Here is a 40,883-nt window from a genome sequence, read left to right as displayed (position 1 = left end):
TTCATGAAGGGAGGACTGTTTCAACAATCAATTTTAATTATGATGCTTATGCTGATTTGTTATAGATATTTAATGAGGCCTGCTTATTGAACTTTGAATTATTTAAATAAAAATGCTACCTTGATGAATAAAAATTATTATTATTTTTATTAGCTTAAAATGGATATAAGTTATGTACCACCTGAACAAATACTCCAATACTTTAATAATCGCTTATTTTGCCGCATTTGTAGCGATGCAAATTGAATCGCAAAGCAGCATTATTGAAGGGCTAGTTGGTTTACCTATTATCATATTCGTTGTGCTTTGGTCAGAGAGAATTACTAATTCTTTGAAAGATAGTCGCCTTCTTTTAGAACAAACATCTTTTAAACGAGACATATTTCTCGTCTCTTATAGTTGTTTAATAGCATTTATTATTGCTTTAATTTTCCAAGTGAATAATGTTGATGCCAAAGGGTGGTGGCCATTAGTTATTATTTTAGGGGGAGTATATGCCATAATAGGGGGCTTATTTTTTGCTGCTTTCGCCTTGCTATTAGTTAATAACCATTCCTTCTACACAAATATATTTGCAACCACATTTTTTTTAGGATATGTTGTAATAAGTTTGTTACCCATTTATTTTAATTTAACTTATTTCAGTCAAAATCAACTATTTATCTACTTTATCATTATCTTATTTACTGTCCATTTATTAATTTGCCTCGGGTACCAACTAAAAAAAATACTTAATCCCTAATCTCTTTCTTTTATTTAAAGGTATATAAGATATGAAAAAAATTTTTTTGTTCATGTTGGCTGCTATTTCTATTGCCAATCAAGTGGAGGCCAGGAAACCTCTTGCCTCAGGTGATGTATTAGGTCGTGACCTGTTAATTCCGGGTGCCGGATGGATTGGGCATGTTGGTTTAGGTACCGGAGATGATGTTGGATATCCTACTCAAATCATAATTGAAGTATTAAATGAAAGTCCCGTAGTCCAATTTAATTCTTTCCCAAACTTTACTTCTCGGTCACAATATTGGGGAAGTCGCTCTGGTGTAGGAGATTATTCTACTGGGACTTATAAAGCATTAGCAGAAGGTTATCACCAGAGTTGGTGGTGTCCTACCTATAGTTCCTCCACGGCTTATGTAATTGGTCAAGGAAATCTTCAAAATCGGCGTCCCACTAAATGCGGTATGTGGCGATGTGATACGTTTATAGCCTGGGATTTTTATAGTGCGGGTTTTTCGCAGATAATGGATAATAAAATAATGTTGCCCATTAAAGTCTTTTATACTTTTCCCTATGCTAATGGTGATGTATTGAGTCCTAGTAATTTCGAAAATATTACTAAACCACCTCATATTGATAGTAAAGATAAACAATTTAGCGATCTTTCTGCTGAAGAGTTAAATAATTTACCTTATGAGAGATTTGTGGAGCTCGCTGATATTCCTATGCAAGACGAAACGCCAACTCATATTGCAAAGGAATGGGAATTTGCAGCCAATACTCAAGTCAATGAAACCAAAAGAGGAATTTTTATAGATAGGCTTGCTGTTTCTAATGAACAAGATGTTATTCCCAGATTTTTAAAAATGTATCAGGAATCTAAAAGTCTTGAAATTCACTCGAAACTAATCCAAGGATTAATGATCTACTATCAAAATAACAGTCATTCCTTAGATAAAACTTATGATAACGAACTATTAAAAAGTTTTTATGCGAAGATGCTTTATCAAAATCTTGAGCGACGCGATGCAGATAAAATTATTCGGGGTTATATCGACTTCCATTCTGCTCAAGAGATTATTAATAGTAAAACTCAGATTGAACAGCAAATGGTTGAGATTGAGCCACGCCTTGTTTTAGGTTTAAAACTTGAACTTGCCTACAAATCATTAGAGCTGGAAAAAGTTTATATTCCTGATGTGATTAAAATGCTTAAAAAATATCAACGTTCTGATTTGGATGGGATGTTCTTTGGTATTACTCAATTATGGCATAAAAATTTAAAAGATAAGCATTCAATAGAAGCGATTCAATCTTATTTAGATTTTACGGAGAAAAAATACATGAGATCGATTGCAAATACAGAGGATTTATATTTTAGTGTTGCTAAAAGCTCTTTTACAGAATTAAAAAATTCCTTGTTAACCTCTTAAGTACCTTTGAGCCATTTGCTTAGCTAATTTCTCTATCGCTGCACGCCAAGGAAGGCGGAACGCCGAGGCGCGTAGTCCCTGGTAGCCTTAGGGCCGGATGTTTTTCCGCAGGAAAATATAAGGCATCCGAAAAGGCGTCAGCCATTGTGGTAGTGGTATTTTTGAGTCCCGTAGGGGACTTAAAAATGAACGGACGCAGGGGGCCAGGGCGCCGCAGGCATACCTGTCGCGTTGGCGAGTGAATTCTGGGGACTCGGATGTCCCAGAATTTATAACGAGGTAGCGACACGCTTGGTGATAAATTTTTGTTAAGCAGATGGTGTAATAATTTCATCTGTAAAGAGCCGATTAAGTTGTCATTCTGATTTGTTTTTTTTCCTCAGAAGAGTTTAGTGAAAGTGGAATTCTAATTTTATAAATCTCACCACCATTAACTAAAATAAATGCCTGCCCTTTAGGTAAAGATATAATATCATCTACTCCTACCATAGGCACTAAAGAGCTTTGAACCCGATCTTCATTCGTGGTGTTAAAATATACCCCATCATTTTCACCTGGCATATCATTAACCATCGAAACTTGAGTATGACCAACAACACCTACTTGAGGTAAGACTTTAACCAATAAATTAGCAGTTTCTTCATTTTTAACCCTTAGCATAATGAGTGTATTAAAATTACCTTCAGACATTTCTGCTTTAGCCTTAGAGCCAAGAGCAACTTCCATATCTTGAATAGTTTGAGCATATGCAGTTACTTGAAATCCAGCACCACCTGCTTTATTAAGAATTTTTACAAATGAATTCTGTATAATTTCTGATAACTCATCACAATGTAGGTTTAATGTATAACGAGCATTAGGTTCTTTGTAGATTTTACCGGCTGTGGAAACAAGATCGGATAAGAATGCTTTACCCACTGCCTGAGCAATATTGGGATTAGTGAGGCTATCCAATCCTATATAAAGCACTTTTTTATTTTTAATCACATCCATCAACTCTATATCTCCTGGCTGGTTCTTTGAAGAAAGAATTCTAGATGCATTACTTTTGTTAATTTCGGATAATACAGGACCAACACTTGCGGTAATTTTTTCGTAGTAGTGCTTATCCATAATGGCTGCATCGTAGAGATCGATTAAGATTTGATCGTGTAGAGCTTCAGCATTATTGTTTTTAATGGTTTTGTTGATGTGGTCTTTGACATATTGAATAACTGCTTGGTGACGTTCCATTGGGGATTTGGTTTTATTATTTTTACCAATTTTACTGTCGTGCTCTTCTGTAATGGTTTCAATTTCTTGATGATAGTTGCAGTAGTGATGTGGAAGAATGGCATCAGCATAGGTCATTAATAACTGATCCAAACGGCTAATGTAAAACGCTATAGATTGATAAGTAATGGCTTGGTTCATTTCCTCCAAACAAATGGCAACTATATTGACGTATTTCCATGCAAAGGCAGCAAACTGTTTTCCTTCACCTTCTGCAGATATAGCATCAGTGATGCGTGTTGCCACTTCACTTATTTGGTCATAATTTTTAAGCGGGTTATATCGTGCAGATTGGTCTGGAAAGCCTAAATGAACGATTTTGAAATCATCCGTTCTTCCTGATACTTCACATGCTGCCATCATATCTCGAACTAGTTCCTGGTCGCCTTTAGGATCAACAACAATGACAGCATCGCCATTTCTGATGTCTTGGTTAATCAGAATACTGGCCAATCTTGTTTTGCCAACTCTGGTGGTCCCTACAACAAATGTATGACCTACGCGAACATCTTGAGGAATGTACACAGGTTTATCTTCTTCACCAACACCATGTAAAAAAGAACTTCCTCCTACGGGTGGATCTGGTCTGAATGGGTTAATCCTTAAACGACTACTTAACCATTTGGCTAGTTTTCTATGTTCATGATTTTGGCAGAATCGCCTTACTGCTTGATAACAAGTTCCTCGCTTCAGGAATTTTTCATTTTTAACTTGTTTAATTTGATGAAGCTTTTGAGTGTGGCTTGGCCGCCACCTAAATCCTTTACCTAGAAATAACCAGTTTTTGGATAAAGGAATTTCTGATGTAGATAAGGCATAAGTTGGCATCGTCAATAATCGGTGATGGTAACGTTTTACCCTTATTGCTTGCCATGCTCTATAGAGTCCAGGAATAGCTAAAGTAATACCTGCATAGGTACTCATGCTTTGAGTAAGCAAAAATAAATGAGGTTGACTGTAGGTAAGAAATGCCAGTGAAAAACAAGTAATCGCAGACCAGGCTTCAGTGGGTTCTCGTAATAAATTATTTATAGGGTAGTCTGTCATAGTGCTCTCCATAGCATCAGCGCATCAATAAACAAAAAGAGAGTCAGTAAATACCAGCGTATTTTAAGTGCAGTTTTAAGTTGCTCAGAATTTATTGGATTTTGTTTGTGTAAGCGTTGAGCTACCTTTGGCCATAAAAGTATGAGAGTTAAGTAAAAAAGTGCATGTAATACAATAAACCAAGGATGAAATACTGGTTGTTGTAAATGGTTAATGACTTTGGTATTAATGAATAAGGGTGCTAGAACAAGCAAGGCCATTATTGGTAATAGGATTTGAACTAATACTATAATGGTTGAACGGATGTAGTTTTTTATCATAGGGATGGCTCCAAATGAGAAAGGTATTTCGATGTTTGGTTGTAGTGCTTAATGCAATTGTTGGTGTTGTGGAAGATAAACCTAACAATCGTTACATGAGTGTTTCTGAAGCTCGAAGGAAATATGAAGCTGGCTTGATTAGTATGCGTGCATATAACGAAGCCTTTGAACGCAAGGATGTATTTTAAGCAAATCATAAGGCCCCCTTGGAAGCAATTTTTACTCCTGTTTTGGCTACATGCATTCCTGATTGAGTCATGCTTTCACTATTTCGATCAGAGCCATCGATTAAATCCATTAATCCTGCTCCTGCTTCTCCACCAAAATGACTAGAGAGTTTAAGCAACAATACAGGTGCAACAAAATAAAACATTACTGCCATATTTTTCATGGCGGCAACGGCATCATTTTCACCTAATGGGTCGAGGACTGAACGCTCAATAAAGCCAACTAAATGCCAGAGGTATTGCAGAAAAATCGCCATTATAAATAAGGCACTCAGAGCGCCTAATGCTCTTGGACTATAACAACTCAATGCTAGAACTAATGGTGTTAAGATAATTAAAAAGAACATGAAAAATGCTTGCATCACCGGTAGGGTTTGCATGATTGATTCACGTTTTAGTGGTGTTGTGGTCCATGATTTGATCCATTGACCGGAGTTAACCAGTGTATGAGTAATGGCTGATCCAATTTTTCCATTGTTGTTGTCCATTAGATTTTTTACAGAGTTCATTTGCATGTCTTTGCTCTCACTGAGCAGCATTTTGGCTATGAACTCTTCAGCAGTGATGTCTGCTTTCCATGCTTTTGGATGCTTGGCTTTGTATTGGCGTACTCGTTCAAGCATGGCGTAGTAGTTCAGATGCCGATTATAAAAACTTGCTTTGTTGGATACTTCGACTAGATCACCTCGTATTTTATTCCACCATTGCTGACAGGTCGGATAACCTTCTTCGGGAAGTTGTTCTAGTGGTATATCTCCACGGTTGGCTGCTTTTTCAAGATTCGGATTGGGCGCTTGACTAAAGGTAAATCCTGGAACTGGTTTACGCGCATGGAGTTTGCTGTAATACATTTTTTGCAGAATCTTTGAACCCATCCAATTTAAATCGTCTTCACCACCATAGCGTTTTAGCATAGGCTCCAGTTCGCTTGGCTCATGTTTCTCACTGTTAAATTGAGTCTTGGCTTCAATAAAACATTGCTGGTGGAACTCCAAAGCCTGTTTTCGTATATCTTGAGGCAAATAGGTTGATACCAAGTCACCTTAAGCTGTATGTGAAACTGGACATGAAGTTTTGGATGATGGCAAAGCCAATAGGGATTTTTACTTGATTGGTTAGGAGATCAGCAAAAGCTTCATCATAGGTGGTGCCGCTGTCTCCTATCACAGCAGTAGTAGGGATTTTCATACCACATAAGGGTTTAAATTGAAGTGCTCTAGTTTCTAGTGGTACACAGGGATAGACAAACAGACTGCAAATCAGGAAAGTAATCGCCAGCTCATAAAGAAAATGATTCAAAGCATGTTCTACGGCAAAGAATGCTCCAGCTGGATTAAGTACATTTTTAAGAAATCGATAACCTATAGCTAAAAAACCAAGGTACAAAAGTCCTGTTTGCCATAAAGCATTAAAGAGCACTTCATATTGTTGCCACCCAAGATAGGTGGTATAGAGCGATAAAGGATTAAAGACAATCATAATGAAGCTCTTTTATTTTTCTTGAACATAAATGGCCCCATTTTTCACTGCAGGCTGCTCATGATCTTGACCAGGGATGTTTTTGTTTTGATCCTGATGGCGAATCGCCATAATTGTTCCTAGTGTGTCAGTCATCATTTTTTTACGAACATCATTTTCAAAAGACAGGGAATGAATGTCATCGTCCAGTTTTTTCAAAGCAAAAAGCACCATTTTCATGGCAGGTTTTAAGTTTTGGACTTCCTGAACTTGTAATCCAGCTTGTAAAATTTGCCGTATCATTAAGGCATTATCCAGCATATTTTGTACGGCAATTTCCTCGGCTAGTTTGGAGACAGTCAGTAATTGTTCTTCTCTTGGGAGATGTTGGATTGTGATGATGATTTCATCGGTAATCAGGAGATTTGAAGCACTAACCTTACGTAAATTGTCTTCAGTAAGAGTCCAGGTACCATTCACCAAATTCCATAGTGCTTTCGCAATATTCTGGCTGCAAGTATTGGCATTGGCACAACTTTGTAACAAAGAAGATAAGCCAATACCTGCTTTAGCATCATGATTTAGTTTGATTTCACTGCTACTGACTTGAATATCTCCTAATACTTTTACAGCCCAATTAGCGGCATCTGTGGGAGTAGGCCAACTTCGAGTCATTGGTGTTTTTGTATCCGGTTTATCAAGCGAATCCAGCGGTTTTCTTTCCAAGAGAATGTTATAACCCGCAATTACTACATCATTAATGACTTTAATAGGGCGTTGGTATTTGCCTCCGGCATTTCCTTTTTCATGGCCGATCCAGGGTAGGCCATAATCATCACGCTTTTGGGCTATACTTTTAGCTGTTTCGGTGACATCAACATTTTCTTTTTTAGCGCGTTTAGCAGCTTCTAACCAGCCTTGACTGTCTGATACGGATAAAATTCCTTCCATTGGTGATTGATGCTGTTCTAATGATTGTTTTACTTCCTGACAGTCTTTGACTTTAATATTGAATTCACTTTGAGCACTGGATGCAGCATTTTGTATGACATTATAAAGTGCTGGCATTGATTGTTGCAGTTTATAAAGTGGATATCCTGCAACCGAACCTTTTAGGTTATCGATAACACCTCCAGGGATATTAATGGCTGATTTTTTCAAATCTTGGAACGTATTGGTAATGGAAACCACGGGATTAAAACCGCTACAGGAAAATCCCATGCGGCCATCAATATCAGCACCAATACGAATGGTTTGATCTTTATTCACCGGAGGTATAAACAAATTGGAAGTACCTCCAAGTTCATAGTAGTAATCAGATTGGCTGGGCATAAAACCACTAGCATAGGTAAATGTGGGAATCAGTAAGGTTAAAATTAAAGATCTGTTCATAGAATTTCCTTATCGTTTTTTAGTTTTTCCCACTTTTGGGAAGGTTAAGAACTTCACAAGCTTGCCTTTGTTTTGGATACAGCCTCGATATTTTCGCCATAAGACAAAGACATAGTTTCCATTACCTGCTTTCTCATCTTTTGTGCCGAAATCATTAGTATCACCAGGATGTATGGTGCGGTTTAGCGGATAAACTTCCTGCCAAATGACTTTAGTATTTTTAGGATCATAGATGACATTAGCGACAGCACAGTTTTTGCCACATGAATTACGGGTTGATTTGGTCACATGCAAAGAGTTTTTGTTGGTGACAATATCAGCAGCATGCATGGCTGCAACAACTGAAGCCCTAAAATTGTATGGTTGAGTGACACGCATTAGCCTTGGAATTTCTGAGCCCCAATGTTGTGTGACTGTGCCAATTTCATGGTTGATAAGCAGATGAGGATGAGTAGCCATATATAAAATTTCTGCTGCTTCAGTTCGATCCATTACAGCATCGGCTTCTGCAAGATAATAAGGCATACCAAATCCCGTCTCAGCTTTATGGGAAAGATAGGGTAAACGGTAAAATCCGGCAGGACTGCCTATAACATCAACAATTCGTGTTCGTTCATCATTGATATGCATATCAGTAGTTTGTCCAGTGTCATTACCAAATCCCAGTTCAAATCCAGTTGCTGCTTTATAAACCTTTTGATATAAAGCTCTGCTGGCTGAGTTTTCATAAAGTGCTCTGACTTCTATCCAGGGATTTTCATCTGGCTTATTGCTTACCGTGATCACTAAGTCAGGTAAGAATTGCTCAACAGCAGGAGTTACTACTAATTTTGGTGGCAAATATCCCACTGACCAGGTGCAAGAGCCAATCACTTTATAGTGGCTGTTGCGAAATATTTTTTGTAATACACGAGCGCTAATGGTGAATGTATTCACTGGACTGGGTGGGCTAGTGCTTTCTTTGGCATATAAGGTATTAATCATAAAAGTAAGCCCGATTATTAGAATCTGCTTTGGGCTGTTCCAATTTTTGAGCCATGATTTCAGCGGCAGCAAGGACATCATGTTCTTTCTCCAACTCATTACGCGCGGCTTTTTCATTTTTTTCTGTCATTAACAAAGCCAGTAGGTAGCGTGGTGGGATGACGCGAAACAATCCTTGATAACGAGAACCTAGCAGGACTGCTTCTGAGTACAACCCTTTTTGGGAGTCAATATCTCGAATAAGCGCTTCTTGTTGTGGGGTAAGGGTTTTAAATTTTTTAATGTTGGTGAGCTCATTTTCATCCAAACCTAACGCAATCCAGGTTTCAATCAGTGATAGGATCTTGGTTGCTTTAGCAGAACTCATGTCCGCAATATTTTGGGTTAAAGGAATCAACCAAAGCCCCAATTTACGTGCCACTTTGGCAATTAGGGTGGCATAGGACACAATGACATCGATCTCGAATTGCAAATGAGCTTCGTCAATAATGAGAAACATAGGTCGAGTTTCATTTTGGGTGCGTTCTGCCATAGCCAGAATTCTTGGCAACAGTGAGACCATGACTAAAGCTAATTTACCTCTATCATCTTTTATTGCTGAAATATCAATATGGAAAATATCGAAGTCATCTAATGGTTCAGTAGGCACATTAAAAAAACGTGATTTGGCTGTATTAATGACATAACTTCTCAATCGGTCAGCCATATCGTGCAGTCGTTCTTTTTTACGAAGGATTGTCTCTGAAGCAATGCGTCGCTCAAAAGCAGCCAACACATGCTCAGTAAGCATTTGTGAAATATTTTTTTGCGCTGAGTCATAAATGGCATCACTTAAAATTTCTATGAGCAGTGTTTCATCTGCCAGTGTAAATTGTTCTTCTTCACGAACATTGGCTTCAGTAATCATGGTTCTCAAAGCTAGGGCTAATTCAGCCAGATAGGAACGTGATTCATTTTTACAGTTCAACTCCTCTTCGGACGCAGGGAGAGATTGTTCTGCTTTAAGTTTTTGCAGTGCCATGGCAATGAAATCTGATTGTTCGCTGATTTCAGGCAAGGCTTTGTAAGCATCACAAAATGGATTAAGTGGTATAGCTTTGTCTTTCTGATTGGTTAAAAGTAATTGTTTTTCTTGAAGTCCATGTTTTTGACAGTGCGTTAACATGCGGTCAAAAGAGTTCCCCATTTCAAACAATACTACTCGGGCATTTTTCATAGCCAATAGAGATTGAATCATCCAACCAATTAGGACGGATTTACCTCCACCAGAGTTCGCGAAAATGGCACAATGTGAGTTTTGGCTGATAAAATCATGATGCAATAAATCAAAAAACACTGGTTCACCTAAGCGATTAAAAAAGGGAAAGCAGGGCAGGTGTCTAGCACCTTGATTCCGGCCATAGACGGGAAGTAAGGCTGCTAATTCAGTGGCGTACATTAAGCGATCAAAGCATAGGTATTTACGAGCATAATGGGGATTAAAGTTAAAGGGTAGGGCATTAAGCCAAGAGTTCAGAGGATGAATATCATAGTCTGAATGAATCAACGGCATTTTCGCTTCATTGAAAATATTATGCAGTTGCTTTTCGATATTTTGGGTATCTGAATCGCTTTTTGCATGGTAAAAAACGGCTTGATTGACCCAGAATAACCTATTGCCCGTACTCAATTCATTACGAGCCGTCTTGATATCATTTCGTACTTGCTCGGGCTTTAGGCTGGTTCCGACTATCCCTTTTTCAAGCTGGGAGAGATGTGCATCTAAATTAGCATCATGGCTAAACACTACTTGAATGGTATAGATACTTCCTTCAGGCAAGGTATCTAAAAGTGCATAGCGGTGTTTGGGGTTTGCTTGTTGTCTTTCACGAGAGACTAATCCAATGATAGGAGCTTCCTTTAAGCCATCAACGTATAAAATACGTTGTTTCGTTCCATCAAAGATAAATCCATCTGCATCACTTTCTGGTGGTGAAAATAGGACGTTTTGGGCCAGATTAAAACCAGCAGGTAGGGGATTGGGATAAGGATATTGCTTTAAAATCTGATCCGCTGATTGTGGGTTAAACCAGCGAACCCACCATTGATAATAATCCTGGCCTTTAAGGCGTTTGATTTCTAAGCCAGGCGATCGTAATTTACATTCAATCAGACTGATGACCTCTTGGTGTTCCTGTAGGGCTTGTTCTCGAGTAATTATGGTTTGGTGTAATTGCCGGTAAAACAGGACACGAATACGCCGTCTGCGACCACGGTAGGGTGATCCGGTTTTAGGATCGAGAAACAATCCTTCTGGTTTAGTCATTTTGGTATAGAGATCATGTAATCTTTTTAGGTAGTCTTGGGTTAATGGGCTGTTTTTAAGAGCCGCTGGAATATGGGCTTTGATATGGTCCATAACAGGATCGAGGCAATATTCATCTTGGACAAACATCTGTAATACCCAAGGATCAGTAGTATGTAAAGGGACCACAGATGCAAAGGTATCTCGAATTTTGTTAAATACTGCTTGCAGATATTCGGGCGCAGCTGCTTCTGCTGGGATATCTCCTAACTCGAAACCAGAACCTAAGCTTTTGCCATCAGCAAATAAAAACACTTGTTCTTGCTCATTAAAATCGACAATCGCAAACCGGTCTGGAAAAGAAGGTAGCGGATTGGTATACCCATTTTTAATGTCTTTTTCTTTCATGGCCTGGAGATTTTTTCCCCCAAGCAACCAGTTGGCTAATAATTTCATGTAGCCTCCTTAATACAGCTCTGATGCCAAGGCATACTGGTTTTGCTTATACAGGAAGAAGCGTGTGGTGTAAGAAGGCTTGATGATTTGCTCATCGCCTAAATGCGCGACATGTGCAAAAACATGAATAGGAACTTCAGCGTTGGGTAGTTGTTTGAACTCTTCTCCTAAGTTATCGAAGCTCACCTTATGATAAACTGGTTTTTGTATGGGGTGGTGTTGGCTTTGTTGATACAGTTGGCTGACTGTTAAACCTTGTTCAGGAATCGCGCTTTGCGACATCTTGGCAGTGGAACAGGCGTTTAAAGCCAGGCTAGCGCAAAGCATTATCAAAGTTTTTTTGTTGATGGTAACCATAATCTAATACTCTCCCTTCGTGTTCTTTATCAATGGCTATTGTTTGGCTGAAATGTAAACTGAGCTGATTAGGAATAAATCCTAAAGGACTGCGGATGCTGGCAGGGACAAAAACCATATCGAAACTGCCCTGGATTCTTTTTTCAAGCCAATCTGTAATCTTTTGGCTGCCTTCATTGATTGCACCACCAGCAGCAAAGTGAGCTAAATCTCCTGTAGGAGTAGTAGTTGCAGAACCCCCTTCAGCCTGATAACTCATTTGCCATTTAGACAAAGCTGTCCCTGCGCCTTGAATACCACCTGCAGCCATGAAGGCAGCTAAAACTCTAGGAGCATTTGTGATGTACTGGCCTTTGATACAGGGATTGCCGAATTGAGTGGTTAGGTAACCGATGCTGTCATTATTGACGAGCTCAGCTGAGCTTTTCATTTGCTCTTGGCCTATAGTCACAAAATGTCCATCTTCAAAGACAAATAAGGCTGAGGTGACATACGCACGAACACAACTGATATTATCCAGAAACGATCCGACACCAATGGAATAACCGCTGATTTTCATGCCGGTGATTTCTTCAGGTAGTTGCATCCCATTAGCGGTCATTAAATTACCTCGACTGATGATCGCAGTGAATGGGAATAGAGGTTGCATGAGTTTACCTTCTACAGGCACTTCACCGATTAAGGCTGATAAGAGTGTGATTTTGCTAAAATCACTGCCAGCAGGAATGGTATAAAACGGCGTTTTGGTTGGTCTCTCTTCTTTGGTGGATGTTTCAGGTTCTGTGAGGGTTTGGTTTTCTGTTGGGGCCTTATCAAGTAGAGTATCCAGATCTTTGATTTGTCCTGATTGTGGCGCAGGGCTGTCTTCCATTGGATAGGATTGTGATTGATGTGCGGTCAATGAAGTCAGTTGTTCTTTTAGTGCTTGCAGTTCTTCTTTTAGATTATGACTGACTTCTGGTTTGGGTTGTTTTAATTGTTTTTGTAGTAATTTGTTTTCTTTGTGTATTTGCACCATTTTCTTTTCTGTTTCTAGTAAGCGAGCAGAAACATCACGGATATTGTCATTAAATTGGCTTGCTATGGCTTCGCCAAAATTATTGGGATTTTGTGTGTTGTCACTAACAGGTATGCTATGACGGCTATTCATAAGAATCATAATCACCGCAAAGACCACAGAGCCTGCTAGAATTTTTATGCCATGATTTTTATTCATCGGCTGTACCTCGCGTGGTGAGTAAGTGCTGCTGCAAAAGGCTGATCAGATACTAAAATGACCGTAGTGCTTTCATGTCGACTGCGTGCGGGCAACTGATTTTTCGGATAGAAGCTAGCTGTTTGCCAATGCCCCATTAGTTTGGAAAATTGCAGACTCACTGGCATATTGAATAAGTTTTTCAAATCGACTGCGGTGACATAAAGATTGCCTCCACGCCAGGATGCTAATGGATGTGCTTCAATACTTGCTCCATAAAATAATGGAATGGTTTTATTAGTTTGCATGGGAGTACGATAAATCCCTTCTGGAATTTCTCTGACACGCTCTGGTGAGTACAATGCTTGAATAGCAAAACGAGTTAATTGAATGGCATTATATTCGTATTGATTAGCTCCAGAATTATGGGCACTTTGATGATCATCACTCAGGATTTCAATCGGAGTTGTGTTGATTGCCTTTTCATTGGCATTGAGGTTAAGAATTACCACTTCACCTTCAGGCAATAGCTGGACAATCAAACGAGAGTCTTTGAATGATTCTTTGGCTTTAAGATACAAACTGCCTTTGACTTTTAATATATCGAGGTTTGTACTCAACTGCTCATCAATAATTTTAATGGTTTGTGGAAACTGAACTAGTCTTTCTTTATTAAGCGGTAGCTCAATCGTTAGCGGAACTTTTTCCCAAACTAAATGCTCACTTTGTAGGGCAAAGCTTAAGTGCATAAAAATCCAACCCAGAGTAACAAGGGCAAGTTTAATGAGTCTCATGGTGTTCCTCCGTGTCGACCAGTAAATCCTGTAAACGTTCTTCAGGACGGGTATAACCATCTAGGGCTAATTGGAAAGGGTTGTGTAGGCGAGATAAGTTTAATTTGACTACGCGAAGATGATAGGCAACCACTTTGTCAGCAATGACCATAGCGGAGTTATCTTTTAGCCTTTGAGTAATGCGCAGTATTAATTTTACTTCCCAAGTATTTGGACCGATTTTTTGAATATCCTGCGGTTCCATAAAACGGTAGAGGCTTGCAATTTGGGTACGGTCAAACAATTGAGCGTTCTTATAAGCAGCCAGGGTTTCACGGAGTAACTGCTCATGACGCAGCGTGAAGTAATAATGAAACGCTTTAATGTTTTGAGTGAATTCATCTTTGCCCTTATTAGTCCAGCTGTATAGTGTTGGCATTAATGAAGTCACATATCCTTGCACGTATTCATTAGGAATGTCGCTTGCTTTCATGAGGCCGCCATTTGCAGCCATATCAGGGCTGAGCCAAAATTCATAGCGTTTAGGCATAGTTATTATGGTAATAATCAAAGCGAGAACCATGACTGATAACACCCCGATAAATACCAGCAGTAAACGGTTATGGTGTTGCAGACTGTCAATCTTTTTCCAGTATTCAAACATGAGGCTCTCCAACAGATTTATTCTTTTGCCATTGACCCTGATAATGAATCCAGGGTGAATGTTTGAGCCTTAATCGCACCATCCATTGAATAGTTTGTTTCATCACATAACCATGGGGTTTGCCCGCTTTGATGCGAGCAATTCCTTTTGGCCACACGGTAATAGATAGAATGAATCCAACCACAAAACCAATACAGCCAGAGGCTAGAGGAAACCCTACTAGTGATCCCAAAAGGATGAAGAACAAAGTAGTTACCGGGGTAGTGGTGATAACAATCCAAAACAACTCTCGAAGGCTTAAGCCTTTCCAAGCTGGGAAGTCATGTGACAGATGACGTGAAGAAGGCTGACTCATGATTACACCTCCTATATTCTGAACTTGGTAATCATGGTGTATCCCACATAACCAGAAGCGATGCTAATGGCTAAATACGTGATGCCCATTACGGCAAAAGTACCGAAAGCAACCATAGAACCTTCATTCTTTTTGGATTCTTCAATACCATGTTGTACTGTGGTAATGAATTTGATGAATGTAACCACTGCTGTAATGAACAGTAGTAATCCCAGACCTTGTTTGACGTAATTCCCTGTCACTGACATCATGCTTTTGGAGCCATCCCCGATGTTGTCCGCATCGGAAATCTTAGGGAACCAGACATCTGCCAGTATTATTGGGGCATAAAACAGACTGACCACACCAAGGTAGATTGAGCGAAGTTTTGTTTTCATGTTGTCTCCTTAACAAATAACACTAAAATGAAGAGCATCAGGCCAACTACGAGCCTGACGAGTCGAGAGCCAAGGCGCAGCAAGTAACCTTGTTGTTGTTTTTCCTCCGCGCCCATCATGTGGTTGATGGACCACATCACCGCGAGAATCACCAGGGATATGGCAATAAAGCGGATACAGCTGGAAAAGACATGAGCCGAGATGTTATTGCTTGCTTGTCTAAAGGTGGTGGCAAACATTCTGGCTATTTCGTCTTTACTCATTATGGTTTCCTCACAAAATCCATTTCCAACGCTTTTATCTTGCGAGGGGCAATGATGGGCTGGTTAATGTAATCAATCAGACCATTACGAATATTTAGTAAATCTTCTCGTAAGCCCGCATGATGTTTATTTTGTGCATCCTCAAATCCTTCAATTTGCAATTGGATACGGGCATTAGGTGTGATCTGAGTTTGCGCTTCATCAAGTAGAGGCATGATGGCGTTAATTTGGTTAATGATGCGTATTAAGGTTTCATTTAAATCTGGGTTATTAGCCCAGCTGTGTAGGCTAGTTGTCATTATGATTAAGGACAGTAATCGTTTCATGGTTTCTCCTTATAAATACTTTTTAAAGCGACTGGCTGTCATGGCTACCATTAAACCTATAAGTAAGCTGATAGGTACAAAGACATAAGCAGGTGTAATGCTGATGGGCAGGGCAAGCCAAAGTATCAGTAAAATTATTAATAATTTTTTCAAATAGTGATTGAGCCGATGGAAGACATAAGAGGACTCACGGCCTAAACAAGCAGTGCGTATGGCCCTTTGATTAAGACCATCAACAAGACCTGCAATCATCGTCAATGCAAATAGAGGCATAGCCGCAAACAAAATGACAAGTTTGATTAAGAGACATTGGCTGCTTAATAAAACCAGCTGAGAAAATTGTTGTAATTTTTCGAGTAAATATGCTGCAAACTCATTAATGGCTAATTTGTTTAAGTAAGGAATGGTTATCGCCAAGCTTGGTTTGATATCTAAGGGTAGATCTGCCAATAGAGAACCTTGATAAACAGGAGTAATAGCATTTCTTTGGGTGTTAACAAGGTCATTGACCATATCAAATGCAAATGGATAACCATGAAGCAGCCATTGGCTTACTGCCCATATAATTAGTGCCAACCATCCCAGAAACAGAACTACAGTTAATTGCATGGTCATTTTTCTCGAGTATTGCTTCACTGCCATACAGCCCCCTCAGCAATGATTAAGGGATAATGTGGCTCATGAATGTAGTTCAGTAGTGGATCAACATTGACTGGTAATAAAGGTAATTTGAACTTTTCTTGTAGCGCTACAATGCTTTCAAAGTCATTCACATTAGTGATAAAGCCTGTAGCTTGCATTGATTTTAATTTTTCTTGATGCTCTTCTAACCATTTGATGGACTCTCTATCTGCACCTATGACAAATACAGCTATGTTTAAGAGATCAGACTCCAATTTTTTGTTACTTACTTTACCCACGGTAGCTTTGCTTTTTGCGGGTACGCCAATCGGACTAGATAGATTTAGTCTCAAAGAAACATCGCTGTGCGATAAAGTTAAAGGAATCACATCCATGCTATGAACATTCATGGTGACTAACAGCAAGATCAAAATCCTAATCATTAAAATCTCCCTAAATCGATGACTTGCGACATTTTTCCATTGGTTAGTAATAGAAGGGGTGTTTGTTTCTTACTTAGATTTAATCCCTCATATTGTTGGCTACCTGGGTTAAGCGTAATTTGCTGATTGGTTACCAAATTGATGGGGAGTTGATGTCTATTGGCCCATAGTTGGATGGCACTGTTGTTCATATCCAGAAAGAGCAAATTGAGTCGAGTATTTGGTGTGCGATTAATCGCATCAATGAGTTGTAACAAAATCGTTGTTACCGAGTCATCAGGTCTTATAAAGAAATAGAGCGTTTCACCTTCTTTCAATTGAATGGGGTGATGTGCATAAGGTGAGTAAGGGGATGGATCAAAATTACCCACTACCGGTATATTCTCGAATAGTTGGTTATAAGCTTTAGAAAAAGCGTTGTTCCAAGCTATATTTTGCGCCACCTTTTGGGCTTCTTGCTTTGCTGCAACTTCTGCGAAATGCGCACGTTCAGTATCGTTTCTGGCATTAAGCCCAAGAATATCAACCGGTGTCATGCGCAGGTCTTTGTAGTAGATCCCACTTCGACTTTGCATTAATTGCAAATAACGTTTTTCTTCTGTCTCACTCAATCCCCAGGATTTGGCTTCTAATTTTTAGCTTTCGTTCAATTGCAGGTCTTTGTCTTCAGTGACTTCATCATGAAATTCAGCCAGACCGGCTTTATCCAGAGCATTATTAGCTCCATGCATAGATGGAGTGACAATTCCTGGGATATACAAACCGGCAATGGCGTGTTGTCCAAGAAATAACCCGATTGTCAATGTGGATAGCTTAATCATGACTCCCCCCTTGTTGATTCAAGCGAACCAGAACATGTGCTTTGCTAACATTTTCAAATTCTATAGTTTGCTTTGCGAAGTCGACTTCAAAGACTTTCCAACCGGCTAATGAATCGCCTTTTTCCACGGCTTGAGTTTTGTAGTGGTACGATATCGAGGCTACGGAAACCTCTTGAATACTATCTATGCTTAAAACATTAAATGGTAACTGGCTGGGAGGAAGCATTTTGACAGGCTGTTTCTTATCATCCAGGTGACGCAACAAGTCGGTAATGCTATCAAGTCGTTTTTTAATAGCGATTTGTTCGGTGGTAAATAATTCACCTAATTGATGATCGTCTTTGTTTTGTAACTGTTGAATGAATTCACCCATCTGTTTCAAATTTTGAGTGATAGGTGAAAAATCTGGTTGTTCAATTGGTTGTTTGAGTTGAGCTTGTACTGTGGTTAATCGTGCACCAAGTTCTTTAAGCTCGTGGTTATTAGTAGAAGGTTGGTTTTTTAGACATATAAACGCAAATAACAGCACATGCAACAAAAGTAGGCTTAGCCATTTAAGATCCAGATATTTTCTCATCTAGCTCTCCTTGCAATTAGGCTAAAATTGATTTCCCTTAACAGATCATCCTGTTTCAGTTTGAATAGATGCTGACCGACCAAAACAGTCAGACCATCCTCAATCGTTAAAGGACCTAAATTTCTGCTAACTTGGGGTAGTGGTTGTTGAAAAACTTGTTGTAGGCTTTCGCTTTGTTTTTCTTTAGGAGCAAGGTGATATCCTGAATAGCGCAGCCAGTAACTTACTGCTTCCCCTATGGTATGTATGGATAAAGGAAAATGCATCTGTTGAACTGCTTTTAAGGGATTAATCTGAGCAGTCAGAGGCTTATTGGAGACAGTAGCGTATCGGTTGATCTGTGTAACATTTCCTGCTTGGCTAGGTAACATTATGGTTAATAGCATGGCTATTGATATTATTTGTTGCATAAAGAACCTCCTGCTGAGATGATCTCAGCAATTAAATTAATCATCAGATGAAGGAAGTATGTTTTCATTCATTTTGTTTTGCTGTTTTAGGATAAATATTTCCTGACGATCGATATCGATATCAGGTGGTGCTTTGATGCCGAATGCAACCTGACCCCTACGGTGATATAAAAACGCAATTTCAATTTTTCCATTGTCGAGAAAAATACGTTCCCCAATTCGTCTTGTTAATACCAGCATGGTTACACTCCTATTAGTTATTTCATGTTTAAACATTGTTTTATCTTTTGAAGATGATGTTTGCCTGCTTCGAGATTTCTGGGTTTTTGTTCTGTGTGGGTAGGAGTTTTTAACCGTGCACGTTTTTCAAACAACCTACAGTATTCAATGAATTCAGGAAGGTTAGGGGGCAGGCGATTGCGACTACGGCAATATAACAATGCTTCTTTGATGATTGATTTATCAAAATCCCCCAATCCATCAGCCCATTCTTTTTTAAAAACATCTATTAAACCGCCTTCTTTATGCAGGCTACTCCAGGCATGGCCGTATATGGATGTAAAACGTATAAACAGTGTTTCGATCACCTTTTCAGCCAGTTTTCCCGCCTTTGAACTGGATGATGTTGTTACTGGATTCTGATGGACTGTTATCTTCGAAGTTGAAGTCAAAGTGGTCTGCTCCGTCTTTACAGGAGTCCCAGAGCAGTTCGACAGCGGATTGTTTTTTAGAACTTGTTGTATGCTTTGCATTCTCTATCTCCATTACTTCGGTTATCAGCTCATCATTCCAGCACTCTTGAGCTAGCCAGTTAGCAGGGTTTTTCCAATGTGGTACCCATAAACCAGCAGCTTGATGTGTATGATGATGTTCAATTTGGGAATTAAGGGATTGCAGGATTTTTATGAATAGTGTTTCATCGGGATTAACTTGTTTGAAGGCTTCCCAGGCTTTAAGTTGATCCCGACGTTGTGGATACTGTTGCCAAAATTGTTCAAAGGCTTTGCGCAAAAACACACAAGAAAGATCTGACTCATGAGGTGTGTCGGCTATTGTATTATTCTCTGTGTCGCCTTTTGAAAGATTATTGCTGCAATCTATTGAATTACCTGAGTAATTTGCATTGCTCTTTGTGTCTGGTTCCTGTGTCGGCTTTGTGTTGGGTTTATTTGGAACACAATAACTGATATCTGCTAAAAGGCATTTTAAAATAAGATGCTTATCACAAGATTGGATAGCGATAAGTCCAGCCCGCTCAAGTCCTTTAACAGCGCGACGAATTTGTTGGCGACTTGGACTACCAGAATCTTTAATGCCTTGATGAGGTTCTACATAAAGTATCTCTGATAGCGATTGATAACTGATCCCACGTTTAATCCCTACTATGAATGTTTTACGATCCATGTAAGGACGAATGCCTCTTAAATAAGTTATTTGCTGGAGATAGGAAAGCCCGCAAAGTGCATCCAATTCCTTGTCATTCACTGTAAAGTACATAAATAAATCGTTAGTCCTTAACTTAATGTCTAGCTCTCAATCAATTTTGTGATATCATTTTGAGAACTTAAGACGTGATATCAGCTCTATTTGAATATAATTACTCGTAACGAGTAATTAATTAATCTCAAATTAACACAATTCGAGTTAAAGTCAATGGCTGATTTAAATTTTTTTTACCAAAACGGCAGAATGGACATGAATATCAAAGAAAAGATTGGCCAAAGAATTATGGATGAACGCAAAGCCAAAGGATTGACTAGAAAAGCATTGGCCGAGTTGACTGGTGAATTGAAAACTTCACGGATTAACAACTATGAAAGGGGGGATCGCACCCCTGGACCTACTGAAATTAAGTTGTTGGCTGATGTTCTGGAAGTATCTGCTTCGTATCTGATGTGCCTAACTGATAGCCGTGAGGGGAAGATAAAAAAATCACCTGGTATGGGTGCATTGGTTCCTGTCATAGATTACAAACAAGCCGCTAATCCTATTGCTTGTATTCAGGAGATAACAGAAGAGATGGATGCAAAAGTTGATTTTGTCCCTATAAGTACAGCTATGAGTAAAAGTATCGGTAAAAATGCTTTTGCGTTACAAATAAAAGATGAAAGTATGGTACCTGAATTTAGGATGAAGGATTTAATCATTGTTGATCCTGATGCAACTCCTAAGCCTGGCGATTTTGTAGTGGCGCTAATTGATGGTGAGCAAGAAGTGATTATTAGGAAGTATAAGCAATTAACGGCATCTAAAGAGACTCAGCAATTTGAGTTAATTGCACTTAACGAGGATTGGGCTGATATTCGTGTTGGTTCCAACGAAATGCAAGCCCAGATCATTGGTTGTGGGATTAGTTTGCTTAGAGCATTAAAAATATAAAATATATTAACTATCAGGCAGTTTGAGAATTTGAACCAATTTATATAAAGTTTTTTTAAGTTTGGATTGATTAGCGTTAATTAAAGACGATTAAATTTTACTACTAGAATAATTGTGTGAATAGGGACGGTTAAGTCTAAATTCTATTTTTTTTTGGCAACGATTGTTTTATTTTCGTCACTAACAGATTTTCAAGAATTATTTGTATATCTTTATTAAATATCGTTATCCATTTCAAGAATCATATCTAAATATGTTAATACATAACAAATTTCTACGAAATTGTTCGACTGATTGATACTTATGTAGATTTAAACAACCAAAGCAGAATCATTACTCTTATTTTTAATGCAATAACTACCCAGTCTCCAATTACTCGAACGTAATCGTTGGGCAGGTACAAGCCTTCCGTATTTAAAAATCGGGCGTAAGGTGTTGCATCGCAAAAGTGATGTGTTGGGTTTTCTCCAACAACAAAAAATTTATTGTTCAACCAGTGATATAGGTCAATCGCAGGCATTAGTTAAGGAATAAATTTTATTAACAGTCCAAAGATAAAGCCAATTGGATTTCTATCTGGGGCTATTTCCATGAACTTTTGTTGGAGAAATTTTATGGCATTTAACCAAGTTATTACATTACCTCATACTAAAACTTGCCCAGTTGTTTGTGAGTATGCCGGCGGTCATTTCAAAGTAAGTGATAAAGGCTTAACATTTAATGGCACGGATAAAGATGGGCAATCAATTGCCTCCACGTTGGATATGTTCACCACTGTATGGTGTGGCTAAAACCCGAGATGCTAAAAGCGGTGAAGGGGGACGGTTACTCGAATGGCAAGATGATGATAATGTTACTCATCAATGGGCAATGCCATTAGCTTTATTGCAAGGTGATGCTTCTGAAGTTAGACGAGAACTAGCAAGACTAGGTTTAGCAATATCACATAATAGACAAGCAAGGGATTTATTGATTTTCTACTTACAAGTAGTTCCTATCGAAGACCGTGCACATTGTGTCGATAATTTGGGCTGGTATGGCGATGTTTTTCTTACTGTAAATGGTGCTATTGGCGATGCAAATGCAAAAGTAGTCTTTCAAAATACCCATGTTATTGAACCTGCTTTATCTTGTGCAGGAACAGTAGAGGAATGGCGAGATTCAATAGGACGGATGGCTTTAGGTAACTCCAGTTTAATTTTTCCGATAGCTACGTTTGCACCAAGTTTAGCTAAGCTTGCTTGTGAGGATTCTAATTCGAATGGACTAGAAGGACTAGCTGCTTTGCATAATGATTGATTATTGATTCTTGATGAGCTTAGCCAGATTGATCCCCAAGAAGCAGGCGAAGCTGCATACCTGTTAGCTAATGGGCAGGGAAAAACACGAGCGACTCGATCAGGAACAGTCAGATTATCGATTAGTTGGTCGTTACTTTTTCTTTCAGCAGGGGAAGAATCACTAGCCTGACTCATGGCAAAAGCAGTGCTTCGGGCTAATGTTGGCCAAGAAATAAGGCTAGCTGATATTGAAGCAGATGCCGGTGCAGGAATGGGACTGTTCGAACGGTTACACAATCATCCTAATCCTGCTTCTTTAGCCATAAATTTAAATGAAAATGCGAATCGTTTTTATGGAGCAGTAGGAATGAAATGGTTAGAAAACCTAGTTTCCAACCGCCAAATGCTTATTCCCATCATGAGTAATAGAATCAAGCAATTTGTTGATAACGTGATAAACCAAGAGGCTACAGGTCAGATCACAAGAGTAGCCAGACGCTTTGCACTTGTGGCCACTGGCTAGCGAGAGTTTGCTATAACGCCCAAAATTATAGAAGGAAAATGGTCTAAAATAAGAACAGATGATTCAATTAGTGTTATATGGCTTTAAGAAAAGGAATTTTATGGATTATGAAGCGGAGTTTAATGGTTGGGAAAAATTAAAAATTAAAGATTTGATCGTTGCCTATAGAAAGGCTAAAGCAGATTGTTTTTTTGAAAACATATTTCCAACTTCAGGAAATTTCGCAGAGTATGAAAGGAATTTAATAGGAAATTTAAAAGAATTATTAAAGAATCTTCAATTGCAAAATGGGTTTGAAAATATTGAAGAGCTTTTGGGTACCCCGAGACTATTACCAAAAAAATTAAAGTTAGAGCCTAAAAAAGATCAAAAAAATGGTCATGTTCATTTCTCTAAACCAATAAAAGAGTTTGAAAGCATAAAAATAAATAATGAATTACAAGCTGAGTTTAGAGTGATTGGTGATTTTCCTGTTAACGCTCATATTCTTTCATCACTTTGGATAAACATGATTGGTCATAAATTTGACGCAATCCTTAGTAAGTCATCTTATGGTTCAAGACTTCGCAGAACTCGAGACAGCGATAATAAAAAAAATGCATTTCACATATCAGCGATTGGCTCATTTGAACCATATTTTCACCCTTATCAAAAGTGGAGAAAAGATGGTTTAAAAAATATTAGAAATAATCTAAATGATAGTAATGATGTTATTGCAGTGTCGTTGGACTTCAAGTGCTTTTATCATAATATTGATCCTTTATTTATATCATCAGATGGTTTTTTAAAAGAACTTGGAGAAGGGCTTAAATTATCAAAAGAAGAAAAAGAATTTAATTTGCAAATGAGCAAATTTTTGAAAAAATGGTCTGATAAAGCTAGTTATTTTGCCAATTCATTATCGAAAAGTAAGGACACCGTTAGAGGTGGACTTGTGGTTGGGCTTACTGCCACTCGCATAATATCAAATATTCTGTTGTACAAATGGGACGAGTTAATAAAGGAAAAAATAACACCGATATACTATGGTCGGTACGTTGATGATCTATTTTTAGTTCTTTCAAATCCTGGAACGGTTAATAATATTAATAAACTAATGAAATACTTACAAAAAAAAATGGGCCGTGCTTGTATTAAATTTGATAAAAATAATGAAATGTGGGAGGTAAATCTGGGAGCAAATTATCAAAAAAAATCTCTTATTCAATTTCAAACTGATAAACAGAAACTATTTATTTTAGAGGGGCAAGCAGGATGTGATTTAATAAATAGTATAGAAAAGGAAATGCATGAGTTATCAAGTGAGTATCGACTTATGCCGGTTCCTGATCAGTTAGAACAATCAACTGCTGCACGAGTTCTTTCAGCTTCAAGTACTACTAGAGAGCAAGGAGATACACTACGTCGGGCAGATGGTTTGACAATAAGACGTTTGTCTTGGTCTCTGCAGTTGAGGCATGTTGAGATGCTGGCAAAAGATCTTCATAAAAAAGAATGGGAAAATGAACGTGCTGAATTTTATCAATTTGCATATAACCATATACTAAGGCCAGATAGAATTTTTGATAACTATATTTATTTGCCTAGATTGTTGGGTTTCGCTATAAGCATGAATGATTGGGAAAGCGCATTAGCTATTATTATTCGATCATTTGAGTCTATTGAACTGTTAGGTCAAGTTTCAGGAATCAATCGTGCTATATGTATTAATAGTTGTGAAATTAACGCTAAAAAAGAAGTTTGGCAGCAAATCCTAATCAGTTTGGCAAAAAGCCTTATTGAGTCGGTATCTAAATATTTAAATTTAAGTAATTTTTTAGGCGTGAACGAATTTAACTATTTTTCTAAACAAGCAGAAAAAGTAATTCAAAAGATTTTGGAAAAGTCAGACTCACATTTCACTCATTTGGATATTTTAGAAAAATCAAAGAAAATGTTGGTATCTGATTTGGCAAATACACCCTATAAGTCCTTTTTAACCCAAAACCATGCAGTTAGCCTATTAAACCAATTCGATATAGAAAACGAAAATGAGATATTTGATGAATTTCAAAATATCCGTTTATTGGAAATTGAAACTTTAAAAGAATTTTTAAATAAACGAAGAAAAATAATTCATAATGTGAATGTTTTTAGTCCTTTTCTTTTTCCTACCAGACCCTATACACCGGAAGAAATTGCTGATATTTCACCAGAATGTGTATGGCCTATCAAATCAATGAAAAAAACACCAAGAACAATCTGGGCTAAATATGTTCAAGTCCTTAGAGGGGTGTGGATTAAGCCTGCGGCTCTATTTGAAGAAGACAATTCGAATAATAGTCGAATGCTAAAAATTGGTAATCTAAGGAAAAATAAAATTATTGTGGCGATTACAAATTTATATTTATCAGAATCAGAAATAGCACACTCTGCATGTGAAAAGCCCTCTTTAACGCTTAAGCGTTATAAGCGAATTGCAAAGTTAGTTAACGATGCCATTCATTTAACAACTCGTCCTGACTATTTGATTTTTCCAGAACTCTCGATTCCAATAGAGTGGATACCTAGTATTACAAATCGTTTATTAATATCTGGTATTAATTTGATAGCTGGGACTGAATATAGACATAAAAAAAACAATAAAATTGTTAGTGAGGCTTGTTTAAGCTTGATAGATAATAGTTTAGGATACCCCTCGTCAATTAGAATATGGCAATCAAAGTTACAACCTGCTGTTGAAGAAGAACGCGTTCTTTTATGGAAGCCTGGAAAAACATGGTGGAAAGATCCGAGAAGTATTCGAAATCCTATTTATAATCATAATAATTTTCATTTTGGAGTAATGGTTTGTTCTGAGTTGCAAAATTCAAAAGCACGGGTTAGTTTTCAAGGAGGGATTGACTCTTTAATGATACTCTCATGGAATAAAGATATTGAGACTTTTTCTAGCTTAGTTGGGTCAGCTGCCTTAGATATTCATGCTTATATCGTTATGGTTAATAATCAAAAATATGGAGACAGTAGAGTTAGGGTGCCAAGTAAGCAATCATTTAAACGTGATTTGGCGAGACTTCGAGGGGGGAGGAATGATTTCTTAGTTGCTGTTGAATTAGATATAGATGCTCTTCGTGCTTTTCAATCTAGAGCTAAACGATGGACTCATGACGAAGATTTATTTAAGCCAGTACCAGAAGACTACATTATTTCACCAACACGCATAATAAAACCATCTAGTTAAATCTACCATAACTACTTGCTGTTGTGTGTTGTCCTTATTGGTGACTCCACTAGGACTTGAACCTAGAACCAACGGATTATGAGTTATAAATTTAAAAAATGGTCTTAGGGATTTCACTTCAAACCTCGACACATTCGACACGTAAAACTTAAGGTTTGATTGATTTTCGACAAAACCAAGACTGGGATTAGCTCCCAGGACAAGACTCGAACTTGTGACCTAATGATTAAAAGTTATTAGATCCCAATCATTATAATGAAATATTGAAATAAATCGCAAGCCTTTTCTGGGCCTAAAAACTCCTTTCCAGCCAAGGCTTGGCTAAGCATCAAGGGACTCACTTTAAGTATTTGAGCCAGCCCTTTACAGTCCAATTCACTGTAAGAAAGAATATAATCAATCAAATATTTCTGAGCATCTTTTTTTAATTTAAATTTAACATCAATCAGGGGTTCTGAAATCTCGGTAAAACATCCCATGTAGCAACCTCATTTTCAAATTATTAGGGTTATGTTTAAACGCATATAGTAGAACATAACCTCAGATTCGAAAAAATTAGTTTTTTTATATGGAAAAGTGCTGAGGTAAAATGTATTTTTGAGTAATTTGTTGGCATATTTCCTTATGTCCTATTGTAATTTCATCCTGCTGTTATGAATGCTGCAGATTCTTTATCTTGTTCGATAATCGGATTAATCTTTTTTGAAATTAAATATAAGAAAACTACTCCTACCAAGGCCCAGCTTCCTAATTGGTTAAATACATGCGAATAATCTCCATTAGTCACCAAGGGATTAGTTGCTTGTGATTTCATCATTGCATTGGAAAAGTAATGAGATAATGACGCAGAAACACCTGAAACCATCATCCAAGTTCCCATCAAAATGCCTTGGAGCTTAGGTGGAGATATTCTGCCGATCATAGCATATCCCACTGGCCCAATAAGTAATTCAGCCAGGGATTGAGTAATAAAATGACCTATTATCCAGTAGATACTTGTATAGCCAAGATCATTGGCAAATATAATGCCGCTGGATAATAAAAAGAATGAGCAGGCTAAGATACCAAAAGCCCAGACAAATTTGGTCGCGACTGAAATTTTGAAGCCTTTTCTCTGAAATTTATTCAATAACATGGATAACAGTGGTGCACCTAAAATAATGACAATTGCATTGATATTTAAAATCCATTGTGTAGCTAATTCATAATTGGATACATGCCTATCGACATTGTTTTTAATGAATAGAGTGATACCCATAGGACCCGTGTAATAAATCATCCAAAAAAGAATAGAAGTGATTGTTAAAATTAAAAAGGTCATGATTTTTTGTTTATCTATCATGATTTTTTGTTTCAATCCTAAAAACAGGATGACAAAAAACATAACAATACTTAAGCCTACCACAGCACCATTACTTAGGTGAGCAGAATGAAAACAGAGTAGCGTGAAGGGGATAAGAAACAGTATGAGAACATAACCAATCCATTTCTTTTGAAGGACTGCGGATGTGTTTTTTATTTTTGCCAAAGCTGTATCATTATCTTTCAGATTAGGCCAATATACCCACATTAAAAAGAGGGTAACTATATTAGGTATTAAGCTTGCATAAAATAAATTTTGATATTGATTCGAATAATCAAAAAATCCACTAACCATAAATCCAGCGCAAAATCCAACGTTCATCGCTGCATAGCTTAAGAAAAATGCAGTATCTCGACGATGATCTTCCGGGGCAAATTGTTGAGTCAAAATACTGTTATAGGCAGTGGTACCTAACCCACAACCAACTAAAAATAAGCTTAATCCTAAATAAAGAAGAGATATTTGAGAAAGTGCCAGTAATAGGATGCCAATACTTTGTATGACGGTAGTTATAAAAAATAAACTTCGATTACTGATATACTGTCCTCCAATAATGCCACCCAATAGATGCAAGACATAATTAAAAGCTAAAAATAATCCTACAATACTGTTTGAAAGTGTATGAGACAAACCTAATTGCTTTGTAAGAAATAATGAAAGTGACGAATAAAGAATTGCAAATGCAAAGGTTGAAAAAGCTTGGATAAGATAAAGGGGCATAGCTCCTTTAGGCATCTTTTCTAATGACTTTAACATAAAAAACTCTTCCTTAAGTCTAATAAAGTTGGTGACTCTATCATTAAAAATCACTAAGATTAAGCTCTATAAACATTTTTATATGTTTTAAAAATTTATTTGAATTCAGTTTGTTATGTAGGTGTTTAGGAATGAACCAAATCTCTAGTATTTCATGGGATGAAATCAAACATAAAGTAAAAGATGTCAATAGTTCGATTTTTAAAGTTATTGAGGAAATTAAACCAGACAGTAAAATTCCTTTTTTTGTAGCTAATTATAAATTTGGCACACATTTTGGAGTAAAAAATCATGCTTACTTACCTACTACCAGTGGTTTTGTAGAAAGGATTGATAGCAAGCACACAGATAATGAATTATACAAACATTTAGGGTATGGTAAAAATAGTCTTCCTTTAGGTTTAATTTTAAATAAGTTTTGTGAATGGCATTATGTTGGGGACGATCAACGTATTTATCCCGACTGCGTACAAGGACCAGGTGCTATTTTTAACATGCAGGTTATTTTTGATGAAGATCAAACTGTAGATAACAATGTTTTATCTGTCTCATCTGGTGCTCTCTCTTCTTTTTTACTACCGAATATAGGTTGTAAACGAAAGCATGCGCGAATTCAAAAGCATTTTAATGTCGATTTTCCCGCTCCTAAATCCCCGTATGAGCATTATCTCATATTCAAGGATATACTACTGAACAAAAATGCAGGCGATAATTGGCAAAGTGAAATTCTATATTTTTCGGAGCAGTTTATTGAAGAAGTAAAAAATAATGAGAAATGGCTCAAGCTTAAATTGTACTTTTCTGAGTCACTAAGAAAAAAACTCACCCAACACACTTATGATGCTTCTTGTAATGACTTGTTCTTAAGTGCAAAAAGTACCAATCGTTTTAGACCACCACCCTTCATTACGGACACTGCAAAATATATTTTTAATATTTGTATGGGCTCGGGTATAGGAGTCAAACCAGCAACTGATGAGCAATACTTTCCAGTCAAAACGATTCAGAAAATTTATAATGAATGTTATGACTTAGAATACACCCCAACCGTTATGGTGCCATCTGCACTTACTGAAAAATCAGATAGTGTTTATTATCCATTGCAATGCCCATTTACCAAAATTAATACCTTTAAAACAAATCAGAGCAATAGTGCTTATAATGAGTTAGAAATGTTGAAAAATGTTTTGCTGGCTTATCAGACAGAATTCACTGAGGAAAACAGCTCTGCTTTCGGAAGTTTGCTTTATCATGTAAGTAAGCAAACAGAATTTTCTTTTTATCATTATAAATCAACCGCGACGAGTATCAGTAGTTCGGATGAGTTAGAGTATACGGATAATCGGTTTTCATTTTCTTTTTGCAATACTAAAACGCCATTTGCAAGTGATGCAAAATTATTTAGAGGATGCGTGAGACTAAGCAAGCAATAAAAGCCAAATATATCTACCATTTGGAAAATTACTTGGATGTACTACAAGCTAATATTTAAAAATGAATAAAAAAATGGTTTTATTTTTCCAAAGTTAAATCTTCTATTTTTAGATCAAGGAGATTTAAAAACTTTTTGCTAAGCATCTTTTTCTTCAGGGGTGGAATATATACGGTAGTAACAGAATTAATAATGGATTTATCAAAACAATCCAGTGAAATCCACTCTATTCTCGAGCGGTATGTGGGTAGAGAAGGGGCCTCATACAGACAAATAGAGTGATCAGTTGGATAATACTCATACAAATAATCTTTTAAAATTGATAACTTACTCACTTTGCTTCTATCCGATTTACCGAAGTTTGCTACTTGCCAAAGGATTATGTGAGCATGAATATCAATTTTTCGTTCAAAGAGGACCAGCTCAGTAGCCTCGATTGAAAAACAGCCTCTATCTCCAGGATCAATTTCAAGATCACTAAATAAACAATCTTGGGCTGATACTGCAGGTAAAATTATGGCATTTCCTCCATCTTTTTTTATATGCTTCACTGCATTAAGGCCTGAATCAGCTAAAACTGTAGGATGACCATAGAAAACCACACATAAAATTGAAACTTTATAGTATTCCTCGATGATATATTTTGTTAGTGCCTTATAAGCTTCAATTCGCTGGCTATGACTAAAGTAAATAGGATCCAATGACTCAGACTGCTTGGCTTCTAGTTGAATCCATTTTTTGAGATTATCCTCATTAATGAGATAAAGCACTTTGTCTGAATTTTGTATAACTTTTTTGGTTTCTTCAGTCAAATGCGATAAAGATTTGATCCCTGATCCTACAATTATTAATTTATGCATCAACAGAAACTATTTTATTACTATCGGGCTGAGCATTTTTATTTATAAAAACTATTTTATTCGAATCTGGTTGTTCTTGGTTTTTCTGGGTGATTTCTTCTAATAAATCCTTTTGTTCTACCAAATACTCATTCCCTACGGCTTGTTCTAATTTCTCTAAGAAACTCATGTGATTTCCACCTTGTATTTGAACGTTGAATTCCATTGTACAAATAAAATTCTTATAGGTATAGCTAAATAAATTGTTAAAAATTAAGATAGTTTGTTTTTAATGGTGGTATTGGTAAAAAAATAATGGAAGTCAAGACTGTTTTTTTAATTTTGATTTGTCTAAAATAGCAAGGCATAAATCCCCTGAACCCCCACTTTTTCTTGTGGATATTTTTCGCAGTAAATAATTTCCCTAAAACCCTTATTCATTTAAAAGTCTTATTCTATAAGGATTTTTTCCATTGTTCGTTAAAATATTTTATTCTTACTTATACACATTTTCTGTGGATAAGTCTGTTTATATACTGTCAAATTCCATGTAAAAATAGATGTTATGCATCTGTTTTAACATTATCCAACATGCTCTTTAAAATGCACTCCACTTTTAAAAAAGAGTGGAATAGCGTGTTCCAGGTTACTTCATCGCACAGGGATGGAGCTCTATTGTCAACTCATAATAATTTTGAAGTCTTACTTACTTGATTAAACCATTTTGAAACACTTTTTAAAAATATGCCTAATATTAATTAAATAAGAAATTTAGGATTGTACATGGCATACACAGAATTAATTATAGGTTTAGTGGGGGCTATTGGAACTAATATGAATGTAATCGCTGAAGAACTTGTTCAAAATTTTTCAAAAGCTAACTGTGAAACAGAGGTTATAAAACTAACCGATTATTTAAAAATAATTAATGACAACAGCTTATCATAATAGAATTATGCAAAAGTAAAATTAAAAATCTAGAAGAAATTAGAACAAAAAATCCAGGATTTTTATCATATTTAGCAATTTCGAAAATTTTTATAAATAGATTTAAAAGTAAATGCGAAAAAAAGGTTAAAGTATATATTATTAACTCCTTAAAAAAATCTCATGAGTATTCTGTTTTACGCCACGTATACAGAAGAAACTTTTTATTCTTATCTATCTATAGCTCAAGAGATTTAAGAGAAAAAAATTTAAAACGTAAAGAATTGGTCTCTAATAAAAGAAAATTGGACGAAAGTGATGAGATTGAAATTAAAAATTTGCTGGATACAGGTGGTTTTTCAAATAAAAGCTCTACAAATACTCGAGAGACATATCATAAAGCTCATTTCGTTTACATAGAGCCAGCTTATTTGAACAACTATTTAAAGATTTGATAAAAGATAAAGCTACAAAAACCGATCTGAATGTGATCAAATTCGAGTCATTCAGAGGAGTAGCCCCAAAAAGATTTAGATATCTTTTTAAAAAATATAAAAGTGATAGAAAAAACGAAAATAAGGTTAAGCAGTGGGATATTGCAAACTCCAATTCCATACATGTTTCTCACTCAACCGTTATTTCATATTTTTGGATAGAAGATCAATATTCAAAGGTTTTAATAAGAGAATCTAAAGAGCATCTTAAAGATGAGTTTGTAAATAATTTATTATCCATTGAGACAAAAAAGGAACAATTATTTAAGACTCTTTTAGATGATTATAGCCAGGATGAAATTATCTAAGTTTTTTGAGAAAGTATAAATTGAAAAAAATCCTAATAGGATTATTTTTATTCTATGTTTTTAGGGAAAACTTTCTCTTAGAAGAAACTACTATTCTCAACATGGTTTAACTAGCGGAGTATTTATAACTAAGAGGGTTAATTAACAAGAAACCAATTAAAAAATTATTATAGAAAATAAAAAATAATTACAAGAGGTGCAAGTCTTTTGCTTCAATGTAAAATAATTTCAATCCTCCATGTTCTATTTGAACGGCCATTAAATAATTTACTATGTAACTATAAAACGAGGTTTTAATAAATCATATTGATCCAAATAAGGTCTTATAATATGATTTATCATCATAATGAAAATATTATGATAAAAATGGATTTTTTTATTTTTGCAAAAGGACGTATCATGAAACTTCTCGATTCTCTGAATAGAACAACAAGCCAAAAAATTTCGGAAGAAATACACCAGCTAATAGCACAAGCCGAATTGTATGAAAAAAAACATCAATATTTTGAAGCTCTACTTATTTATCAACAAGCCCGGGATTGTACTCTTTATGTAGATAGTGATCCTAAAATTACTATATTGTATGAACAAATTGATAACTTAGAATGGCACAAAATTAATGATAAAATTAGTGAGTTAGAAATTATGATCGAACTAGAAAGGCTTCAAAAAAGCAAGTTAGCCTCTCAGGCAAAGAGTGAAAAAATAATTCAACTCAAGCAACAAGTATGGAGTCTCATTGAGAAAACATTTCAACGAGGAAAATTTTACACTGAAAATGATATGGAAATTAAAAACCATTGCCGAAGAAGATATGAACAGGTTAAAACGGAATGGGTTAAATGGCTATCTAATTGAAATTAGCCAGGAATGACATAAAACTGGTTATTGTATAGGAATAAGACTGGCTATTTTAAGTATTTGTTGATGAAATTGCTGTTGGTAAAGTTACTGTAATTTTGGCCATAAGTACTTTTGCTTTGCGATTGTTTGGATTCAACTGATATACCCCATTTTAAATTATTTGATCATGGTATTTTATTTTTTTTTCAATAAGTTACATGAAAAATGCATCGATGCATCCTGATAAAAAATAGAAGTGATACATTATTGGATACGATTTTTAATTGATTTTTCATTTTGAAGAAATTTTTTACTTATTTTTTTGCCAATACAGATTTGTTTATATTCTGTCAAATCCTATATAAAAATTGATGTTGCCTTGGTGTTTTAATATTGCCCAACATGTTCTTTCAAATGCACTACACTTTTTAAAAGAAAGAGTGGAATAATTTGTATGGTCGCTTTGCTTATATTGCCTCATATGAGACATTAAAATATCAATTTAATAGCATCAATACGGTTGAAATTACCCCAAAATTTAATATTGCTCCGGGGACTGATGTGCTTTGCCTCATTCAACCCCATTCTCATAAAAATGCAAAGCATTTTATTACGCTGCGGGTTAAGTTTCCCCTCGTGGGCAACGGATAGGAAAAATAAGTCTTATGCCCGATCCGAAACCTTCTTTCGCTGTGCGCCAAGGAAGGCTGAAAGCCGAGGTGCATAGTCCGCGATAGAGTGCGATTTACGCAGACAGCCCATAGGGATGCGGAGTAAATCATTATGCAGTCGTTAAGTCGTTGGTGTAGGCATACGCTTTGCTCGTTCAGAGCAAACGTGCCGGAAACAGGACGCTCGCGGCCTTTAACCTGTCGCGTTGGCGAGTGAATTCTGGGGGCTCGGATGTCCCAGAATTTTTAACGAGGTAGCGACACGCTTGTAAAAATCCTGCTTTCGAAATGCTATAAAATCCAAACGTTGTCTGATACCTATGAGTGGATTTTATGAATGGCATTGGGAGCAAGGGGGGAGGATTTTCTTTTTGAAAGGATCTTCGTAAGTGTCTAAATGCTGCGGAAATATTAAACTTTTTACTAAATTTAATATAACGGTTTAACAATAGGGATATAAAATGTTGCTAAGAAAAGGGAAGGAAAAAAATATTAGAAGTAGCTATAGATTCAGCTTTATTGGGCGGTCGAAATTTATAATAAAAAGAGCGGGTTTAGGTCAGAATCATATATCTCTTTAATAATCATAGCGTGGATTAGATTATTTCATTGTCGTTTTATTTGACAATTGATGATAAATTTTATTTTAAGAAAAAAAATTGCACATACCATAAAAGAAAAAAATGTAAGTTTTTTTACTCCTTTAAGGAATAAAATTGAGCATATAGACAAACGTGAGTTTGATACCCTTCTGTTTGGAGAGTACCAGGCACTTCTTTACAACTAATTAATTGCTTTGGCGAAAGTTCGCCTTAAACGAAAATTTAGTTTTTTTGTTTTAGTTCGGGTGTGCTAAAAAATTGTTAAAAAAAGCAGATAAAAAGCATTGTTTTCTGACTTCGCTGAATTAAAAAACTTTGTTGATTTGTACAGAAGCAACCTACCGCCTGACATATTCAATTCTGAATTGTATAGCATTAAACTTATCCACATTCCTGAAATTTCAAACACTAATAAGAATGATCTTGCTATTGAATTCGTAAATTGGTCGAACTTAAACGATGAAGATAAAAAACTATGATCAAGTGACGAGTTTAATAAAGGATAAAATAGTAAAGCAGCCAGTTATAAACAGTGGAGGAATGCGTGCTTCAAAAATACGGCAATATTTTGAAGAAAGATGTGGGATGAAGATAACTGATTATAATCTTCGATGCCTATATGTATTGTTTCAAATTCGTCCGGCGTCGTCGTGTAAGGTGGACCCCCTTTAATACAAATCCTTTATTTTATTTATATGATGAAGTTCATAAAAATTACATTTATCTGTAATCCTGGGTAGATACGCTAGTGGAAATATTTAAAATGAAAATTAAAACTGCGAATGTGAAAAAGCTAGTACAAGCATAATAAAATAATAACTTTAGAAGCTTATCTTTAATTCGTTATCGGTGTTCATTTTTTCATAAGAAATGAGAGGGCCTTGAGTTTTGAATGAGTTGTAATGCAAAATTCAAGACCTAACCTCATATACATGAGCTAACAAGTGCAGGATTTATTGACTCGTAAAATATGTATTTATTTTTTGAAATCACAATAAATGGTATTAAACGGCTCTTTTTTCTTGAAGGTACATTGAGAAATCCCCAATGGACTAGTATTGATTTGATCAATTTTAACAATATTTGGAGTAGAGATATCCAGACTAACCGTTCCCCAAGACGAGCAATGATCATCCTGCTGATCACAGCTTCCTATATCAATAATACAATTCGATGTAGCACCACATATTTCATGTAATTTTTCATATGATAAAGTATGAGTACGACCAAAATTTGGCTCAAAACCACCAGCATTATCCTGAGGAAAATAAAACATAATAGATTGCATTTCGTATTGAAATAACATTGAAATTTCTGGGGTTTCAACTATTGGACAAACTATTGGATTGTCAGATAAACATTTTTTCTCTCTTCCTTCACCGCTCCAGCCTGATAATTCAGATTGATAAGCGGTAAATATATTACGATAATAAGTATTAGCAGGATTATTCTCAAATTGAGTATTTATAGAAACTATAATCGGCATAGGTTGCTTCTCATGAATTCTATAATGACATTCTGGACTACCCCAACCACTATGCGTACCAAGACCAACAACCTCTTCTAATTTATATATTCCCGTTATTAAGCGTGGGTTTCCACTGAAATATTCAGGCTTACCCCATACACCATAGATATTATCTGATAGTTCACAGTTTCTCACGGAAGTTCCATTGCATTTTACTGTTTGAGGACAATATAAGATAGGCTGACCATCAGGCGTTGTATCTGCAAATGTGGGGAGGGTAATACTAATAAGACAAAAAAACCATAAGGTTTTTTTTATATTAATCAATGACATAGTTATGATTCTCAAATTCAATTGACTATAATTTTATCTGGTGTGCAATTTTAAGTCAATATGGAGGTGTGATTGACTAGTAACTCGGCTATGATTAGGTAAAAATTGTCTGAAAAGAAAAACGAAATATCTTGGTTAATTTGAATTTAGACCAAAAAACAGCTTTTCAAGCTTATGGAATAAATTATTAAGATGTTCTTCAAGAGAAGCTCTCTAAAATAGTTACTACCTTGAGCTGTATCTGTGAGAGGAACAGGTTATTCTATAGGAAAAGATATTTCTATTTTATCTTGGGAGCATTTTGTTGAATTTAGGCATGCCTTTCGGCACCACCTGAACTAGTTGCTCGGCTGGAAGCATGTATTCAGCGTGTTAGATAGATAGTTGATATTCATACCTTTTTTGTAAAGTTGAAATTTAATAACTTTCAACAAATCCAAGCGTGTCGCTACCTCGTTAAAAATTCTGGGACATCCAAGTCCCCAGAATTCACTCGCCAACGCGACAGGTTAAAGGCCGCGAGCGTCCTGTTTCCGGCACGTTTGCTCTGAACGAGCAAAGCGTATGCCTACACCAACGACTTAACGACTGCATAAAGATTTACTCCGCATCCCTACGGGATGTCTGCGTAAATCGCACTCTATCGCAATGATATGGACTTCTCCTCCTTTTAAACGGCCATTAGATGAGCCAAAATGTTTTTGACAAAAAACAAAGCACAAGAGAGTCCAATGAGTCATGTTACTTTATTAGGTATTAATTTGGCAAAAGATGTATTCCAACTTCATGGAATTAATATTCATGGCAAAAAAATATTGGGTAAAAAAATGAGCCGGCAAGAGTTACCTCGATTCATGGCGAATTTACCTCCTTGTAAAGTAGGAATGGAAGCCTGTGGGAGTTCGAATTATTGGTCACGTAAGTTTCTATCCTATGGTCATGAGGTATCCCAAATTAGTCCTCATCATGTGAAACCTTTTGTTCAGGGGAATAAAAATGATAAGAATGATGCGCGAGCAATTGCTATAGCAGCACAGCAAGATGGAATGCCTACTGTACCGATAAAAACACTAGAACAACAAGAAATACAGATGAATCATCGATATCGAGAAAGTTTGGTGCATGACAGAACGGCATTGGCAAATCGAATACGGGGTTATTTGAGAGAAGTGGGTATTTTTATTGTTCAAGGCTTATCTCCCTTAAGAAAGCAAGTGCCTTTTTTACTAGAAGATGCAACTAATGAGCTTACGGCCGATATGAGAGTTATTATAGCCAGTTGTTATAAAAAGCTATTGGATTTAGATAAAGAAATAGAAGAGTACACAAAAAAAATAGAACAGTTTTGTGAGAAAAATGACTGTTGCAGACGCCTTATGAAACTCTCTGGAGTAGGTCCAATGAGCGCCAGTATTGTGTTTGCGATAATTGGTGAGCCATCTATCTTCAAAAATGGCCGCCATTTTGCTGCTTATTTAGGATTAGTACCCAAAGAACACTCTAGCGGAGGAAAGCATTGTCTTATGTCTATTAGTAAGCGAGGTGATCGTTATATACGAAGTTTGCTAATACATGGAGGCCGCTCAGTGGTTCAAAATGCAGGAAAAAAACAGACTATTTCAATCATTGGGTACAACGAATACATAAAGAACGAGGATACAATAAAGCCGCCTTGCGGTGGCTAATAAAAATGCACGTCACATGTGGGCTATTATGGCGTATGGAGATAAATATATCGATCGTTTGAACCGTGCTGCTTAAGAGAGGGTTCAATGATGAATCGGTTTGCTTTGACTAAATCTAAGTTTTTGTAATCAGTAAAAAACACTGACTACAAAAACTTAGATTCATAAATAGTAACTAACTATCGCGAGAGCTAACGACTTGCCCGAGTTTTGCAACTAGAAGCTGATGTGAAAATGGTAAATCCTACTCTGTAAATACCTGGGGAGTCCGATGAATTTAATATTCGATATCGCGATCAGGAGACAGAGTACGAATATCATCAAGGCCCAGCGTGAATAATTCTCATTCATCAATGGTCGGATATACGGATGCAAATACTTCATTTTTCATAGGCTTTTTACTTGCAAAAACGGAGGAGTCCATATACGGACTATGCGCCTCGGCTTTCAGCCTTCCTTGGCGCACAGCGACGGTAGAGTAAGTGCATTCTGAAATTAATTTCCTATTTTGTGCCGTTTAATCGAAGAAAGATATTCGCGTAAACGCCTTCCTGTATGGCTATTAGGAGCAGGATAGTAAAAAGTATATGACATGCAGCAATTACCGTTATTTGATTTATAAAAAAGAATTACATGCCTAAGGATTTTAAGAATAAATACAAGTGCTTAAAGCGGATAACAAAATCGATAAGTAGCCATATTTAAATAAATCAAAAGATTCAAGATCTTTCTCGTAGTTTGAGCAAGAGCTTCTTTTATTATTTCACCAGTTCTGATGATTAACCCTCCGATATGTTTTTAACTCTCTGTAACCTCTTTTGGGGGAATTAAAGTAATTGAATTTAAGTGCTCGATATGATTAAATTGTACTCGAAACGAGTAATTTGGTGGGGTTTATGGAGTTGAAATGAAAAAAATTCCAATTGAACAGCAATTATTATTTATAAACGAAGTTGAAAAAATCACCGGTTGTAACCGAATGACGTTAAGGAGATGGTGGACAACGGGAAATTTCCCTAAACCTGTGAAATTAAATGGAAGTGTACTTGCTTGGCATTATGACACTATTCAAGGATGGATAAATGAGGATACAAAATCAACATTCAATCCTCCTATGTAGTTTCTTTCTTTAAGGAGTGAGTTAGAAGTTATGAGCAATTTTAATATAATTCCCCGATTAATTCGTCTCCGAGATGCGCCTACCTATTTAGGTATGGACCGGCATCGCTTCAACAAAGTAGTTAGACCTAATGTAGTGGAAATTCCAATGGGAGTACAAGGAGTTGCCTTCGATAGGCTTGATTTAGATGCCTGGGTGGACGATTATATACAGTGTAGTGGTCGTCCTGCGATAACCAAGCAGAGGAGTTTGGAACAATGGGACGAAAAAAATCACCAGGCCTGCAGAAAAGAGGTAGTGTCTGGTACATTGATAAAAAGATCTACGGAAAAAGACTTTGTGAAAGCACTGGAACAAGCAGCCTCGACGAAGCGGAAAAATATTTAACGAGAAGACTTGAGGAAATTCGCCAGGCTTCTATTTACGGTGTTAGGCCTAAACGTTCTTTTATTGAGGCAGCAACAAAATACCTAAATGAAAACCAACATAAGAAGAGCTTGCGTTCAGACGCCGGACGTCTCAGAGAGTTGGTTAAGTATATAGGTAGTTTATCAATCGATGCTATTCATGTTGGATCGTTACAATCTTTCATTGAGGGTAGAAGACAGGATCAAGTTAAAACGCGAACAATTAATCATGGTCTAAAAATTGTTCGTCGTATCCTTAATCTCGCATCTACTGAATGGATTGATGATTTTGGACTGACTTGGCTTGCGAGTGCTCCGAAGATCAAACTCTTACCAGAACATGATCTTCGAAAACCTTACCCATTAAATTGGGAGGAGCAGGAAAGGCTTTTTCAAGAGTTGCCTGCGCATCTTGAAAGTATGGCATTATTTGCTGTGAACACTGGGTGTCGTGAGCAAGAAATTTGTCAGCTCTGCTGGGACTGGGAAGTAAAGATACCATCCTTATCTCATTTACTGGTATTTATTATACCTGGAACTTTAGTAAAAAATGGAGAGGAGCGTTTGATTGTATGTAATGATGTTGCGCGAAGCGTTGTTGAAAGCCAACGTAATGTGCATAGTCAATACGTATTTACTTATCGCGGTGAGCCAGTAAGTAGGATGAATGCAACTGCTTGGAGAAAGGGAAGGGTGCGTGCTCATTTAGAGCATGTGCGTGTGCATGATTTAAAACATACCTTTGGACGTAGGCTACGTGCTGAAGGTGTAAGTTTTGAAGATAGGCAGGATTTATTGGGCCATCGTTCAGGGCGAATCACCACACACTATTCTTCAGCCGAGTTGCAGAATTTGTATGAGGCGGCAAATAAAGTTTGCTCAAAGAAACAAAGTGGAGTTGTATTAACTTTGGTTCGAAGGGGAAGTCAGAATAAAACAGATAGAAGAGTTCAACAAGGTAAAGTGGTAGTACTTTAGTTTGAAGACTTCTACTAGGTCACGCAAAAGTCACGCACATGATTTTTGCTGATTTTGGTAAAACGATTGTAACTTATTGATTAAACTCGGGTTCTCATGGTGGCCAGAGGCAGAATCGAACTGCCGACACGAGGATTTTCAGTCCTCTGCTCTACCGACTGAGCTATCTGGCCCCGAGGGTTGCTATTAGACTCCGAGATGCGTTTTGAGTCAAGTGTTGATTGCTGTTTTTTTTAAAAAAAGTTCATTATTTTTTATTTTATAAAAAAATCACGCTGTAGCTTCGCAATTTTTGTTCAAAAAGTAACTTATTTTTCTAATTTAATATAAGTTCATGATAAACAATTTCATTTTTATCGTTTCAATTTGATAACAAATAATGCGTGAATTTGCTTTGTACGGGACAAAAAACTTTGAAAAAATAAATAAAGGAAGAAAGGATAAGAAATAACTCGCTGATTTTAAATGTATTTCATATAA

Annotated in this window: 38 protein-coding genes, 1 tRNA gene and 5 pseudogenes; 16 read left to right on the top strand and 28 right to left on the bottom strand. The window is 36.7% G+C overall.

All coding sequences use genetic code 11. The annotated features are described in order from the left end of the window. Window positions 1-172: 172 nt before the first annotated feature. Together Lsan_RS22900 and Lsan_RS06990 are read left to right on the top strand one after the other, a co-directional pair. Window positions 173-742, top strand: a complete 570-nt coding sequence (locus Lsan_RS22900; RefSeq protein ID WP_237762066.1) for a hypothetical protein — start codon at window positions 173-175, stop codon at window positions 740-742. A 31-nt stretch (window positions 743-773) separates the two neighbouring features. Further along, a complete protein-coding gene (locus Lsan_RS06990) occupies window positions 774-2,153 on the top strand; it encodes a hypothetical protein (RefSeq protein ID WP_058513791.1) in 1,380 nt (459 codons plus the stop codon). Between the two features lie 348 nt (window positions 2,154-2,501). On the opposite strand, the gene traD is transcribed toward Lsan_RS06990, so the two are convergent. Continuing rightward, entirely contained in the window at window positions 2,502-4,472 is a 1,971-nt protein-coding gene (gene traD / locus Lsan_RS06985) for a type IV conjugative transfer system coupling protein TraD (protein WP_058513790.1), read from the bottom strand. Next, window positions 4,469-4,792: a hypothetical protein gene (locus Lsan_RS06980; protein WP_058513789.1), complete on the bottom strand. Its 324-nt coding sequence runs from the start codon at window positions 4,790-4,792 to the stop codon at window positions 4,469-4,471. Before Lsan_RS06980 ends, traD begins: the two co-directional genes overlap by 4 nt. A 14-nt stretch (window positions 4,793-4,806) precedes the next feature. On the opposite strand from Lsan_RS06980, the gene Lsan_RS22470 reads away from it, so the two are divergent. Beyond that, window positions 4,807-4,980, top strand: a complete 174-nt coding sequence (locus Lsan_RS22470; protein WP_165482594.1) for a hypothetical protein — start codon at window positions 4,807-4,809, stop codon at window positions 4,978-4,980. Between the two features lie 5 nt (window positions 4,981-4,985). On the opposite strand, the pseudogene Lsan_RS06975 reads toward Lsan_RS22470, so the two are convergent. From Lsan_RS06975 to Lsan_RS06880, 20 genes and pseudogenes are all read right to left on the bottom strand, one after another. Further along, window positions 4,986-6,498, bottom strand: a pseudogene (locus Lsan_RS06975) (conjugal transfer protein TraG N-terminal domain-containing protein). A 12-nt stretch (window positions 6,499-6,510) separates the two neighbouring features. Then, window positions 6,511-7,869: an integrating conjugative element protein gene (locus Lsan_RS06970; protein WP_058513788.1), complete on the bottom strand. Its 1,359-nt coding sequence runs from the start codon at window positions 7,867-7,869 to the stop codon at window positions 6,511-6,513. A 9-nt stretch (window positions 7,870-7,878) separates the two neighbouring features. Next, the gene (locus Lsan_RS06965) at window positions 7,879-8,853 is read right to left on the bottom strand and encodes a TIGR03756 family integrating conjugative element protein (protein WP_058513787.1); all 975 of its coding nucleotides are present in this window, start codon (window positions 8,851-8,853) and stop codon (window positions 7,879-7,881) included. Further along, the gene (locus Lsan_RS06960) at window positions 8,846-11,593 is read right to left on the bottom strand and encodes a conjugative transfer ATPase (RefSeq protein WP_058513786.1); all 2,748 of its coding nucleotides are present in this window, start codon (window positions 11,591-11,593) and stop codon (window positions 8,846-8,848) included. Before Lsan_RS06960 ends, Lsan_RS06965 begins: the two co-directional genes overlap by 8 nt. A 9-nt stretch (window positions 11,594-11,602) precedes the next feature. Then, window positions 11,603-11,950 (bottom strand): TIGR03751 family conjugal transfer lipoprotein, encoded by a 348-nt coding sequence (locus Lsan_RS06955; protein ID WP_058513785.1) that lies wholly within the window; start codon window positions 11,948-11,950, stop codon window positions 11,603-11,605. Then, complete coding sequence (locus Lsan_RS06950) at window positions 11,907-13,166, bottom strand: TIGR03752 family integrating conjugative element protein (RefSeq protein WP_058513784.1); 1,260 nt, start codon at window positions 13,164-13,166, stop codon at window positions 11,907-11,909. Before Lsan_RS06950 ends, Lsan_RS06955 begins: the two co-directional genes overlap by 44 nt. Then, on the bottom strand, window positions 13,163-13,939 hold the full coding sequence (locus Lsan_RS06945) for a TIGR03749 family integrating conjugative element protein (protein ID WP_058513783.1): 777 nt from the start codon (window positions 13,937-13,939) through the stop codon (window positions 13,163-13,165). Before Lsan_RS06945 ends, Lsan_RS06950 begins: the two co-directional genes overlap by 4 nt. Beyond that, window positions 13,926-14,582 carry a DUF2895 family protein gene (locus Lsan_RS06940; protein ID WP_058513782.1) on the bottom strand — a complete coding sequence of 219 codons (657 nt, stop codon included), beginning with the start codon at window positions 14,580-14,582 and terminating at the stop codon, window positions 13,926-13,928. Before Lsan_RS06940 ends, Lsan_RS06945 begins: the two co-directional genes overlap by 14 nt. Further along, window positions 14,575-14,937: a TIGR03750 family conjugal transfer protein gene (locus Lsan_RS06935; RefSeq protein WP_058513781.1), complete on the bottom strand. Its 363-nt coding sequence runs from the start codon at window positions 14,935-14,937 to the stop codon at window positions 14,575-14,577. The genes Lsan_RS06940 and Lsan_RS06935 overlap by 8 nt, the downstream gene beginning before the upstream one ends. 11 nt (window positions 14,938-14,948) lie before the next feature. Further along, window positions 14,949-15,314, bottom strand: coding sequence for a hypothetical protein (locus tag Lsan_RS06930; RefSeq protein WP_058513780.1), 366 nt, complete (start codon window positions 15,312-15,314; stop codon window positions 14,949-14,951). Further along, the gene (locus Lsan_RS06925; protein ID WP_058513779.1) at window positions 15,311-15,577 is read right to left on the bottom strand and encodes a hypothetical protein; all 267 of its coding nucleotides are present in this window, start codon (window positions 15,575-15,577) and stop codon (window positions 15,311-15,313) included. Before Lsan_RS06925 ends, Lsan_RS06930 begins: the two co-directional genes overlap by 4 nt. Next, the gene (locus tag Lsan_RS06920; RefSeq protein ID WP_058513778.1) at window positions 15,577-15,903 is read right to left on the bottom strand and encodes an RAQPRD family integrative conjugative element protein; all 327 of its coding nucleotides are present in this window, start codon (window positions 15,901-15,903) and stop codon (window positions 15,577-15,579) included. The genes Lsan_RS06925 and Lsan_RS06920 overlap by 1 nt, the downstream gene beginning before the upstream one ends. 9 nt (window positions 15,904-15,912) lie before the next feature. Then, window positions 15,913-16,545 (bottom strand): TIGR03747 family integrating conjugative element membrane protein, encoded by a 633-nt coding sequence (locus Lsan_RS06915; RefSeq protein WP_058513777.1) that lies wholly within the window; start codon window positions 16,543-16,545, stop codon window positions 15,913-15,915. Then, window positions 16,536-16,967 (bottom strand): PFL_4695 family integrating conjugative element protein, encoded by a 432-nt coding sequence (locus tag Lsan_RS06910; protein ID WP_058513776.1) that lies wholly within the window; start codon window positions 16,965-16,967, stop codon window positions 16,536-16,538. The genes Lsan_RS06915 and Lsan_RS06910 overlap by 10 nt, the downstream gene beginning before the upstream one ends. Further along, a pseudogene (locus Lsan_RS06905) lies at window positions 16,967-17,788 on the bottom strand (TIGR03759 family integrating conjugative element protein). The gene Lsan_RS06910 and the pseudogene Lsan_RS06905 overlap by 1 nt, the downstream one beginning before the upstream one ends. Next, a complete protein-coding gene (locus tag Lsan_RS06900) occupies window positions 17,781-18,365 on the bottom strand; it encodes a hypothetical protein (protein ID WP_058513775.1) in 585 nt (194 codons plus the stop codon). The pseudogene Lsan_RS06905 and the gene Lsan_RS06900 overlap by 8 nt, the downstream one beginning before the upstream one ends. Further along, the gene (gene pilL2 / locus Lsan_RS06895; RefSeq protein ID WP_058513774.1) at window positions 18,362-18,775 is read right to left on the bottom strand and encodes a PFGI-1 class ICE element type IV pilus protein PilL2; all 414 of its coding nucleotides are present in this window, start codon (window positions 18,773-18,775) and stop codon (window positions 18,362-18,364) included. Before pilL2 ends, Lsan_RS06900 begins: the two co-directional genes overlap by 4 nt. A gap of 36 nt (window positions 18,776-18,811) precedes the next feature. Then, entirely contained in the window at window positions 18,812-19,015 is a 204-nt protein-coding gene (locus tag Lsan_RS06890; RefSeq protein ID WP_058513826.1) for a carbon storage regulator, read from the bottom strand. A gap of 17 nt (window positions 19,016-19,032) precedes the next feature. Continuing rightward, on the bottom strand, window positions 19,033-19,362 hold the full coding sequence (locus tag Lsan_RS06885; protein ID WP_058513773.1) for a hypothetical protein: 330 nt from the start codon (window positions 19,360-19,362) through the stop codon (window positions 19,033-19,035). 4 nt (window positions 19,363-19,366) lie between these two features. After that, the gene (locus Lsan_RS06880; protein ID WP_058513772.1) at window positions 19,367-20,272 is read right to left on the bottom strand and encodes a hypothetical protein; all 906 of its coding nucleotides are present in this window, start codon (window positions 20,270-20,272) and stop codon (window positions 19,367-19,369) included. Between the two features lie 192 nt (window positions 20,273-20,464). Between Lsan_RS06880 and Lsan_RS06875 the strand changes: the two genes are divergently transcribed. The 4 genes and pseudogenes from Lsan_RS06875 (at window position 20,465) to Lsan_RS06860 (ending at window position 26,177) form a co-directional block, all read left to right on the top strand. Then, on the top strand, window positions 20,465-21,154 hold the full coding sequence (locus Lsan_RS06875) for a LexA family protein (RefSeq protein WP_237762070.1): 690 nt from the start codon (window positions 20,465-20,467) through the stop codon (window positions 21,152-21,154). Between the two features lie 363 nt (window positions 21,155-21,517). Next, window positions 21,518-21,688, top strand: a pseudogene (locus Lsan_RS22895) (DNA-binding protein); the annotation flags it as partial. An 80-nt stretch (window positions 21,689-21,768) separates the two neighbouring features. After that, window positions 21,769-22,948, top strand: a pseudogene (locus Lsan_RS21470) (DUF927 domain-containing protein); the annotation flags it as partial. Between the two features lie 109 nt (window positions 22,949-23,057). After that, window positions 23,058-26,177 carry an RNA-directed DNA polymerase gene (locus Lsan_RS06860; RefSeq protein WP_058513769.1) on the top strand — a complete coding sequence of 1,040 codons (3,120 nt, stop codon included), beginning with the start codon at window positions 23,058-23,060 and terminating at the stop codon, window positions 26,175-26,177. Between the two features lie 236 nt (window positions 26,178-26,413). Here the strand turns inward: Lsan_RS06860 and Lsan_RS06855 are convergent, their stop codons facing one another. Beyond that, a complete protein-coding gene (locus Lsan_RS06855) occupies window positions 26,414-26,656 on the bottom strand; it encodes a hypothetical protein (RefSeq protein ID WP_058513768.1) in 243 nt (80 codons plus the stop codon). A gap of 161 nt (window positions 26,657-26,817) precedes the next feature. Next, on the bottom strand, window positions 26,818-28,296 hold the full coding sequence (locus tag Lsan_RS06850; RefSeq protein WP_058513767.1) for a peptide MFS transporter: 1,479 nt from the start codon (window positions 28,294-28,296) through the stop codon (window positions 26,818-26,820). Window positions 28,297-28,427: 131 nt separating this feature from the next. On the opposite strand from Lsan_RS06850, the gene Lsan_RS06845 reads away from it, so the two are divergent. After that, window positions 28,428-29,729 (top strand): hypothetical protein, encoded by a 1,302-nt coding sequence (locus tag Lsan_RS06845; RefSeq protein WP_058513766.1) that lies wholly within the window; start codon window positions 28,428-28,430, stop codon window positions 29,727-29,729. Window positions 29,730-29,808: 79 nt separating this feature from the next. Here the strand turns inward: Lsan_RS06845 and Lsan_RS06840 are convergent, their stop codons facing one another. Together Lsan_RS06840 and Lsan_RS22465 are read right to left on the bottom strand one after the other, a co-directional pair. After that, the gene (locus tag Lsan_RS06840; RefSeq protein WP_058513765.1) at window positions 29,809-30,588 is read right to left on the bottom strand and encodes an SAM-dependent methyltransferase; all 780 of its coding nucleotides are present in this window, start codon (window positions 30,586-30,588) and stop codon (window positions 29,809-29,811) included. Further along, window positions 30,581-30,757, bottom strand: coding sequence for a hypothetical protein (locus tag Lsan_RS22465; protein WP_165482593.1), 177 nt, complete (start codon window positions 30,755-30,757; stop codon window positions 30,581-30,583). The genes Lsan_RS06840 and Lsan_RS22465 overlap by 8 nt, the downstream gene beginning before the upstream one ends. A gap of 593 nt (window positions 30,758-31,350) precedes the next feature. Here Lsan_RS22465 and Lsan_RS21990 point away from each other — a divergent pair. The 5 genes and pseudogenes from Lsan_RS21990 to Lsan_RS23510 all read left to right on the top strand — a co-directional run bounded on the left by Lsan_RS21990 (window position 31,351) and on the right by Lsan_RS23510 (window position 34,435). Continuing rightward, window positions 31,351-31,515, top strand: coding sequence for a hypothetical protein (locus tag Lsan_RS21990; protein WP_157068289.1), 165 nt, complete (start codon window positions 31,351-31,353; stop codon window positions 31,513-31,515). 430 nt (window positions 31,516-31,945) lie between these two features. After that, window positions 31,946-32,296 (top strand): hypothetical protein, encoded by a 351-nt coding sequence (locus tag Lsan_RS06835; protein WP_058513764.1) that lies wholly within the window; start codon window positions 31,946-31,948, stop codon window positions 32,294-32,296. Window positions 32,297-32,653: 357 nt separating this feature from the next. Further along, window positions 32,654-33,154: a hypothetical protein gene (locus Lsan_RS06830; protein ID WP_133134345.1), complete on the top strand. Its 501-nt coding sequence runs from the start codon at window positions 32,654-32,656 to the stop codon at window positions 33,152-33,154. 940 nt (window positions 33,155-34,094) lie between these two features. Further along, a pseudogene (locus tag Lsan_RS23325) lies at window positions 34,095-34,199 on the top strand (SOS response-associated peptidase family protein); the annotation flags it as partial. Window positions 34,200-34,318: 119 nt separating this feature from the next. Beyond that, window positions 34,319-34,435, top strand: coding sequence for a DUF3644 domain-containing protein (locus Lsan_RS23510; RefSeq protein ID WP_420324288.1), 117 nt, complete (start codon window positions 34,319-34,321; stop codon window positions 34,433-34,435). Between the two features lie 953 nt (window positions 34,436-35,388). On the opposite strand, the gene Lsan_RS06820 is transcribed toward Lsan_RS23510, so the two are convergent. Continuing rightward, complete coding sequence (locus tag Lsan_RS06820) at window positions 35,389-36,075, bottom strand: hypothetical protein (RefSeq protein WP_133134344.1); 687 nt, start codon at window positions 36,073-36,075, stop codon at window positions 35,389-35,391. Between the two features lie 833 nt (window positions 36,076-36,908). Between Lsan_RS06820 and Lsan_RS06815 the strand changes: the two genes are divergently transcribed. The 3 genes from Lsan_RS06815 to Lsan_RS06805 all read left to right on the top strand — a co-directional run bounded on the left by Lsan_RS06815 (window position 36,909) and on the right by Lsan_RS06805 (window position 40,403). Next, window positions 36,909-37,898 carry an IS110 family RNA-guided transposase gene (locus tag Lsan_RS06815; RefSeq protein WP_058513760.1) on the top strand — a complete coding sequence of 330 codons (990 nt, stop codon included), beginning with the start codon at window positions 36,909-36,911 and terminating at the stop codon, window positions 37,896-37,898. 907 nt (window positions 37,899-38,805) lie between these two features. Beyond that, on the top strand, window positions 38,806-39,018 hold the full coding sequence (locus tag Lsan_RS06810) for a helix-turn-helix transcriptional regulator (protein ID WP_058513759.1): 213 nt from the start codon (window positions 38,806-38,808) through the stop codon (window positions 39,016-39,018). A gap of 257 nt (window positions 39,019-39,275) precedes the next feature. Beyond that, a complete protein-coding gene (locus tag Lsan_RS06805; protein ID WP_058513758.1) occupies window positions 39,276-40,403 on the top strand; it encodes a tyrosine-type recombinase/integrase in 1,128 nt (375 codons plus the stop codon). A gap of 97 nt (window positions 40,404-40,500) precedes the next feature. Here Lsan_RS06805 and Lsan_RS06800 read toward each other — a convergent pair. After that, window positions 40,501-40,576, bottom strand: a tRNA-Phe gene (locus Lsan_RS06800). Window positions 40,577-40,883: the final 307 nt, after the last annotated feature.

This window comes from Legionella santicrucis (genome assembly GCF_001468135.1).
GTDB classification, from domain to species: domain Bacteria; phylum Pseudomonadota; class Gammaproteobacteria; order Legionellales; family Legionellaceae; genus Legionella; species Legionella santicrucis.
The sequence above is the reverse complement of the archived record's forward strand: the minus strand, read 5'-3'. Positions and strand labels throughout refer to the sequence as shown.

Excerpts from the sequence above, each read along its gene's own strand:
- Lsan_RS06990 (WP_058513791.1), top strand. The coding sequence starts at position 774 with ATGAAAAAAATTTTTTTGTTCATGTTGGCTGCTATTTCTATTGCCAAT.
- pilL2 (WP_058513774.1), bottom strand. The coding sequence starts at position 18,775 with ATGCAACAAATAATATCAATAGCCATGCTATTAACCATAATGTTACCT.
- Lsan_RS22465 (WP_165482593.1), bottom strand. The coding sequence starts at position 30,757 with ATGAGTTTCTTAGAGAAATTAGAACAAGCCGTAGGGAATGAGTATTTG.
- Lsan_RS06875 (WP_237762070.1), top strand. The coding sequence starts at position 20,465 with ATGGACATGAATATCAAAGAAAAGATTGGCCAAAGAATTATGGATGAA.
- Lsan_RS06850 (WP_058513767.1), bottom strand. The coding sequence starts at position 28,296 with ATGTTAAAGTCATTAGAAAAGATGCCTAAAGGAGCTATGCCCCTTTAT.
- Lsan_RS06840 (WP_058513765.1), bottom strand. The coding sequence starts at position 30,588 with ATGCATAAATTAATAATTGTAGGATCAGGGATCAAATCTTTATCGCAT.
- Lsan_RS06935 (WP_058513781.1), bottom strand. The coding sequence starts at position 14,937 with ATGAGTCAGCCTTCTTCACGTCATCTGTCACATGACTTCCCAGCTTGG.
- Lsan_RS06890 (WP_058513826.1), bottom strand. The coding sequence starts at position 19,015 with ATGCTGGTATTAACAAGACGAATTGGGGAACGTATTTTTCTCGACAAT.
- Lsan_RS06980 (WP_058513789.1), bottom strand. The coding sequence starts at position 4,792 with ATGATAAAAAACTACATCCGTTCAACCATTATAGTATTAGTTCAAATC.
- Lsan_RS06955 (WP_058513785.1), bottom strand. The coding sequence starts at position 11,950 with ATGGTTACCATCAACAAAAAAACTTTGATAATGCTTTGCGCTAGCCTG.
- Lsan_RS06845 (WP_058513766.1), top strand. The coding sequence starts at position 28,428 with ATGAACCAAATCTCTAGTATTTCATGGGATGAAATCAAACATAAAGTA.
- Lsan_RS06915 (WP_058513777.1), bottom strand. The coding sequence starts at position 16,545 with ATGGCAGTGAAGCAATACTCGAGAAAAATGACCATGCAATTAACTGTA.
- Lsan_RS06860 (WP_058513769.1), top strand. The coding sequence starts at position 23,058 with ATGGATTATGAAGCGGAGTTTAATGGTTGGGAAAAATTAAAAATTAAA.
- Lsan_RS06855 (WP_058513768.1), bottom strand. The coding sequence starts at position 26,656 with ATGGGATGTTTTACCGAGATTTCAGAACCCCTGATTGATGTTAAATTT.
- Lsan_RS06810 (WP_058513759.1), top strand. The coding sequence starts at position 38,806 with ATGAAAAAAATTCCAATTGAACAGCAATTATTATTTATAAACGAAGTT.
- Lsan_RS22470 (WP_165482594.1), top strand. The coding sequence starts at position 4,807 with ATGAGAAAGGTATTTCGATGTTTGGTTGTAGTGCTTAATGCAATTGTT.
- Lsan_RS06930 (WP_058513780.1), bottom strand. The coding sequence starts at position 15,314 with ATGAAAACAAAACTTCGCTCAATCTACCTTGGTGTGGTCAGTCTGTTT.
- Lsan_RS06910 (WP_058513776.1), bottom strand. The coding sequence starts at position 16,967 with ATGATTAGGATTTTGATCTTGCTGTTAGTCACCATGAATGTTCATAGC.
- Lsan_RS22900 (WP_237762066.1), top strand. The coding sequence starts at position 173 with ATGTACCACCTGAACAAATACTCCAATACTTTAATAATCGCTTATTTT.
- Lsan_RS06880 (WP_058513772.1), bottom strand. The coding sequence starts at position 20,272 with ATGTACTTTACAGTGAATGACAAGGAATTGGATGCACTTTGCGGGCTT.
- Lsan_RS06965 (WP_058513787.1), bottom strand. The coding sequence starts at position 8,853 with ATGATTAATACCTTATATGCCAAAGAAAGCACTAGCCCACCCAGTCCA.
- Lsan_RS06940 (WP_058513782.1), bottom strand. The coding sequence starts at position 14,582 with ATGTTTGAATACTGGAAAAAGATTGACAGTCTGCAACACCATAACCGT.
- Lsan_RS06805 (WP_058513758.1), top strand. The coding sequence starts at position 39,276 with ATGGGACGAAAAAAATCACCAGGCCTGCAGAAAAGAGGTAGTGTCTGG.
- Lsan_RS06920 (WP_058513778.1), bottom strand. The coding sequence starts at position 15,903 with ATGAAACGATTACTGTCCTTAATCATAATGACAACTAGCCTACACAGC.
- Lsan_RS06815 (WP_058513760.1), top strand. The coding sequence starts at position 36,909 with ATGTTTTTGACAAAAAACAAAGCACAAGAGAGTCCAATGAGTCATGTT.
- Lsan_RS06950 (WP_058513784.1), bottom strand. The coding sequence starts at position 13,166 with ATGAATAAAAATCATGGCATAAAAATTCTAGCAGGCTCTGTGGTCTTT.
- Lsan_RS21990 (WP_157068289.1), top strand. The coding sequence starts at position 31,351 with ATGGCATACACAGAATTAATTATAGGTTTAGTGGGGGCTATTGGAACT.
- Lsan_RS06900 (WP_058513775.1), bottom strand. The coding sequence starts at position 18,365 with ATGAGAAAATATCTGGATCTTAAATGGCTAAGCCTACTTTTGTTGCAT.
- Lsan_RS06945 (WP_058513783.1), bottom strand. The coding sequence starts at position 13,939 with ATGAGACTCATTAAACTTGCCCTTGTTACTCTGGGTTGGATTTTTATG.
- Lsan_RS06960 (WP_058513786.1), bottom strand. The coding sequence starts at position 11,593 with ATGAAATTATTAGCCAACTGGTTGCTTGGGGGAAAAAATCTCCAGGCC.
- traD (WP_058513790.1), bottom strand. The coding sequence starts at position 4,472 with ATGACAGACTACCCTATAAATAATTTATTACGAGAACCCACTGAAGCC.
- Lsan_RS06830 (WP_133134345.1), top strand. The coding sequence starts at position 32,654 with ATGATAAAAATGGATTTTTTTATTTTTGCAAAAGGACGTATCATGAAA.
- Lsan_RS06925 (WP_058513779.1), bottom strand. The coding sequence starts at position 15,577 with ATGAGTAAAGACGAAATAGCCAGAATGTTTGCCACCACCTTTAGACAA.
- Lsan_RS06970 (WP_058513788.1), bottom strand. The coding sequence starts at position 7,869 with ATGAACAGATCTTTAATTTTAACCTTACTGATTCCCACATTTACCTAT.